41 protein-coding genes and 1 pseudogene are annotated in these 42,216 nt (G+C 63.1%); 31 read left to right on the forward strand and 11 right to left on the reverse strand.

Annotated features, from left to right (window positions below; genetic code table 11):
* Positions 1 to 729 (reverse strand): efflux RND transporter periplasmic adaptor subunit (locus E5W70_RS03175; RefSeq protein ID WP_292653977.1); only part of this gene is annotated, 729 nt, incomplete at its 3' end.
* Positions 726 to 1,772, reverse strand: coding sequence for an efflux RND transporter periplasmic adaptor subunit (locus E5W70_RS03180; RefSeq protein ID WP_292653978.1), 1,047 nt, complete (start codon positions 1,770 to 1,772; stop codon positions 726 to 728). The genes E5W70_RS03180 and E5W70_RS03175, both read right to left, overlap by 4 nt.
* A 345-nt stretch (positions 1,773 to 2,117) precedes the next feature.
* On the opposite strand from E5W70_RS03180, the gene E5W70_RS03185 reads away from it, so the two are divergent.
* Complete coding sequence (locus tag E5W70_RS03185) at positions 2,118 to 3,395, forward strand: 4-aminobutyrate--2-oxoglutarate transaminase (protein WP_292653979.1); 1,278 nt, start codon at positions 2,118 to 2,120, stop codon at positions 3,393 to 3,395.
* A 2-nt stretch (positions 3,396 to 3,397) separates the two neighbouring features.
* On the opposite strand, the gene E5W70_RS03190 is transcribed toward E5W70_RS03185, so the two are convergent.
* Positions 3,398 to 4,651 (reverse strand): FAD-dependent oxidoreductase, encoded by a 1,254-nt coding sequence (locus E5W70_RS03190; RefSeq protein WP_292653980.1) that lies wholly within the window; start codon positions 4,649 to 4,651, stop codon positions 3,398 to 3,400.
* Positions 4,652 to 5,126: 475 nt separating this feature from the next.
* Here E5W70_RS03190 and E5W70_RS03195 point away from each other — a divergent pair, with 475 nt between their 5' ends.
* The 17 genes from E5W70_RS03195 (at position 5,127) to E5W70_RS03275 (ending at position 21,853) form a co-directional block, all read left to right on the forward strand.
* Positions 5,127 to 6,368, forward strand: coding sequence for an imelysin family protein (locus E5W70_RS03195; protein WP_292654036.1), 1,242 nt, complete (start codon positions 5,127 to 5,129; stop codon positions 6,366 to 6,368).
* Positions 6,369 to 6,424: 56 nt separating this feature from the next.
* Entirely contained in the window at positions 6,425 to 6,736 is a 312-nt protein-coding gene (locus E5W70_RS03200; RefSeq protein WP_292653981.1) for a (2Fe-2S)-binding protein, read from the forward strand.
* The gene (bfr, locus tag E5W70_RS03205) at positions 6,702 to 7,187 is read left to right on the forward strand and encodes a bacterioferritin (RefSeq protein ID WP_023676883.1); all 486 of its coding nucleotides are present in this window, start codon (positions 6,702 to 6,704) and stop codon (positions 7,185 to 7,187) included. The genes E5W70_RS03200 and bfr overlap by 35 nt, the downstream gene beginning before the upstream one ends.
* A gap of 12 nt (positions 7,188 to 7,199) precedes the next feature.
* Complete coding sequence (locus E5W70_RS03210) at positions 7,200 to 8,807, forward strand: di-heme oxidoredictase family protein (protein ID WP_292653982.1); 1,608 nt, start codon at positions 7,200 to 7,202, stop codon at positions 8,805 to 8,807.
* Positions 8,807 to 9,880 carry an imelysin family protein gene (locus E5W70_RS03215; protein WP_292653983.1) on the forward strand — a complete coding sequence of 358 codons (1,074 nt, stop codon included), beginning with the start codon at positions 8,807 to 8,809 and terminating at the stop codon, positions 9,878 to 9,880. The genes E5W70_RS03210 and E5W70_RS03215 overlap by 1 nt, the downstream gene beginning before the upstream one ends.
* A 2-nt stretch (positions 9,881 to 9,882) precedes the next feature.
* Positions 9,883 to 10,989, forward strand: coding sequence for a DUF1513 domain-containing protein (locus E5W70_RS03220; protein WP_292653984.1), 1,107 nt, complete (start codon positions 9,883 to 9,885; stop codon positions 10,987 to 10,989).
* Between the two features lie 159 nt (positions 10,990 to 11,148).
* Positions 11,149 to 11,826 (forward strand): tRNA (adenosine(37)-N6)-threonylcarbamoyltransferase complex dimerization subunit type 1 TsaB, encoded by a 678-nt coding sequence (gene tsaB / locus E5W70_RS03225; protein ID WP_292653985.1) that lies wholly within the window; start codon positions 11,149 to 11,151, stop codon positions 11,824 to 11,826.
* Positions 11,826 to 12,320 (forward strand): ribosomal protein S18-alanine N-acetyltransferase, encoded by a 495-nt coding sequence (rimI, locus tag E5W70_RS03230; RefSeq protein WP_023719576.1) that lies wholly within the window; start codon positions 11,826 to 11,828, stop codon positions 12,318 to 12,320. The genes tsaB and rimI overlap by 1 nt, the downstream gene beginning before the upstream one ends.
* A gap of 21 nt (positions 12,321 to 12,341) precedes the next feature.
* The gene (locus E5W70_RS03235) at positions 12,342 to 13,142 is read left to right on the forward strand and encodes a lysophospholipid acyltransferase family protein (protein ID WP_292653986.1); all 801 of its coding nucleotides are present in this window, start codon (positions 12,342 to 12,344) and stop codon (positions 13,140 to 13,142) included.
* 63 nt (positions 13,143 to 13,205) lie between these two features.
* Positions 13,206 to 14,615, forward strand: a complete 1,410-nt coding sequence (gene miaB, locus E5W70_RS03240; protein WP_292653987.1) for a tRNA (N6-isopentenyl adenosine(37)-C2)-methylthiotransferase MiaB — start codon at positions 13,206 to 13,208, stop codon at positions 14,613 to 14,615.
* Positions 14,616 to 14,641: 26 nt separating this feature from the next.
* Complete coding sequence (locus E5W70_RS03245; RefSeq protein WP_292653988.1) at positions 14,642 to 15,691, forward strand: PhoH family protein; 1,050 nt, start codon at positions 14,642 to 14,644, stop codon at positions 15,689 to 15,691.
* A gap of 17 nt (positions 15,692 to 15,708) precedes the next feature.
* A complete protein-coding gene (ybeY, locus tag E5W70_RS03250) occupies positions 15,709 to 16,206 on the forward strand; it encodes an rRNA maturation RNase YbeY (RefSeq protein ID WP_292653989.1) in 498 nt (165 codons plus the stop codon).
* A gap of 28 nt (positions 16,207 to 16,234) precedes the next feature.
* Complete coding sequence (locus E5W70_RS03255) at positions 16,235 to 17,308, forward strand: hemolysin family protein (RefSeq protein ID WP_254816261.1); 1,074 nt, start codon at positions 16,235 to 16,237, stop codon at positions 17,306 to 17,308.
* Between the two features lie 69 nt (positions 17,309 to 17,377).
* On the forward strand, positions 17,378 to 18,964 hold the full coding sequence (gene lnt, locus E5W70_RS03260) for an apolipoprotein N-acyltransferase (RefSeq protein WP_292653990.1): 1,587 nt from the start codon (positions 17,378 to 17,380) through the stop codon (positions 18,962 to 18,964).
* 138 nt (positions 18,965 to 19,102) lie between these two features.
* Positions 19,103 to 19,522 (forward strand): helix-turn-helix domain-containing protein, encoded by a 420-nt coding sequence (locus tag E5W70_RS03265; protein ID WP_292653991.1) that lies wholly within the window; start codon positions 19,103 to 19,105, stop codon positions 19,520 to 19,522.
* 328 nt (positions 19,523 to 19,850) lie between these two features.
* Positions 19,851 to 21,140 carry a methionine adenosyltransferase gene (metK, locus tag E5W70_RS03270; protein WP_292653992.1) on the forward strand — a complete coding sequence of 430 codons (1,290 nt, stop codon included), beginning with the start codon at positions 19,851 to 19,853 and terminating at the stop codon, positions 21,138 to 21,140.
* Positions 21,141 to 21,151: 11 nt separating this feature from the next.
* Positions 21,152 to 21,853 (forward strand): tRNA (guanosine(46)-N(7))-methyltransferase TrmB, encoded by a 702-nt coding sequence (locus E5W70_RS03275; RefSeq protein ID WP_292653993.1) that lies wholly within the window; start codon positions 21,152 to 21,154, stop codon positions 21,851 to 21,853.
* A 59-nt stretch (positions 21,854 to 21,912) separates the two neighbouring features.
* On the opposite strand, the gene E5W70_RS03280 is transcribed toward E5W70_RS03275, so the two are convergent.
* On the reverse strand, positions 21,913 to 22,077 hold the full coding sequence (locus E5W70_RS03280; RefSeq protein WP_292653994.1) for a hypothetical protein: 165 nt from the start codon (positions 22,075 to 22,077) through the stop codon (positions 21,913 to 21,915).
* A 282-nt stretch (positions 22,078 to 22,359) separates the two neighbouring features.
* On the opposite strand from E5W70_RS03280, the gene rimP reads away from it, so the two are divergent.
* The 10 genes from rimP (at position 22,360) to E5W70_RS03330 (ending at position 34,745) form a co-directional block, all read left to right on the forward strand.
* A complete protein-coding gene (rimP, locus tag E5W70_RS03285; protein WP_292653995.1) occupies positions 22,360 to 22,992 on the forward strand; it encodes a ribosome maturation factor RimP in 633 nt (210 codons plus the stop codon).
* A 47-nt stretch (positions 22,993 to 23,039) separates the two neighbouring features.
* The gene (gene nusA / locus E5W70_RS03290; protein WP_023676901.1) at positions 23,040 to 24,635 is read left to right on the forward strand and encodes a transcription termination factor NusA; all 1,596 of its coding nucleotides are present in this window, start codon (positions 23,040 to 23,042) and stop codon (positions 24,633 to 24,635) included.
* Between the two features lie 38 nt (positions 24,636 to 24,673).
* Positions 24,674 to 25,324, forward strand: coding sequence for an RNA-binding protein (locus E5W70_RS03295; protein ID WP_292653996.1), 651 nt, complete (start codon positions 24,674 to 24,676; stop codon positions 25,322 to 25,324).
* Positions 25,321 to 27,888 (forward strand): translation initiation factor IF-2, encoded by a 2,568-nt coding sequence (infB, locus tag E5W70_RS03300; RefSeq protein WP_292653997.1) that lies wholly within the window; start codon positions 25,321 to 25,323, stop codon positions 27,886 to 27,888. The genes E5W70_RS03295 and infB overlap by 4 nt, the downstream gene beginning before the upstream one ends.
* Before the next feature lie 123 nt (positions 27,889 to 28,011).
* On the forward strand, positions 28,012 to 28,437 hold the full coding sequence (gene rbfA / locus E5W70_RS03305) for a 30S ribosome-binding factor RbfA (protein WP_292653998.1): 426 nt from the start codon (positions 28,012 to 28,014) through the stop codon (positions 28,435 to 28,437).
* Positions 28,437 to 29,396 carry a tRNA pseudouridine(55) synthase TruB gene (gene truB, locus E5W70_RS03310; RefSeq protein WP_292653999.1) on the forward strand — a complete coding sequence of 320 codons (960 nt, stop codon included), beginning with the start codon at positions 28,437 to 28,439 and terminating at the stop codon, positions 29,394 to 29,396. The genes rbfA and truB overlap by 1 nt, the downstream gene beginning before the upstream one ends.
* A gap of 146 nt (positions 29,397 to 29,542) precedes the next feature.
* Positions 29,543 to 30,637, forward strand: coding sequence for a magnesium/cobalt transporter CorA (corA, locus tag E5W70_RS03315; protein ID WP_292654000.1), 1,095 nt, complete (start codon positions 29,543 to 29,545; stop codon positions 30,635 to 30,637).
* Positions 30,638 to 30,777: 140 nt separating this feature from the next.
* On the forward strand, positions 30,778 to 31,089 hold the full coding sequence (gene rpsO / locus E5W70_RS03320; RefSeq protein WP_280940423.1) for a 30S ribosomal protein S15: 312 nt from the start codon (positions 30,778 to 30,780) through the stop codon (positions 31,087 to 31,089).
* Positions 31,090 to 31,496: 407 nt separating this feature from the next.
* Complete coding sequence (pnp, locus tag E5W70_RS03325) at positions 31,497 to 33,644, forward strand: polyribonucleotide nucleotidyltransferase (RefSeq protein ID WP_292654001.1); 2,148 nt, start codon at positions 31,497 to 31,499, stop codon at positions 33,642 to 33,644.
* A gap of 87 nt (positions 33,645 to 33,731) precedes the next feature.
* Positions 33,732 to 34,745, forward strand: a complete 1,014-nt coding sequence (locus E5W70_RS03330) for a class I SAM-dependent methyltransferase (RefSeq protein ID WP_292654002.1) — start codon at positions 33,732 to 33,734, stop codon at positions 34,743 to 34,745.
* Positions 34,746 to 34,779: 34 nt separating this feature from the next.
* Here the strand turns inward: E5W70_RS03330 and fabI are convergent, their stop codons facing one another.
* The 3 genes from fabI to fabA all read right to left on the reverse strand — a co-directional run bounded on the left by fabI (position 34,780) and on the right by fabA (position 37,467).
* Complete coding sequence (fabI, locus tag E5W70_RS03335; RefSeq protein WP_292654003.1) at positions 34,780 to 35,592, reverse strand: enoyl-ACP reductase FabI; 813 nt, start codon at positions 35,590 to 35,592, stop codon at positions 34,780 to 34,782.
* 13 nt (positions 35,593 to 35,605) lie between these two features.
* Entirely contained in the window at positions 35,606 to 36,826 is a 1,221-nt protein-coding gene (fabB, locus tag E5W70_RS03340) for a beta-ketoacyl-ACP synthase I (protein WP_292654004.1), read from the reverse strand.
* 122 nt (positions 36,827 to 36,948) lie between these two features.
* Positions 36,949 to 37,467, reverse strand: a complete 519-nt coding sequence (gene fabA, locus E5W70_RS03345) for a 3-hydroxyacyl-[acyl-carrier-protein] dehydratase FabA (RefSeq protein ID WP_292654005.1) — start codon at positions 37,465 to 37,467, stop codon at positions 36,949 to 36,951.
* A gap of 240 nt (positions 37,468 to 37,707) precedes the next feature.
* Between fabA and irrA the strand changes: the two genes are divergently transcribed.
* Both irrA and E5W70_RS03355 read left to right on the forward strand, forming a co-directional pair.
* A complete protein-coding gene (gene irrA, locus E5W70_RS03350; protein ID WP_023676913.1) occupies positions 37,708 to 38,139 on the forward strand; it encodes an iron response transcriptional regulator IrrA in 432 nt (143 codons plus the stop codon).
* A gap of 10 nt (positions 38,140 to 38,149) precedes the next feature.
* On the forward strand, positions 38,150 to 38,509 hold the full coding sequence (locus E5W70_RS03355; protein WP_292654006.1) for a DUF4260 domain-containing protein: 360 nt from the start codon (positions 38,150 to 38,152) through the stop codon (positions 38,507 to 38,509).
* A gap of 82 nt (positions 38,510 to 38,591) precedes the next feature.
* Here the strand turns inward: E5W70_RS03355 and E5W70_RS03360 are convergent, their stop codons facing one another.
* Positions 38,592 to 39,149 carry an SH3 domain-containing protein gene (locus E5W70_RS03360; RefSeq protein WP_023676915.1) on the reverse strand — a complete coding sequence of 186 codons (558 nt, stop codon included), beginning with the start codon at positions 39,147 to 39,149 and terminating at the stop codon, positions 38,592 to 38,594.
* 155 nt (positions 39,150 to 39,304) lie between these two features.
* On the opposite strand from E5W70_RS03360, the gene E5W70_RS03365 reads away from it, so the two are divergent.
* Entirely contained in the window at positions 39,305 to 40,306 is a 1,002-nt protein-coding gene (locus E5W70_RS03365; RefSeq protein ID WP_292654007.1) for a D-glycerate dehydrogenase, read from the forward strand.
* Between the two features lie 64 nt (positions 40,307 to 40,370).
* On the opposite strand, the gene E5W70_RS03370 is transcribed toward E5W70_RS03365, so the two are convergent.
* The 3 genes and pseudogenes from E5W70_RS03370 to E5W70_RS03380 form a co-directional block, all read right to left on the reverse strand.
* The gene (locus E5W70_RS03370; RefSeq protein ID WP_292654008.1) at positions 40,371 to 40,859 is read right to left on the reverse strand and encodes a GNAT family N-acetyltransferase; all 489 of its coding nucleotides are present in this window, start codon (positions 40,857 to 40,859) and stop codon (positions 40,371 to 40,373) included.
* The gene (locus E5W70_RS03375; protein ID WP_292654009.1) at positions 40,856 to 41,617 is read right to left on the reverse strand and encodes a molybdopterin-synthase adenylyltransferase MoeB; all 762 of its coding nucleotides are present in this window, start codon (positions 41,615 to 41,617) and stop codon (positions 40,856 to 40,858) included. Before E5W70_RS03375 ends, E5W70_RS03370 begins: the two co-directional genes overlap by 4 nt.
* 76 nt (positions 41,618 to 41,693) lie before the next feature.
* Positions 41,694 to 42,216 (reverse strand): annotated as a pseudogene (locus tag E5W70_RS03380) (DNA replication and repair protein RecF); the annotation flags it as partial.

A 42,216-nucleotide genomic window follows, 5' to 3' on the forward strand; every position in this document is an offset into this window, starting at 1 on the left:
GCGCAGCTTGGCGTCGCTGCGTATCGTCGGCAGCGATTGCAGGATGATCTGGAAGGGGGTGCCGAAGGCGAGATCGCCGGTCAACTGGTCGGGAATGTCGACGACTGCTTCACGCGGGTCAGAGCGCGCCACCGTGACGACGGTCTGGCCGGGCGAGACCGTCTGGCCGACCTCGGCGCCGACGGCGGTGACCACGCCATCGAAGTCCGAGAACAACCTGGTATAGCCAAGCTGTTCCTGCGATTTGGCCAGCGCCGCATTGGCCCGCTCGACACCGGCCGCGGCGGCCTGCCTGGCTTGCCGCGCGGCGTCGAAGACGGCTTGCGAGGTATTGGCGGCAACAAGCAACTGGCGCTGGCGCTCCTCGCTGGCGGCGGCATTGGCAAATTGCGCCTGCGCGTTGGAGAGTTCTGCCTTCGCTGCCTGCACGGCAAGCTCCAGCGCCGTCGGATCGAGCGCCGAGATCGTCGTGCCCTTGGTGACGATATCGCCGACCTTGAGATCGCGGACGACGACCCGGCCAAGCAGGCGGAAGGCAAGGTCGGCGCTGAACTGCGGTTCGACAGATCCGGCGAAGCCGAAGGTCTCTACGGTGCGGGGCTCGACCACCACCGACAGCACCGGCCGGATGATCTCGGGCGGCTTCTCTTCCGATTGCGAGCAGGCGCCGAGCACGAGCCCAAACAGGGCAGGAACAAGCGGGGCAGGGCTGCGCAGGAGCCGGTTCATTGCTCCGCTCCCGCTATCTCGACGGTCTGGCCGGGGCTGAGCAACTGGCCGCCGGCGGTGACGACCGTTTGGCCTGCCTCGAGCCCCTTGTCGATGATGACCGAGCCGGATCCGAAGGCCAGCACCTCCACCTGTCTCGCTGCCACCGCCTTGGTCGCTTGATCGACGACCCAGACGGCCGGCTTGCCCGCGCTCGAGGTCAATGCCTGCCACGGCACGATGACGGCCTTCGACGGCTGGGCGCTGACCGAGCCGATGACGGCCGCGCCGAGCGGCATGCCCGCGGGCGTGTCGGGAATGGCGACCTTGACCCGGATCGAGCCTGAAGCCGGATCGACCGCCGGCGAGATTTCACGCACCTTGCCCATCGCCTTGATCTGCGGATCCGACAACAGCGTGATTGTCACCGCGGGTGCTGCCGGCGTCTTTGCTACCATCGTTTCCTCTACGTTGAAGACCGCATCGCGGTCGCCGTCCTCGGCAAGGGTGAAGACGGTCTGCGCCGCCTGCACCACCTGCCCGGCTTCGACCTGGCGCACTGTGATCACGCCTGCCGCACCCGCCTTGAGTTCGGTGAAGGAAAGGTCCTCTTTTGCATTGGCGAGCGCGCTTTGAGCGGCATCGACGCTGCCTCGCGCCACCTTCGACGCCTGTTCGGCCGCATCATAGTCGCGCCTCGTCGTGTAGCCCTGGGCAAGCAGTGTCTTTTGCCGTTCGAAGGCGGCGGCGGCCTGGGTCAATTGCGCCTGCGCGGCGTCGAGATCGGCCTGCGCCGAGCGCAGGTCGAATTCCTGTTCCTGCGGATCGATGCGGGCGAGCACGGTACCTTGATCGACATGCTGCCCGACGTCGACAAGCCGTTCGGCGACGCGGCCGCCGACCCGGAACGAAAGATTGTTTAGCGTGCGCGCCGCGATCACACCGGTGAGCGAAGTCCTTGGCGCATAGTTGGCGATCGCCACGGTCTCGGTGAGGACCATGACTGGCAGTTTCTTCGCGGCGGCCTCCTGCTTCTGGCAACCGGCCAGAAGCAAAGGCAGCATTGCCATTGCGCAGGCTAGAATTGTGGAGGCAGGAAAAGACAAATGGGCTTTAACCAATTGCGGCGAGACGGACGATGTCGCGTTCCTGCTCATAGCTCCCTCAACCGCGCGGGGCCGTTCCCTGTAGCAAGACAGGGCGGACAATGGCGAGGATAATTGATCCCCGCAAAAAGGAAACCTCTTCTCGTACGCGTATAGGCGGTTGGGTTAGGCTCGCCAGTTAACGCATCGGCGGCAGGCCCAATCGCCCGCCGCCAGTGCCAACTTGAGGAAAGCGTGAAATAAGGTCAGAAGAGTCTCAACAGCCATCAAACGAGAGCGGGCGCCGGCCCGGTGAGGGGTACGATGACAAATTCAGCCATTTCCGAACGCAAGAGCCAGTCGATTTCGCGCGGCGTCGGCATGACCACGCAGATCTATGCCGATCGCGCCGAAAACTCGGAAATCTGGGATGTGGAAGGCCGCCGCTACATCGATTTCTCGTCCGGCATCGCCGTCGTCAACACCGGCCACCGTCACCCCAGGGTGATCGAAGCGGTCAAGGCGCAGCTCGACCGTTTCACCCACACCTGCTACCAGGTCGTGCCCTATGAGAGCTATATCAGGCTGGCCGAACGGCTAAACGGCATGCTGCCCGGCAAATTCGACAAGAAGACGATCTTCGTCACCACCGGCGCCGAGGCGGTGGAGAATGCCATCAAGATTGCCCGCAACGCCACCGGCCGGCCGGCGGTCATCGCTTTTTCCGGCGGCTTTCACGGCCGCACCTTCATGGGCATGGCGCTGACCGGCAAGGTCGTGCCCTACAAGGTCGGCTTCGGCGCCATGCCGGCTGACGTCTTCCATGCGCCGTTCCCGGTGGCGCTGCACGGCGTCGCGGTCGCCGATTCGCTGGCCGCGCTCGACCGGCTGTTCAAGGCCGATGTCGATCCGGCCCGCGTCGCCGCCATCATCGTCGAGCCGGTGCAGGGCGAGGGCGGCTTCTACGAGGCGCCGCGCGACTTCATGACCGCATTGCGCAAGATCTGCGACCAGCACGGCATGCTGTTGATCGCCGACGAAGTGCAGACCGGCTTTGCCCGCACCGGCAAGATGTTCGCCATGGACCACCATGAGGTGGCAGCCGATATCACCACCATGGCCAAGAGCCTGGCCGGCGGTTTCCCGTTGGCGGCGGTCACCGGGCGTGCCGAGATCCTGGATGCACCGAACCCCGGCGGGCTCGGCGGCACCTATGGCGGCAGCCCGATCGGCGTCGCCGCGGCGCATGCCGTGCTCGACGTCATCGATGAGGAGAAGCTCTGCGACCGCGCCAACACGCTGGGCAACCGGCTGAAGCAGCGCCTGCAATCGATTCGCGACGAAGCGCCGGAGATCGTCGATATCAGAGGGCCCGGCTTCATGAACGCGGTCGAATTCAACGATGTGACGAAGGGCCTGCCGTCGCCGGAACTCGCCAATGCGGTCCGGCTGAAGGCGCTCGACAAGGGCCTGATCCTGCTCACCTGCGGCGTCTACGGCAACGTCATCCGTTTTCTCGCGCCGATCACCATCCAGGACGCCGTTATGAACGAGGCGCTCGACATCCTGGAAAGTTCGATCCGCGAGGTCCGCGCCGCCTAGAGCTATCCCGCCGCTCTTGCAGGCTCTGCCTGCTGGAAGGCGGCGAGCGCCGCCTTCAGCCCGTCGGGCCCGGTCGCGACAATCTGCGGCGACGGCGAAAAACCGGCACCGAGCATCTTGCGGCCAAGCATATGGTCGCCCGGCCGGTTGACCGATTCGATGCCGAGCAGCCGGCTTCCGGCATAGTGGTAGATGGAGAATTTGTTCTCGGCCACGTCGCCCAGCACGACATGGCTGTCGCCGCCCGCAATCAGACCGACCATCTGCAGCTTCATGTCGCCGATATCGGACCAGAACCACGGCACCGCCGAGTAATTGTCGGCGTGGCCGACGATGGTGCGCGCGGCGAGCCGCGCCTGGTCTGTGGCGTTCTGCACCGATTCCAGCCGCACATCGCCGCCGGTGAACCAGTGCCGGTAGGAGGCGGCGTCGCCGATGGCGAGGATTTCCGGCACGGACGTGCGCATCTGCTGGTCGACGCGGATGCCGTTGGCGATGGCAATACCGGTGGCTTCGGCCAGTTCGACATTCGGCACGACGCCAATGCCGATGACGACCATCTGCGCCGGCAATCTTTCGCCGGATGAGGTGATTGCAGCCGAAACACGGCCGTTCTCGCCCTCCAGCCGTTCGATGGTGGTGCCGGTGAGGACGCGCACACCGGTGGCTTCCAGCCGCTGGCGCACATGGCCGGCGATGACCGGCGCCACGGCGCGGCCGAGCAGCCGGTCGACCGCCTCGACCACCGCAACCTTGCGGCTGGCCGCGGTGAGCGTCGCGGCAATCTCCAGGCCGATGAAGCCGCCGCCGAGGATGACGACCTCCTCGCTTTGCGCGCTCAATTCGCGGATCAGGCGGGCATCGCCGAGCGAGCGCAGCGACACAACGCCAGAAAGCTCCGAACCCGGCAGCGGCAGCAGGCGCGGCCGCGCGCCGGTGGCGAGGACAAGCCGGTCGAACGGCAACACGCCGCCGCCCGATATCTCCAGCCTGCGGCCGCCTACATCGATGCGCTCGATCCGGAGGCCTGGCCGGTAGTCTATGGCGCTGCCGGTATAAAAAGCCTCGCCGCGCAACGGCTGCGGCTTTGCTTGCTGATCCTTGATGAAGGTCTTCGACAGCGGCGGCTTGTGGTAGGGCAATTCGTTTTCGTCGCCGACCAGGATCACCGGGGCGTCACAGCCCTCTTCGCGCAGGCTGGCGGCCGCTTGCACGCCCGCATGACCCGCACCGACAATGACGACCCCGTTCTTCATAACAGCCCGATTCCTCATTCAAATCTAGGACGTCTCGCCAGGTGGCGATTGTCCGGCGCCGCCGCAAGAGCGCCGATCCGGGTCGCACCCGGAACGGCCGCCTGTCAACCGCGTCATGCGCCGGCATTCCCTATACATCGATGTTAAAGTTGACAGTTCTAGTTTAGAATAATTCTAAACTGTTGTTTCAATTGAATTTTTTCTACGCCACCAGTTGACATCCGGTGTCTTCGCCGTTTTATGGAAGCTCGCGCGTCAGCGCATCCCTTTGATGTCTGGGCCTTGAACCCTTTCGATTGGAGGCATTTCGGTGTCTTTTCTTCCGCGAACCGCGCGATCGCGCGACCCTTCTTTGCCCGCTGGCAGTTGCCCGCCGCGGCGCCGGCATTTCATTGATTCCCGAGGAGAGACAGTCATGAGAACGATGATCACGGCACGGTATGGCGGCAGGCTTGCGGCGATCGGCGCCACCGCGATGCTGACGGCGGCGGTGTTCGTGCTGCCGGCCAAGGCGCAAACCGATGCCAAGGCGGTCATCAAGACTTATTCCGACATCGCGCTCGCCAAATACGAGGATTCGCTGATCACGGCCGAGGCGCTCGACAAGGCTGTCGATGCGCTGCTCGCCAAGCCATCGGCCGAGACGCTGAACGCCGCCCGCGATGCCTGGAAGTCATCGCGCGTTCCCTATCAGCAGACCGAGGTCTATCGCTTCGGCAATGCCATCGTCGACGACTGGGAAGGCAAGGTGAACTCCTGGCCGCTCGACGAAGGCTTGATCGACTATGTTGCCAAGAGCTACGGCACTGAGTCGGACGCCAACGCGCTCTACACCGCCAATGTGATCGCCAACAAGTCGATCGAGATCAACGGCAAGAAGGTCGACGCCACCAATCTGACGCCGGAGTTCCTCTCCGGCACCCTGCAGGAGGCCGGCGGTATCGAGTCCAATGTGGCGACCGGCTATCACGCCATCGAATTCCTGCTTTGGGGGCAAGACCTGCACGGCACCGGTCCGGGCGCCGGCGAGCGGCCCTACACCGATTACGACCTCACCAATTGCACCGGCGGCAATTGCGACCGTCGCGGGCAGTATCTGAAATCGGCGAGCGACCTTCTGGTTTCCGATCTCAAGGACATGGTCAACGACTGGAAGGAAGGCGGCGCCGCCCGCAAGAACCTTGTCGATGGCGAGCCGAACGCCGCCATCTCGACCATCTTCACCGGCATGGGCTCGCTGTCCTATGGCGAGCTCGCCGGCGAGCGGATGAAGCTCGGCCTCTTGTTGCACGATCCGGAAGAGGAACACGATTGCTTCTCCGACAATACCTACAACTCCCATCTTTATGATGCGATCGGCATCCGTACCGCCTATCACGGCAGCTACACGCGGCTCGACGGCACTGTCGTCGAGGGGCCGTCGGTGGCCGACATGGTCAAGGCGGCCGACCCGGCGGTTGACAAGGAATTGTCGGACAAACTGGACGTCACCGTCGCCAAGATGGAGGCCATCAAGGCGCGGGCGCTTGCCGGCGAGGCCTATGACCAGCAGATCGGAGAAGGCAACACGGAAGGCAACGCCACCGTGCAGGCGGCGATCGACGCGCTGGTCGATCAGACCAAGTCGATCGAACGCGCCGTCGGGACACTGAAGCTCAATGCGATAGCCTTCGAGGGCTCGGACAGCCTCGATTCACCGGACAAGGTGTTCCAGTAAACTATCGAAACCACCAGCCACGCGACGCAACGAAGCGCCGTTAGCCAGAGCGACAAATGCTGATCTGCCATTGCAACATCATCACCGAAAAGGAGATAGAGCAGACGATCGTCGGATTGCTGGATGACGACCCCTGGCAGCTTATCGTGCCGGCGAAAGTCTATCATGCCATGCACAAGCGTGGTCGCTGTTGCGGCTGCTTCCCAAATGTGGTCGAAACGATCATTCGGGTCACCGAAAATTACCACGCCCGCTCGGCGGCGAGCGGCGTGGACATCGTTTCACACCTTGATCGCGTCAGAGGCCTGCGCGTCCAATACGGGAGCAGAACCCATGAAAGGCGAACAGCAGATCATAGAGCGGCTTAACGAGGCTCTGTTTCTGGAACTTGGAGCGGTCAATCAGTACTGGGTGCATTTCCGGCTGCTGGAAGATTGGGGATACGCCAAGCTGGCGAAGAAGGAACGCGCCGAATCGATCGAGGAAATGCACCATGCCGACCGGCTCGTAGCGCGCATCATCTTCCTCGAGGGCCATCCGAATCTGCAGTCCGTGGCGCCGCTGCGCATCGGGCAGAATGTCAAGGAAGTGCTCGAATCCGATCTTGCCGGCGAATATGACGCGCGCACCGCCTACAAGCGTTCGCGCGAGGTTTGCAACGAAGCAGGCGACTACGTGACGATGAAGCTGTTCGAGGAATTGCTGGCCGACGAGGAAGGTCACATCGACTTCCTCGAGACGCAACTCGACCTGCTCGCCTCAATCGGCGAGGAAAAGTACGGCCAGCTCAACGCGGCATCGGCCGACGAGGCGGAATAAGGATATGCCGGAATGCGGCGCCCCCTAGATTTCATGCGCCGCTTGCGGCCGGCCGAGCATTGCGGCCTGCCGCCTCAGAAGAAGCCGCGATACGGTATCCTTCGCGGCGCCTTACTTGCCGTGGTGGCGACGCTTACAGCCTCGGCGCTGGCCGGGGCGCCGCAACCGGCGGGGCTTGCCACCAGCCGCACCGATCTGACGCCGAAGGATCTGGCGCGCGTCACCGCCATTACCAGGCCGACCAGCGATTTTTCCAGGCCCGAGCAATTTGAGCTGATGCAGGGCGGCGCCGGCACCTCGAAGAAGGACGTCAACAAGGATGCCTTCTCGCAATCCTCTGCCAACATCAGCTTCGAGGAAGAGGGCACCTTCAAGCTCGGCAACGCCATTTTCCGCAAGAACTGGGTGTCGTCGCCATCCTCGACACAGGCCTCGGATGGTCTCGGTCCACTGTTCAACGAGCGCGCCTGCCAGAACTGTCATCTGAAAGACGGTCGCGGCCATCCGCCCGAAGGCGACAGCGGCACCACCTCGATGTTCCTGCGCCTGGCAAGGGAAGCCAGTACCGAGGAGGAGAAAGCCGCGCTCGCCGATCACAAGGTGCTCAACTTCCCCGACCCGGTCTACGGCACGCAATTGCAGGAGCTAGCCGTTCCCGGCTTGCAGGGCGAAGGCAGGATGCATGTCGACTATCAGGAAGAGAAGGTGAAATTGGCGGACGGCAGCGCAGTGTCGCTGCGCAAGCCGAGCTATTCGGTCGAGGGTCTCGCCTACGGGCCGCTCGATCCACACACCACGCTGTCGCCGCGCATGACGCCGCCGATGATCGGCCTTGGCCTGGTCGAGCAGATCGCTCCTGCCGACATCCTTGCCCGCGCCGATCCGGCCGACCGCGATGGTGACGGCATTTCCGGCAGGCCCAACATGATACGCGACGGCAGCAGCGGTGAACTGACGCTCGGCCGTTTCGGCTGGAAGGCGCAGGCGGCCTCGATCCGCCAGCAATCGGCGGACGCTTTTGCCGGCGATATCGGCATTTCGACGCCCGAGGTGCCGAAGCACTGGGGCGATTGCGGCGCCGCGGAAAAGACCTGCCTTGCCCTGCCCAACGGTGTGCAGGAGCGCCTCGGTCCGGTCGAAGCGCCGCCGCCGGTCATGGACCTCGTGACCTTCTATTCGCAAAACCTTGCCGTGCCGGCCCGGCGCGACCTCGACAGACCGGACGTGCTCGCCGGCAAAAAACTGTTCTACGATATGGGCTGCATCTCCTGCCATACGCCGAAATTCGTCACCCGTCGCGGCACCCCGAACAAGGCGCAGGCCTTCCAGCTGATCTGGCCGTATTCCGATTTCCTGCTGCATGACATGGGACCCGCCCTTGCCGACGGACAGGCGGTGGGCGAGGCCACCGGAAGCGAATGGCGCACGCCGCCGCTGTGGGGCATCGGGCTCACCCAGACCGTCAGCGGCAACACCTTCTTCCTGCATGACGGGCGCGCGCGCAGCCTGGCCGAGGCGATCCTGTGGCATGGCGGCGAGGGGCAGAAAGCGCGCGACCGCTTTGCCGCGGCCGATGCTGCCGATCGCGCAGCGCTGATCAAGTTTCTGGAGTCGCTCTGATGCCGAGGCGTCTTGCATTCGCTCTGATGCTGGTCCTCGCCGGTGCGCTGCCGGCATCCGCGGCGGTGAAGGCTTCGGATGTGATCCAGCGGGCGATCGACGGCTTCGTTCGCCCGGCCTATGCCAGGCTGCATGACCATGCGGACAGCTTGGCCAAGACCATGCACGCGCTTTGCCAAGCGCCCTCGCAAGACAATCTCGATGCGGCACGCGCCGAATTCTCTGGTGTCGTGGATGCGTGGTCAGTGGTGGAAATCATCCGTTTCGGCCCGATCTCCGAAAACAACCGGCTTGAGCGCATGCTGTTTTGGCCGGACCGCAAGAGCATCGGCCTGAAGCAGGTGCAAGCAGCACTTGCCGGCAAGGATCCGACAGCAGCCGATCCGGCCCAGCTGGCGACAAAGAGCGTCGCCATGCAAGGGCTCGGCGCACTGGAATTCGTGCTCTACGGCGACGGCGCCGGTCAATTGGCCGGTAGGGACGACGCTTATCGCTGCGCCTATGGCGCGGCCATTGCCGGCAATATCGAGGCAATCGCCGGCGAGGTCGCCAATGCCTGGACCAAGCCCGACGGCTTTGCCGCTCTCTGGGCCAATGCGGGTCCGCAGAACGCGCTCTACCACAATGGCACCGAAGCGGTGACCGAACTGGTCGGCGTCTTCATCAACGAGTTGGAAATGGTCCGCGACGTACGTCTGAAGGGCTTCCTGGGCGCCAAGCCGGAGGCCGACAAACCGAAACAGGCGATCTATTGGCGCTCGCAAAACACCGCCCGCTCACTGACCGGGAATCTTGCGGGCATGGACGCGCTGTTCCAGGCCTCGCAGCTTGGCGACGCGCTGGCGCCCGATGCGCGCTGGATGGCGGAATCGGTCCACATCCAGCTCACCAACGGGATCGAGGCGGCCAAGGCGATCAGGGGACCGATCGACAAGGCACTTGCCGATCCGGCGCTGCGCCGCAAGCTCGACTATTTCTCCCTGGTGACATCCAGCCTGACGACCCTGATCGGCACCAGGCTGACCGCCGAATTCGGCCTGACCGCCGGGTTCTCGTCACTGGACGGCGACTGATCATGAGGACGCCGCTGATCGATCGGCGCGATTTCCTGAGGGCCGCAGGCGCTGGTTTGGTAGCGGCGATGGCGCCGTCGGCCTGGGCAAAGACGCTCGATGCCGAGGCGGTCTTCGCCACCGCTTTCGTCAAGCGCGACGGCAGCTATGGCGCGGCCGTCCTGTCCGAGGCCGGCAAGTTGTTGCACACGATCGATCTGCCCGATCGGGGCCATGACGTTACCTTCGACCCGGTGTCTAAGCGTTCGGTGGTGTTTGCCAGGCAGCCGGGCACCTTTGCTGTCGTCTTCGACCATACCGGCCGCGATGAACCGTACACCATTGCCAGCGTTGCCGGCCGGCATTTCTTCGGCCATGGCGTGTTCTCGGCCGACGGCGCGCTGCTCTACGCAACCGAGAACGATTTCGATAATGCCGCCGGCGTCGTCGGCGTCTATGACGCGCATGCGAAATTCAAGCGCATTGGCGAGTTCCCGACCTACGGCATGGGCCCACACGAGCTTTTGCTGCTTTCCGACGGCAGGACGATTGCTGTGGCCAATGGCGGCATCGAGACGCATCCGGATTATGGCCGCGCCGAGCTCAATATCGCAACGATGAGGCCGTCCTATGTGCTGGTCGACCGGCTCACCGGCGATCTCACCGAAAAGCACGAATTGCCGCCGGCCCTGCACCAGCTATCGATTCGCCATATGGATGCCGACCGGTCCGGCACCGTCTGGTTCGGCTGTCAGTATAGGGGGCCGGGTACCGATCGTCCCCCGCTGGTCGGCCGCGCGGCGCGCGGCAACGAACTGGAACTGCTCGACATGTCGCAGGACGTGCTCTCCGGCTTCAGGAACTATATCGGCTCGGTCGCCGCCAACCCTGCCGCCGGCACCATCGCCGTGTCTTCGCCTGAGGGGAATTCGCTTGCCGTGATCGACGCGGCCAGCGGCCGCATCGTCGCCACCAAGGCGCTGGTCGAGGTCTGTGGCGTGGCGCCCGATGGGGAGAGCTTTATGGCGACGACCGGCGCCGGCGAAATCGTCGAGGCCGGTGGCTCGATCCGTTCCGAGCCGGACTATGTCTGGGACAATCACGTGCTGCGTATCGAGCAGGTCGGCTAGTCCCGATACTCATTGTGGCGATTTCGTGCGTTGAAACTTACATTCGTGGACCCGCGCCGAAGCAAAGTCGCCTGACGATTTATCCATTATTCCCTTGCGGGGATCAGCCCTGGCGGGCAGAGGGAAGCTGTTTTCGAAACTGTCTCAACCGGCCGCTTCATGAAATTGCTTGCCATCGACTGTGCCGCCAATCTCTGCGCCGCCTGCGTCTACGACGCGGCGGCCGGGAAAGAGCTCGGCCGTTCGGTGCTCGATCTCGGCAAGGGTCATGCCGAGCATCTGATGGGTGTCATCGAAGGGGCGTTGAAGGCGGCCGGAACGGACTTTAGCGGCCTCGGCGCCATTGCCGTTTCCACCGGTCCGGGCTCCTTCACCGGTCTGCGCGTCGGCGTCTCGGCGGCGCGCGGCCTTGCGCTGGCGCTGAAAATCCCGGCGATCGGCGTGACGACTCTGGAAGCACTGGCGGCGCAAGCGAGAGTAACGTTTCCCGGCCGCGCCGTTCTCGCCGCGCTCGATGCAGGCCGCGAGGAGATCCATGCGGCGCTTTACGATGAGAGGTCGGTTCTGATCTATGGTCCCGCTGTGACCACGCTCTCGCAAGCCGCAGCCATCGCGGTTGACTGCTCCGCGGTTCTTGCCGGCACCGCGACGTCGCAAATTGCCGCCTCGGTCGGGCGCGCTTTTGACACCGGCCCGATCGGGGCCACCGCCGACATCGCCGTCTATGCCCAGCTGGCGACTGCTAAAGACGATGGTGAAAAGCCGAAGCCGTTGTATTTGCGCGGCGCGGACGCCAAGCCGCAGGCCGGCTTTATTTTATCGAGGCAAAAAAACTGATGCGCATTCCCTTCCTCCAGCCGCGTCGCAGGGACTATGCGCTCGAGCCGTTGACGATTGCCGATAGCGCGGCCATGTCGGTGCTGCATCGCGAGGATTTCGCGCGGCCGTGGACTGACGACGAATTCGCCGCACTGCTCGAGCAGGACACCGTGTTCGGCTATGCCGCGCGCGAGACCGGACAGGGCGCCAAGCCGCCGGTTGGCTTCGTGCTGGCGCGGCTGGCGGCCGGCGAGGGGGAGGTCCTGACGGTCGCGGTGGCACGCTCGCATCGGCGCCGGGGGCTCGGCTGGCAATTGATGGATGCGGTGCTGCGTGAACTGCACGCACAGCGCGCCGAGGCACTTTTCCTCGAGGTCGACGAGACCAATGTCGCCGCGATCGCGCTCTACCGGCGGCTCGGCTTCCGCGAGGTCGGCAAGCGCGCCAACTATTACAAGTCGCCGGAACACGGCCCGACCGGCGCGCTTGTCATGCGCCGCGATCTTCGCTAGCCAAACGCCGGGGTGGTGCGGATGATCGGAAAAATCAGGATTTTCCTGGCGCTGGGGCTGGTTGTCGTCGGCTCCTTGGTGCTTGTGCCGCTGCAGATACTGTCGATGAAGACCGGGCTCTGGCGCGAGACCTTCATCCTGAAGATCTGGCACAGGATGATCGTCAGGGCGCTGGGGCTGCGCATCCATGTCAAGGGAGCGCTGTCCGGCCAGCGCCCATTGCTGATTGCTGCCAACCACATCTCCTGGACCGACATCATGGTGCTGGGGTCGATGGTCGACGTGACGTTCATCGCCAGGGCCGACATGGCCGGCTGGCCGTTGATCGGCATGCTGTCGAAGCTGCAGCGCACCGTCTTCATCGAACGTGAACGCAAACGTTCGTCGGGCGACCAGGCGAGCGAGATCGCCGGCCGCATGGCCAAGGGCGACGCCATGGTGCTGTTCGCCGAAGGCTCGACCGGCGACGGCAACATGATCCTGCCGTTCAAGAGTACGCTGTTCGGCGCCGCTACAATGGCGATTGCGGAAGGGGCGGCCGAACAGGTATTCATCCAGCCGGTGGCCATCGTCTATACGCGCCTGCATGGCGTGCCGCTCGGCCGCCGGCATCGGCCGGTTGCCGCCTGGATCGGCGATGAGGAGCTGATGCCGCACCTCAAGGTGCTGATGGCCGAGGGCGCTCTCGACGTCGAGGTGCATTTTGGCGAGGCGATCGCTTTCTCCAAGGGCTCGAGCCGCAAGGAGACGGCAAAGCAGATGGAACGCCAGGTGCGCGAGATGGTGCAGGCGGCGCTCGCCGAACCGCGCCCAAGCCGGTAGTCTGCGCAGGTTCCGGCCAGATTCGTCTGTTTTTTGTCGGGGAAAGGCGCTAGAAGCCGCGAAATGGAATTGAACACGATAGAACGCGACGACATCGGCGCTGCCGCCGAAGACCTGGTCGTTCCGGCTGCCGCGACCAGAAAGGTCTTCGTCAAGACCTATGGCTGCCAGATGAACGTCTACGATTCGCAGCGCATGACCGATGCTCTGGCGGCCGACGGCTATGCCGCGACCGATGCCATCGGCGAGGCCGATCTGGTGCTGCTCAACACCTGCCACATCCGCGAAAAAGCGGCGGAAAAGGTCTATTCCGAACTTGGGCGCATCCGTGAGTTGAAGGCGGAACGTGCCAAGGCCGGGCGCGAAATGCTGGTCGGCGTCGCCGGCTGCGTGGCGCAGGCCGAGGGTGCCGAGATCATCCGCCGCTCGCCGGCCGTCGATCTGGTCATCGGTCCGCAGACCTATCACCGGCTGCCCGGTGTGCTGGCGAGAGCGCGGAGCGGCGAAAAGATCGTCGAGACCGACTATTCCGTCGAGGACAAGTTCGAGCATCTGCCGCAGCCAAAGCGCGCCGAACTGATCAGGCGCGGCGTGACGGCGTTCTTGACCGTTCAGGAAGGCTGCGACAAGTTCTGCACCTTCTGTGTCGTGCCCTATACGCGCGGCTCGGAAGTCTCGCGGCCGGTGGCACAGATCGTCGCCGAGGCCGAGCGCCTGGCGGATGCCGGCGTGCGCGAGGTGACGCTGCTCGGCCAGAACGTCAATGCCTGGCACGGAAGGGGCGAAAACGGCGAGGAATGGGGCCTTGGCCGGCTGCTGTTCAGGCTGGCGGAGATTCCAGGTCTGGCGCGGCTGCGCTACACGACCAGCCATCCGCGCGACATGGACGATGAATTGATCGCCGCCCATCGTGATTTGCCTACGCTGATGCCCTATCTACATTTACCGGTGCAATCCGGCTCCGACCGCATACTCAAGGCGATGAACCGCAGGCATATGGCCAAGGACTATCTGACGTTGATCGACCGCATCCGTGCCGCACGGAGCGACATCGCGCTGTCGGGTGATTTTATCGTCGGCTTTCCCGGTGAGACGGAAGCCGATTTCGAGGCGACCATGCAGTTGGTGGAAGACGTCAACTATGCCTCGGCCTTCTCGTTCAAATACTCTCCGCGCCCCGGCACGCCGGGCGCGGAGATGAGCGATCACGTGCCGGAGGCCGTCAAGGACGAGCGCCTGCAGCGGCTGCAGGCGCTGCTTCTGAAACAGCAGCAGCATTTCGGCGCAAGCCTTGTCGGCAGGACTATCGATACGCTGATCGAAAAGCCGGGCCGCCAGGCCGGCCAGAAGGTTGGCCGCTCGCCGTGGCTGCAGCCGGTTATTGTTGATGAAAAGACCGGCGAAATCGGTGACATTATCCAGGTACGAATCACGAAGACGGGCTACAACAGCCTGTTCGCCGAATTGGCCTGAAGGCCTCGGCAGATGAGGAGAGACGGTTGAGCGCTGCTGAAGTCAAGAACCTGCCCCAGAATCTACCCTCCGGGGCCTCGGATATGGCGCACATCGTACTGACTTTCGACAATAACAAGCTTGCCAGCGCCCTTTACGGCCAGTTCGACGAGAATCTGGCCAGGCTCGAGCAGAAGCTCGGCGTCGACATCCGCTCGCGTGGCAATCAATTGACCATCAAGGGCTCTTCCTCGGCCGCCGAGCAGGCACGCCGCGCGTTGGACAATCTTTATGGCATTCTGCAGAAAGGCACCGATATCGGCCAGTCCGATGTCGACGGCGCCGTACGCATGGCGATCGCCACCGACGACCAGCTGACGCTGCCGACGCTGGAGCGCAAGGGCAAGATGTCCGCCGCCCAGATATCGACGCGCAAGAAGACCATCTATGCCCGCTCGCTCAACCAGGACGCCTACATGCGCGCGCTGGAGCGATCGGAACTCGTCTTCGGCATCGGCCCGGCCGGCACCGGAAAGACCTATCTGGCGGTGGCGCATGCGGCAATGCTGCTCGAACGCGGCATGGTCGAACGCATCGTGCTGTCGCGCCCAGCGGTCGAGGCCGGTGAACGGCTTGGCTTTCTGCCGGGCGACATGAAGGAGAAGGTCGATCCCTATCTGCGGCCGCTCTATGATGCGCTCTACGACATGATGCCGGCCGACAAGGTCGAGCGGGCGATTGCCGCCGAGGTCATCGAGATCGCGCCGCTGGCATTCATGCGCGGCCGTACGCTGGCGCACGCTGCCGTCATCCTCGACGAGGCGCAGAACACCACGCCAATGCAGATGAAGATGTTCCTGACCCGGCTCGGCGAGAACTCGCGCATGATCGTCACCGGCGATCCGACCCAGATCGATCTGCCGCCAAACACCAAGTCCGGCCTGGTCGAGGCACTGAGAATTCTCGACGGCGTCACCGGCATGGTGACCGTACGCTTCAATGAAGGCGACGTCGTCAGGCATCCGCTGGTCGCCGAGATCGTCAAGGCCTACGACCGTGACGGCAAGCTGGCCAGGGGCTTGGGTGTCGAAAGCTGATATGATTATGCGGCCGCATGGCTGAGGAGCAAAAGGCGGGGGGGCCGCTTCCCGTCGAGATCGATATCGCGATCGAGGCGGGCGACTGGCCCGGCGAGGCGGTGCTGATGCGGCTTGTCGACCGCGCCGTCTCGGCCGCCTTTGCCGAAACCGGTGCGGACGGCCGTTCCGAGCTCAGCATCGTCTTTTCCGACGATGCCCATATCCGTACGCTCAATGCCGGCTGGCGCGGCAAGGACAAGCCGACCAACGTCCTGTCTTTTCCGGCTTTTCCGTTTGCCAGGGGCGGGCCTCTGCCGCCGATGCTCGGCGACATCGTGCTGGCCGCCGAGACTGTCGCGCGCGAAGCGGCACTGGAAGACAAGCCAGTCGAGGACCATATCTCCCATCTCGTCATCCATGGCCTGCTGCATTTGCTGGGCTACGACCATGAGACCGATGCCGAAGCGGAACTGATGGAAGCGACAGAGCGCGCAGCACTTGCGAGGCTTGCCATTCCCGATCCCTACACGTAATTACAAAAGACCAATTGACCGGACGATGATGAACGACAAACCAGAGACTGCCGCCCGCTCCGACGCCGGCAGTGCGATCAAGCCTTCCGAAACGACGGAAGAGGGCTCGAGTCCGAGTACCACGACCGGCAGCTTCGCCAGCGAGGCATCGCCTGCCGGTCCTTCCCTGTTCGATCGCGTGCTCGGGCTTTTCAGGCACCGCAACGGCACCAGCCTGCGCGAGGAGATTGCCGGTGCGCTTGCCGAAACGGCGAGCGATGCAGAATCCTTCTCGCCCGGCGAACGCGCCATGCTCAACAACATCCTGCGCCTGCGCGAAGTGCGCGTCGAGGACGTCATGGTGCCGCGCGCCGACATCGAGGCGGTCGAGATCACCACGAAGCTCGGCGATCTTCTGGGGCTGTTCGAGCAGTCTGGCCACTCCCGCATGCCGGTTTATTCGGAGACGCTCGACGACCCGCGCGGCATGGTTCATATCCGCGACGTGCTGGCGCACATCACCAAGGTCGCCCGCGTCAGAAAGGGCAGGACGACCAGGAAAACCCCGGTCGCGACGGTTCTCGATCTCGCCCAGGTCGATCTGGCGCGCACCATCGGCGATCTCAACCTGATCCGACCGGTGCTGTTCGTGCCGCCGTCGATGCTCGCCTCCGACCTGATGGGGCGAATGCAGACGACGCGCACCCAGATGGCGCTGGTCATCGACGAATATGGCGGCACTGACGGTCTCGTCTCGCTCGAGGATATCGTCGAGATGGTGGTCGGCGACATCGAGGACGAGCATGACGAGGACGAGCCGATGATTACCCAGGCCGGCGAAGGCGTCTTCATCGTCGACGGCAAGGCCGAGATCGATGACGTCGCCAAGATGATCGGCGAGGATTTCGCCGCCGGCGAGCACGGCGAATATGTCGACACGATCGGCGGCATGATCTTCAACACGCTTGGCCGGGTGCCGGCGCGCGGCGAAGTGGTGCAGGCCATACCCGGCTTCGAGTTCCATGTACTCGACGCCGATCCGCGCCGTGTCAAGCGCGTGCGCATCGTCGAGACCCTGAAGGGCGAACGCCGCCGCCGCGCCGTCCGCACCGAGCAGGCTTAGGGTTCATTTGGAACCGGGGCTCCGGCCTGATAAATCTTGCTTCCTGATTCGCACGACTCGGAAGCATAGATGGAGCGCCAGGCCGGCCGGATAATTCTGCTTTGGGGCTGGCGGCGCGCGCTGGTGGCGTTTCTTGCCGGGGCGCTGGCGGTTCTTGCCCAGGCGCCTTACGATTTCTTCGCCGTCTGTTTCGTTTCGTTCCCGCTGCTGGTGTGGCTCCTCGACGGCGCGACCAGCGAAGCCTCGGACGGTTTTCTGCGGCGCTTGCGGCCGGCTTTCGCCACCGGCTGGTGGTTCGGTTTCGGTTACTTTCTTGCCGGTCTGTGGTGGGTCGGCTCGGCGCTGCTGGTCGAGGCCGACAGCTTTGCCTGGGCCTTGCCGTTCGCGGTGGTCGGCATCCCCCTCGCGCTGGCCTTCTTTTACGGTTTCGCTGCCGTGGTTGCCCGGCTGTTGTGGAGCAACGACATTGGCCGCATCGCCGCGCTCGCCTTCGGTTTTGCGCTGGCGGAATGGCTGCGCGGCTTCCTGTTCACCGGCTTTCCGTGGAATGCCGTCGGCTATGCGGCGATGCCGGTGCCTTTGCTGATGCAGAGCGTATCGGTGACCGGCATGGTCGGCATGAACGCCCTTGCGGTCTTCGTCTTCGCGCTGCCGGCCCTGCTTGCGGCGCGCCAGCATCTTCGCCTCGGCGCGGCATTGCTTGTCGTTCTCGTCGCAGCCGATGCCGGCTTCGGTTATATCAGGCTCGCCGCCCCCGAAAAGCCGGCGGCCCGCAGCCTCGACGTCCGTATCGTGCAGCCTGCCGTCGACCTCACGGAAAAATGGGATGCCTCGGTGCGTGACCGCATCTTCGCCACCATGATGGGGCTTTCGGCCAAGGCGCCGGAACCCGGCCATGACAGGCCGCAATTGATCCTGTGGCCGGAGACCTCCGTGCCGTTTCTGTTCACCGAACGTCCGGATGCCCTGCCTGCCATCGGAGAGATGCTGGGCGATGGCCAGATGCTGGTTGCCGGCGTCGTTCGCGAGGAAGGCGGCTCGGCGACCGGCAGCCGTTACTACAACTCTGTGGTGGCGATCGACGAAAGGGGCGAAATCGTCGATGCCGTGGACAAGGTCCACCTGGTACCCTTCGGCGAATACCTGCCTTTCGCCGATCTGCTCGGCCGCTTCGGGCTTGAGCAGCTTGTTGCCGGCCCGATGACCTTCGCGGCCGGCAATGAGCGGCACCCGATCGCGCTGCCCGGCGGTATCCGGGCGCTGCCGTTTATTTGCTATGAGGTCATCTTTCCCGATCTCGTCGCGGTTGACGCAACGGCAGCCGAGCTTATTGTGAACGTCACCAATGACGCCTGGTTCGGCGACACGCCGGGGCCGTACCAGCACTTCAGGCAGGCGCAGATCCGGGCGGTGGAGAATGGGGTGCCCCTGTTGCGCGCGGCTAATAACGGCATTTCGGCCGTTGTCGACCCGCGCGGTCGCATCGTCGACGCGCTGGCAATCGATGTACGCGGTGCCATCGATGTGCGCGTGCCGATCTCCAACCAAGCCATCGTTTCCTCCGGCCAACGACGCATTAACGGAATGCTGATCATGTTTTTGCTTGCCGTTGCGGCATGCATTTTGAACGTAAGGCAAAGGCTACGGGCGAATTGACAGCCGACACATTAGAAACTCATACTGTAAGCGCCTGAAAAATTATCGAAGTCGATAGGTCGTTCTGTTGGGGCACGGGCCGCCGTCTTCGTTTGGGCAGCAAAATAGAAAAAGCCGGAAAAATTCGGCGAGGAAAAAATGACAGAAGAAAACAAGAAAAAGCCGAATCCGATCGACATCCACGTCGGAAGCCGCATTCGGCTTCGCCGCAATATGCTGGGAATGAGCCAGGAAAAACTGGGCGAAAACCTCGGCATAACGTTCCAGCAGATCCAAAAGTACGAAAAGGGCACCAATCGCGTTGGCGCCAGCCGTCTGCAGGCAATCGCCTCCATACTAGGCGTCCCCGTCGCCTTCTTCTTCGAGGATGCGCCCGGTCAGGAGCCCGTGGGCACCCGCGGATTTGCCGAGGATGCGTCGATGACCTCCGCCGTCGAATTCTGCGGCAGCCCGGAAGGCCTCCAGCTGAACCGCGCCTTCGTCAAGATCGCCGACGTGAAAGTGCGCCGCAAGATCATTGAGCTAGTGAAGTCGCTCTCCGCCGACGAGGTCGATTGACTGGCCCGTGAAGAGTTCAAAGAGGAAGAGGTCGTCGTAGCTGGGATGTAATTTCTCGCGGCTGTGCGCATCGAGGGATGTGCATTCCGCAGATGCGCTAAAGCGCGGATCGATTTTGCTCGACACGCTTCCTCGAAGCCGTTTTCCTCAGTCTGTTGGTGCAAGGGCTGATGGCAGTGCGCCCTGCCGCCGTCTCGGGATGCAAAGATAATGACGTCAAAATCCATGCCAGAACGGCTGCACGGCTTGACGAGCGGCGCCCGGCACCGTTAACAACTGGCGCGCCAAAATCGGCGGCCTGCCGATATTTTTTCAAGAGGGGACACCCGTGACGCGGCACAATTACTTCTTCACCTCGGAATCCGTTGCCGAGGGCCATCCCGACAAGGTCTGCGACCGTATCTCCGACGAGATTGTCGATCTCGTCTATCGCGAAGCCAGAAAGACCGGCATGGACCCGTGGAAGGTCCGCGTTGCCTGCGAGACGCTTGCGACGACCAATCGCGTTGTCATCGCCGGCGAGGTGCGCGTCCCCGAGACGCTGCTCAAGAAGGACAAGGAGGGCAACGTCCTGAAGGACGCAGCCGGCCATCCGATTGTCAACCCGGCCAAGTTCAAGTCGGTCGCCCGCAAGGCAATCCGCGAAATCGGCTACGAGCAGGCCGGCTTCCACTGGAAGACGGCCAAGATCGAGGTTCTGCTGCACGGCCAGTCGCCGGATATCGGCCAAGGCGTCGACAACGCCTCCGACCGGCAAGGCGAGGAAGGAGCCGGCGACCAGGGCATTATGTTCGGCTATGCCTGCCGCGAGACACCGGACCTGATGCCGGCGCCGATCTACTATAGCCATAAGATCCTCGAACTGCTGGCAGCTGCGCGCCATGAAGGCAGCGGTGATGCAGGCAGGCTCGGGCCGGATGCCAAGAGCCAGGTTACAGTCCGCTATGTCGACGGCAAAGCGGCGGAAGTGACGCAGATCGTGCTGTCGACCCAGCATCTCGATGAGACGTGGGATTCGAAGAAGGTGCGCAACGTCGTCGAACCCTATATTCGCGAAGCACTGGGCGACCTGAAGATCGCCGATAATTGCAACTGGTACATCAACCCAACCGGCAAGTTCGTCATCGGCGGGCCCGATGGCGACGCCGGCCTGACCGGCCGCAAGATCATCGTCGACACTTATGGTGGGGCTGCGCCCCATGGCGGCGGCGCTTTTTCTGGCAAGGACACCACCAAGGTCGACCGCTCGGCGGCCTATGCGGCGCGCTATCTCGCCAAGAACGTGGTTGCCGCGAAGCTTGCCGATCGTTGCACTATCCAGCTTTCCTATGCGATCGGTGTCGCCCAGCCGCTGTCGATCTACGTCGACCTGCACGGCACCGGCAAGGTCGACGAGGCAAAGCTCGAGCGTGCACTGCGCACCGTGATGGACCTGTCGCCGTCCGGTATCCGCCGCCACCTCGATCTCAACAAGCCGATCTATGCCAAGACGTCGTCCTATGGCCATTTTGGCCGCAGGGCCGGCCGCGACGGATCCTTCTCCTGGGAGAAGACCGATCTCGCCAAGGCGCTCAAGGACGCTCTCGCCGAACCAGTCGCCGAAGCAGTCGCCGCCTAACCGCGGCGCCTATGCACACGAAGGACCGGCCAAGCAGTGCGACCGAGGCATTTTTCGGTCGCCGGCGCGGCAAGACCATTCGACCACAGCAGGCGGCGGCGCTGGAGAGCGGTTTCTCCGCCTACAGGCTCGATCTGACGGTCGAACCGCCGGCCGATCTGCGCAGCCTTTTCGAAGCAGAAGTTTCCGCTGTCCAGCTCGAAATCGGTTTTGGCGGCGGCGAACATCTTCTGCACCGTGCCACGGCCAGCCAGGCGACCGGCTTTATCGGCGTCGAGCCCTTCGTCAACGGCATGGCCAAGATGATGATGGCGGTCCGGGAGCGGCCACTTGCCAACCTGCGCGTCTATGACGACGACGCCACACGCCTGCTGGACTGGCTGCCGCAGGCTTCGCTTGACGGCATTGACCTTCTCTATCCGGATCCGTGGCCGAAGAAGAAGCACTGGAAGCGGCGCTTCGTCAGCCCGGTCAATCTCGACCGCTTCGCGCGCGTCCTGAAGCACGGCGGAAAGTTCCACTTTGCGTCCGACATCGACAGCTATGTGAACTGGACGCTGCTGCATTGCCGGGCGCACGGCGCCTTCACATGGCAGGCAAGCGAAGCAGCCGACTGGCACCGGCCGTATGATGGCTGGCCGGGGACGCGCTATGAGGCCAAGGCTATTCGTGAAGGCCGACGGCCCGCCTATCTCACCTTCGTGCGGAAATAGCGGGAAATTAGAGCTGAGCAAAAGGCGAGCGGGCCGAAGGCTCTCGGCGCTCACCTGGCTCAGAAGCGACGGATCTTGTCGAAGGCTGCCGGTTCCATGCCGAGATTGCGCAAATCATGCGCACGCGGCTTGCGACCGTTTTCCACAGCCCGCGACGCTGCTACGGCGCTGCCGAAAACGCTGAAGACACCGCCTATGGCTGAAAAAAATCCACGGTTGTTCATGATCGTACCCTTTCGAGCGCAGTAAGTCGCCAATTGTGCAATGCAACATAGATAGTCGTGCGTCGCCGGTGCTCAAAGGGGGATCACTGCATGGGCGCCATGCATTTGGCGCAGCGCTGCGGACTCGGCGCCTTGCCGTCATGCAGGACGGGCTTGAAACGAGGACCATGATCGTCTATATCAGCTTCAAATTCTTGGTCGGTATGACGAAGAGTGGGTCCACCCGGTCCCGCTCTTTTTTATTACCTGCCGACCAAACAGGAATCGAGCGACAGGGACCGAATGACAGTGACGGCAAGCGAAGGCGACGACCGCATCATCCGCGAAAGCGGCATCGATGCGCGCATCGCGCTGATCGTTCAGCCGGTCCTGCGCGCCATCGGCTTCCGCTTAGTGCGTGTGCACCTGTCGGGCCAGAACGGGCTGACGCTGCAGATCATGGCCGAGCGCGAGGACGGCACCATGACGGTCGAGGATTGTGAAGAGGTCAGCCGGGCGGTGTCGCCGGCGCTCGATGTCGATGATCCGATCGAGAAGGCTTATCATCTCGAAGTGTCGTCGCCGGGCATCGACCGGCCGCTGGTCCGCAAATCGGACTTTGCAGCCTGGACCGGCCATCTGGTGAAGATGGATACGTCGGTTCTCGTCGCCGACCGCAAGCGCTTCAAGGGCAAGATCGCCGAAAGCGACGCGGACGGTGTGCTGATCGAGCGCGACAAGGCCGCTTACGGCGAGGAGCCTACGGTGCGTGTGCCCTACGATGCGATTGCCGAAGCGCGGCTGATTCTGACCGACGACCTTATCCGCGATGCGCTGTCGAAGGACAATCGGGCGCGCAAGGAAGCCAGGAAACGCCGCGGCGAACCCGAAGACGCACCAGAGGGTGCGGAAGACGAAACCGAACAGGAAATGTGATTGGGCTGCCGGCCGTAAAGGTCGGCAACAAGCTCGGGAGAAAGAAGATGGTTGTAAGCGCCAACAGGCTTGAACTGCTGCAGATCGCCGATGCGGTCGCGCGTGAAAAGTCGATCGACAAGTCGATCGTCATCGCCGCCATGGCCGATGCGATCCAGAAGGCCGCGCGCTCGCGCTACGGCCAGGAAACCAACATCCGCGCCGACATCAACGCCAACACCGGCGAGATGAAGCTGCAACGGCTGATGGAAGTGGTCGAGAAGGTCGACGATTACGCGACGCAGATTGCCATTTCCTCGGCGCGCGAGCGCAATCCGGACGCCCAGCTCGGCGATTTCATCGCCGAACAGCTGCCGCCGATGGATTTCGGTCGCATCGCCGCCCAGTCGGCCAAGCAGGTTATCGTGCAGAAGGTGCGCGAGGCCGAGCGCGACCGGCAATATGACGAATACAAGGACCGTATCGGCGAGATCGTCAACGGCACCGTCAAGCGAGTCGAATACGGCAACGTCATCGTCGATCTCGGCCGCGGCGAGGCGATCATCCGCCGCGACGAGCTGATCCCGCGCGAAAACTACAAGTATGGCGATCGCGTCCGCGCCTATGTCTATGACGTGCGCCGCGAACAGCGCGGCCCGCAGATCTTCCTGTCGCGCACCCATCCGCAGTTCATGGCGAAGCTGTTCACCATGGAAGTGCCGGAAATCTACGACGGCATCATCGAGATCAAGTCGGTCGCCCGCGATCCGGGTTCGCGGGCCAAGATCGCTGTCATCTCCCGTGACAGCTCCATCGATCCGGTCGGTGCCTGCGTCGGTATGCGCGGCAGCCGCGTCCAGGCGGTCGTCGGGGAATTGCAGGGCGAGAAGATCGACATCATTCCGTGGTCGCCTTCGGCCGCGTCCTTCATCGTCAATGCGTTGCAGCCGGCAGAAGTCGCCAAGGTCGTGCTCGACGAGGATGCCGAGCGCATCGAGGTCGTCGTTCCCGACGATCAACTGTCGCTGGCCATCGGCCGCCGTGGCCAAAACGTCCGTCTTGCCTCGCAGCTCACCGGCTGGGACATCGACATCCTGACCGAGCAGGAAGAGAGCGAACGGCGCCAGAAGGAATTCGTCGAACGGTCGTCGCTGTTCATGGAAGCCCTCGACGTCGACGAGATGGTCGGCCAGGTGCTCGCTTCCGAAGGCTTCACCAGCGTCGAGGAGGTCGCGTATGTCGACTCCGGCGAAATCGCGTCGATCGACGGCTTCGACGAGGACACGGCTTCGGAAATCCAGACCCGCGCCCGCGAATATCTGGAAAAGATCGAAGCCGAGCATGACGAGAAGCGCAAGGCGCTCGGCGTCAAGGACGAATTGCGCGAGATTCCAGGCATCACCACCGCCATGATGGTGACGCTCGGCGAGGACGGCGTGAAGACGATCGAGGATTTCGCTGGCTATGCAGCCGACGACCTGACCGGTTGGAAGGAACGCAAGGACGGCGAGACGAAGGTATTCCCGGGTGTGCTCGCCAACCACGGCGTATCGCGCGCCGATGCCGAGCAGATGGTCCTGGCCGCTCGCCTGAAGGCAGGCTGGATCACCGAAGACGAGCTTGCCGCCGAGGGCGTGCCGGCTGACGAAACCGTCGGTGCGTGAGGTGAAACCGCATCGCACCGAACCCGCCCTTGGACGAGATGAACGATCGCACCTGCATCGTCACCCGCAGGCAAGCCGAACCGGATGAGCTGATCCGTTTCGTCGTCGGCCCGGATTCGGCCGTCGTTCCGGACATCAAGAGAAACCTGCCCGGCCGCGGTTGCTGGGTGACGGCCGACCGCCTACATATAGAAAAGGCAGCGGCGAAGAACCTGTTTGCCCGTGCTTTTAAGGCGCAGGTGACCGTGCCAGCCGATCTTGGCGGCATGGTCGACGCGCTGCTTTCCAGGTCCGCTCTGGGCATGCTTGGCCTGGCCCGCAAGGCGGGCGCCATAGCGCTCGGAGCGACCAAGGTCGAGAGCGCCGTGCGCGGCGGACTTGCACTTTTCGTGCTCCACGCGACCGAGGCTTCCGACGATGGCGTCCGCAAGATAAGCCAGGCGCGACGGGCAACCGTCCACCTCGGCGGGCGTGCGATCCGCGCTTACAAACTTTTCTCCGAGGCCGAGTTGAGCTTGGCATTGGGGGGTACAAATGTGATACATGCTGCCGTTCTCGCGGGAGACGCGGGCAGGGCGGTCCAGAAGCGCATGGTTGCGCTCGACCGATATCGGGGCGGTTCCCCGGACGATCTGGCAATGCTTGCGGCCGTTGCTGACGAAGATGATGCCGCAGAGGATATGGAATGAGCGATACGAAATCGGGCGACGACAAGACGCTGAGTGTTACGCCGAAGAAGACCTTGACGCTGAAGCGCCCCGGTATGGAACAGGGCACTGTGCGCCAGAACTTCTCGCACGGCCGCACCAAGTCGGTGGTCGTCGAGACCAAGAAGCGCAAGTTCTCGCTGCCCGGCGACAAGCCGGAGCCGGCGGCAGCGCCTGTGTCCGTCTTCACGCCGAAGCCGGTCGCGGCAGCGCCTGCCGTGCAGGAAGCTCCCAAGGCGCCGCCGCCTCCGCCGCCGGTCGAACGCGGCGGCATGGTGCTGAACGAGTTGTCGCGCCAGGAAATGGAAGCACGCCGCCGGGCTCTCGAAGGCTCGAAGGTGCGCGACGTCGAGGATCGCCAGCGCGCCATCGAGGAGGCCAAGCGCCGCAGCGAGGACGAAGAGCGCCGCCGCCGCGAGCGCGAGGAATCGGCTCGCCGTCAGGCCGAAGAAGAGGCGCGGCTGCAAGCCGAGGCTGAATCCCGCCGCCGTGCCGAGGAAGAGGCGCGCCGCCGTGCGCCGCTCGCCGCCGAACTGGCGACAGTCGATGACGAGGAAGAGGTCAAGCCGAAGCGGACCGGTGCCGGTGCACCAGTGCGCCGTCTGGTCACGCCCGAAGTGGCGCGTCCGGCCAAGCCGACCAAGGGCGAGGAAGACCGCCGCCGCGGCAAGCTGACGCTGAATTCGGCGCTTTCCGATGAGGATGCGCGCGCCCGCTCGCTGTCGTCGATGCGCCGCCGTCAGGAGAAATTCAAGCGCGCGTTGCATAACGAGCCACGCGAGAAAGTCATGCGTGAAGTGATCCTGCCCGAAACCATCACCATCCAGGAGCTGGCGCAGCGCATGTCCGAGCGCGCTGTCGACGTGGTCAAATTCTTCATGAAGCAGGGCCAAATCCTGAAGCCTGGCGACGTCATCGACGCCGACACGGCCGAACTGGTCGCGACCGAATTTGGCCACACGGTCCGCCGCGTCGCCGAGTCCGACATCGAAGAGGGCTTGTTCAACATCGCCGATCGTCCCGAGGATCTGCAGCCGCGTCCGCCGGTGGTTACGATCATGGGCCATGTCGATCACGGCAAGACCTCGTTGCTCGACGCCATCCGCAATGCCAACGTGGTATCCGGCGAAGCCGGCGGCATTACCCAGCATATCGGCGCCTATCAGGTCGAGAAGAACGATAACAAGATTACCTTCATCGACACGCCCGGCCACGCCGCCTTCACGGCGATGCGTGCCCGCGGTGCCCAGGCGACCGATATCGCCATCCTGGTGGTCGCGGCCGACGACAGCGTGATGCCGCAGACGATCGAATCAATCAACCACGCCAAGGCGGCCGGCGTTCCGATCATCGTGGCGATCAACAAGATCGACAAGCATGACGCCGACCCGCAGAAGGTGCGTTCGGAACTGCTGCGCCACGAGGTGTTCGTCGAATCGATGGGCGGCGAGGTGCTGGATGTCGAGGTGTCGGCGACCAAGGGCATCAATCTCGACAAGTTGCTCGAAGCGATCCTGCTGCAGGCCGAAATCCTCGACCTGAAGGCCAATCCGGACCGCACCGCCGAAGGCGTGGTCATCGAAGCCCAGCTCGACAAGGGCCGCGGCCCAGTCGCTACCGTGCTGGTGCAGACCGGCACGTTGATGCCGGGCGACATTCTCGTCGCCGGCAACGAATGGGGCCGGGTACGTGCGCTGGTCAACGATCGCGGCGAGCAGGTCAAGGAAGCGCCGCCGGCAATGCCGGTGGAAGTCCTCGGTCTGCAAGGCACGCCGCTGGCCGGCGACCGCTTCGCCGTTGTCAACAACGAAGCCCGCGCCCGCGAGATCACTGAATATCGCCAGCGTCTGGCGCGTGAGAAGGCGGTGGCCAGGCATGCCGGCCAGCGCGGCTCGCTTGAACAGATGATGTCGCAATTGCAGACCAGCGGATTGAAGGAATTCCCGCTGGTCATCAAGGGCGACGTGCAGGGCTCGATCGAGGCGATCAATGCGGCGCTCGACAATCTCGGCACCGACGAGGTACGCGCCCGCATCGTCCACGCGGGGGCCGGCGGCATCACCGAAAGCGACGTGTCGCTGGCGGAAACCTCGGGGGCTGCGATCATCGGCTTCAACGTTCGGGCCAATGCGCAGGCCCGCGCGGCCGCGGCTGCGGCAGGCATCGAGATCCGCTACTATTCGATCATCTACAATCTGGTCGATGATGTGAAAGCGGCCCTTTCCGGCCTGCTCTCGCCGGAGCGTCGCGAGACCTTTATCGGCAATGCCGAGATCCTCGAGATCTTCGACATCACCAAGGTCGGCAAGATCGCCGGCTGCCGTGTCACCGAAGGCAAGGTCGAACGTGGTGCGGGCGTCCGCCTGATCCGCGACAACGTCGTCATCCACGAAGGCACGCTGAAGACCCTGAAGCGCTTCAAGGACGAGGTTTCGGAAGTTCCGGGCGGCCAGGAATGCGGCATGGCCTTCCAGAACTACGAGGACATGCGCGTCGGTGACGTCATCGAGTGCTTCCGCGTCGAGATGGTGACCAGGACGCTCTGATCTCGAGCGTTCGAGTTCGGGCATCCATCGAGACCGGGCGGTGGTCGAAAGACCGCCGCCCAAACCATATGAGACATGTGGTGCGGTCCGATCCCGCGCTTCACGATTTCAGGATAGAGAAAAATGCCCCGTTCAACCCCGTCAGGCCCATCCCAGCGCATGCTGCGCGTCGGCGAGCAGGTGCGCCATGCGCTATCTGAAACCTTGCAGCGCGGCGAGATCCTCGATCCGCTGATCGAGAACACAGTGGTCTCGGTCTCCGAAGTGCGCATGTCGCCCGATCTGAAGATCGCCACCGCCTTCGTCTCGCCGCTCGGCGCCAAGGATGCCGGTGCGGTGGTCGAAGCGCTCAACAAGCATGCGAAGTTTGTTCGCGGCCGCGTTTCCGGCGCGCTGCGGCAGATGAAGTACATGCCGGAATTCCGCTTCCGGCTCGACACCAGCTACGACAATTTCCAGAAGATCAACGAATTGCTGCACTCGCCCGAAGTGGCGCGCGATCTCAGCGCCGACGACAAAGACAAAGACGACCGGAAGGACAGCGAATAGTGGCGCGTCGCGGCAAGAAGAAGGGCCGGCCGATCTCGGGCTGGCTGGTACTGGATAAGCCGGTCGGCATGGGCTCGACCGAAGCCGTCTCCAAGATCAAATGGCTGTTCCAGGCGGAAAAGGCCGGCCATGCCGGCACGCTCGACCCGCTCGCGTCCGGCATGCTGCCGATCGCGCTTGGCGAGGCAACCAAGACCGTGCCTTACGTCCAGGACGGCGCCAAGGTCTACCGCTTCACGGTTGCCTGGGGCGAGGAGCGTTCGACCGACGACCTCGAAGGCCCGGCGACCAAAAACTCGGATCGCCGTCCGGCGGAAGCCGACGTACGGGCGCTGCTTTCGAAATATACCGGCGTCATCATGCAGACGCCGCCGCAATTTTCGGCGATCAAGATCGCCGGCGAGCGCGCCTATGACCTTGCCCGCGATGGCGAGACGGTCGACATTCCGGCACGCGAGGTTGAGATCGGCCGGCTCGACCTGGTCGAGCACATGGCAGATCGCACCATTTTCGAGGTCGAATGCGGCAAGGGCACCTATGTCCGCTCGCTGGCCCGCGACATGGGCCGCGACCTTGGCTGTTTTGGTCACATCGCCGAGCTGCGGCGGGTCGAGGTCGAGCCGTTTACGCAGGAAGATTTCGTCACCCTGGCCGAGTTGGAAGCCGCCCGCTTCGGCGAACGGAGCGAGGAAGGTTCGCAAGCAGCGGACGCGCCGATCGACTTCGGTGCCATCGATGCACTTCTGGTCGACACCGCGGCGGCGCTCGAATGCTTGCCGCAGGTTGCGATCAGCGACGATGCGGCAACCAAAATCCGCCTCGGCAATCCGGTCATCATTCGCGGCCGCGACGCGCCGGTGGAAGCTGAAGAGGCCTGCGCCACCGCGCGTGGCAAGCTGGTCGCCATCGGCGCCATCGAGCAAGGCATGTTCAAGCCAAAGCGGGTCTTTATCGGGTAACAGCTGTCTCTCGGCGCATGATCTCCAAACCGGATTCTATTTTGGGAAAGGATCATGCGCTAAGTCAACAGGGCTACGGCGTCGTTTGCCGTCCGAAGGGATGCGCGGCGGCGTAGTGCCATCCGACGCTGCATTCGAGGGGGCACATGGCAAAGGCTGAGACGGGCAAGAAGCGGGCGGTGCTTAACACACGGCGGCCGCCGGTCGGGGCTTCGCCCGGCACGCTGATCGCCGACCCGGCGGCACGCCGCTCCGAGCTCAGGCTGACGTTGATCTCGCCCGAGAAGTTCAAGACGATCGACAATGCCAGCATCGACGACGTCAACACCCATTGCCACAATTGGCCGGTCATCTGGCTCGACTGCACAGGCCTCGCCAACATCCAGCTGATCGAGGAGATCGGCCGGATATTCAACCTGCATCCGCTGGCGCTGGAAGATGTCGTCAACACCGGTCAGCGGCCCAAGGTGGATTTCTTCGAGGACCATGCCTTTGTCGTCGTCAGGATGATCGACGATGTCACCGCGCATCGTTACGAACAGATCACCGTCTTCTTCGGCAAGAACTTCGTCGTCACCTTCCAGGAGCGCGAAGGCGACCCGTTCGATCCCGTGCGCAAGCGGATCGCAAGCTCGGTGCCCAACCGCTTGCGCTCGCGCGGCGCCGACTATCTCGCCTATGCTTTGATCGACGCCATCGTCGACAGCTATTTCCCGCCGATCGAGGCTGCCGGGGAATTGGTCGACAGCATCGAGGACCAGATGCTGAACCAGGCGCACAAGCACCAGATGCGGCAGCTTCACGAATTGCGGCGCGACGCCAATGTGCTGAAGGGCGTGCTTTGGCCGATGCGCGACGCGCTGGCGACCATGATCCGCAACGACGTCTCTTATGTGAAGGCCGAAACCAAATTATTCCTGAACGACACGCTGGATCATTCGCTGCGATTGATCGAACTGGTCGAAACGCAGCGCGATATGCTGACCGGCCTGATCGAGATGCACTTGTCGCTCAGCCAGGCGCGCACGAACGACGTCATCAGTTATCTGACGATCGTCTCGGTGATCTTCCTGCCGCTCACATTTCTCGTCGGCGTGTGGGGTATGAATTTCGACCCCGACACCTCGCCCTGGAATATGCCGGAGCTGAAGGCCTATTACGGCTATCCCCTGTCGCTCGTCTTCATGCTGCTCGTTGCGGTCGGGCTCTACGCGTACTTCAAATGGAAGAAATGGCTCTGACCGACCGGAAGTGCCCGTTTATGCAGCAAAAAGCCGGCTTGTGAATTGGGCTGGCCTTTTTGTCGGAATTGCACTATATGCGCCGCAGCTTCGCGCTTTGACGCGTTGCTTGCACCGGCCCCTGCTGGACGACATCCCGGCTGAGGGCGTCCCGTTTCCTCAAACAGACAAGGAAAAACACGATGTCGATTACTGCCGAACGCAAGAAGGAATTGATGGGTGAATTCGCAACCGCCAAGGGCGATACCGGGTCTCCGGAAGTCCAGGTGGCCATCCTTTCCGAGCGCATCAAGAACCTGACCGACCATTTCAAGGACCACAAGAAGGATAACCATTCCCGCCGTGGTCTGCTCGCTCTCGTTTCCCAGCGCCGCAGCCTGCTTGATTATCTCAAGCGCAAGGACGACGCGCGCTATCAGACGCTGATCGAGAAGCTCGGTCTGCGCCGTTGACGAATTGACCGGCGGGTTCTTTCGAGAGCCCGCCGGTCGCGCATTGGAGCATCGGGTCATCCAAGGCTCCAATGAAGGAAGTAGAGCGCCGCGCATCGGTTTGGATGCGCAAAGGACGCTCTGAAGTTTAGTTTTGCGCAGGGTACTTTCCGAAAACCTGGTTTTCGGGTTCACGCGCAAGGCCAGTCGGATCGATTGGCCAACCCGGTTTCGAAACAGCAGAGGGCCACTCGAAACCGCCCATGGACGGTCATGGGGCAGGATTGCAGGACGCTCGTGCGGCACCGCGCCGAATAGCCGAGCTTCCCGTTGTCTTGCCCGTGGCTGCCCGAGAAAGGAAGCCAAGGGAAAGGGGCATCCGCGCACGCTGAAACGGCGCGGCCCTTTCCGCATACGAAGGACAAGACATGTTCAATTACCACAAAGTGGAAATCGAATGGGGCGGCCGTCCGCTCATTCTCGAAACCGGCAAGATCGCACGTCAGGCTGACGGCGCGGTGCTGGCCACCTATGGCGAAACCAAGGTTCTCGCCACCGTCGTCTCGATGAAAGAGCCGAAGCCCGGCCTCGATTTCTTTCCGCTGACGGTCAACTACCAGGAAAAGACTTACGCCGCCGGCAAAATCCCGGGTGGCTATTTCAAGCGTGAAGGCCGTCCGAGCGAGAAGGAAACGCTCGTTTCCCGCCTGATCGACCGCCCGATCCGCCCGCTCTTCGCCGAAGGCTACAAGAACGACACCCAGATCGTCGTCACCGTCGTCCAGCACGATCTCGAAAATGACCCGGACATCCTGTCGATCGTCGCCACCTCCGCCGCCCTTACCTTGTCCGGCGTGCCGTTCATGGGCCCGGTTGGCGGCGCCCGCGTCGGCTACATCAACGGCGAATACGTGCTCAACCCGCATGTCGACGAGATGCAGGAATCGAAGCTCGACCTGGTCGTTGCCGGCACCGCCGACGCCGTGCTGATGGTCGAGTCCGAAGCCAAGGAACTCGGCGAGGATCTGATGCTCGGCGCCGTCATGTTCGGCCACAGGGGCTTCCAGCCGGTGATCGACGCGATCATCAAGCTGGCTGAAGTCGCGGCCAAGGACCCGCGCGACTTCACCGCGCCGGACTATTCCGCACTTGAAGCCGAGATGCTGAAGATCGTCGAAGGCGAGCTTCGCGACGCCTACAAGATCACCGACAAGCAGAAGCGCTATGCCGCCGTCGACGCAGTCAAGGCGAAGGTCAAGGCCGCGTTCGCGCCGGCAGAAGGCGAAGAGGCCAAATACACGTCCGAACAGATCGGCACCGTGTTCAAGGAACTCCAGGCCAAGGTCGTGCGCTGGAACATCCTCGATACCGGCTCGCGCATCGACGGCCGCGACCTGAAGACGGTCCGCAAGATCGTCTCGGAAGTCGGCGTCCTGCCGCGCACGCACGGCTCGGCGCTATTCACCCGTGGCGAGACCCAGGCGCTGGTCGTCGCCACGCTCGGCACCGGCGAGGACGAGCAGTATGTCGATTCGCTGACCGGCATGTACAAGGAGAAGTTCCTCCTGCACTACAACTTCCCTCCCTATTCGGTCGGTGAAACCGGCCGCATGGGTTCGCCGGGCCGCCGCGAAATCGGCCACGGCAAGCTCGCCTGGCGCGCCATCCGGCCGATGCTGCCGACCGCCGACCAGTTCCCCTATACGTTGCGCGTCGTTTCGGAGATCACCGAGTCCAACGGCTCGTCGTCGATGGCTACCGTCTGCGGCACCTCGCTGGCTCTGATGGACGCGGGCGTGCCGCTGGCCAAGCCGGTCGCCGGCATTGCGATGGGCCTGATCAAGGAAGGCGAGCGCTTCGCCGTGCTCTCCGACATCCTTGGCGACGAGGACCACCTCGGTGACATGGACTTCAAGGTTGCCGGCACCGCCTATGGCATCACCTCGCTGCAGATGGACATCAAGATCGAGGGCATCACTGAGGAGATCATGAAGATCGCCCTCGACCAGGCCAAGGATGGCCGTCAGCACATTCTCGGCGAAATGGCCCACGCGCTGTCCGGCGCGCGTGCCGAGCTCGGCGAGTTCGCGCCGCGCATCGAGGTCATGCACATCCCGACCGACAAGATCCGCGACGTGATCGGCTCGGGCGGCAAGGTCATCCGCGAGATCGTCGAAAAGACCGGCGCCAAGATCAACATCGAGGACGACGGCACGGTCAAGATCGCTTCGGCCAATGCCAAGGAGATCGAGGCGGCGAAGAAGTGGATACACACCATCGTCGCCGAGCCGGAAGTCGGCGAAATCTACGAAGGCACGGTCGTCAAGACCGCCGACTTCGGCGCTTTCGTCAATTTCTTCGGTCCGCGTGACGGCCTCGTCCACATCTCGCAGCTCGCCAATGACCGCGTCGCCAAGACTTCCGATGTGGTCAAGGAAGGCGACAAGGTCTGGGTCAAGCTGATGGGCTTCGACGAGCGCGGCAAGGTCCGCCTGTCGATGAAGGTTGTCGACCAGGCCACCGGCAAGGAAATCGTCCGCGACAAGAAGAGCGAAGGCGAAGAGAACGCCGCCTAAGCTGATCTAACTGCAATCGAAGCGGGCGCGCCGGAAGGTCGCGCCCGTTTGCGTTTCAACAACAGCCTTGCAGTTCAAGAGTGGTGAATGTCCGCCGAGCCGCTGAAGACGCTTTTCCATCCATTCTCGGCCGGGGCTGTTTCCCTGCCACGAAAGGATGAACGCATACTCTTTCTCGGCGCCGAGCCCGGCTTTCGCTTGCCCGAAGGGTTTGATGCCAAGCTTCATCTCATCCAAGGCTTCAGGCCGCATTTTCGCGCCTTGCAGGCATCCGGCTTCACGGTCACGCCGCAGGTCGAAGGCGAGGCTTTCGACGCGGCATTTGTGCTCGCCGGCCGCCATCGCGGCCAAAACGAGTTGCGCGTTGCCGAAGCGGTCAAACGCGTAGCACCAGGCGGGTTGATCGCCGTTGCCGGCGGCAAGGACGATGGTATCGCCAGCCTGCGCAAGCATGTCGGCGCCCTTGTGCCGCTCGAAGGCCACCTGCCGAAGCATCACGGCATTGCCTTCTGGTTTCGCCGGCCGGCCGATACCGTTGCCGCGGCAACGCTTCGCGCCGCCAATCCGGACTTGGTGGTCGAGGACCGCTTCCGCACGGCCCCAGGCATGTTTTCGTTCGACAAGATCGATGCGGGATCGAAGCTGCTGGTCGAAAATCTGCCCAACGATCTGCGTGGCAGCGTTGCGGATTTCTGTGCCGGTTGGGGCTATGTCGCCGCCGAAGTCGCCGCCCGCTCACCCGGCATATCGGCGCTTGACCTTTACGAAGCGGATTTCGAAGCGCTGGAGGCGGCGAAGGCCAATGTCGGCAACACAGGCGTGGAGCCACGTTTCTTCTGGATAGATCTTTTGAGCGAGCCGGTCGAGCGCCGCTACGATGTGGTCGTCATGAACCCGCCCTTTCACCGCAGCCGGGCGACTGAGCCGGAGATCGGTGCCGGCATGATCCGCGCGGCAGGCAAAGCGCTGAAGCCGGGCGGCCGGCTGTTCATGGTGGCGAACCGTCAGCTTCCCTACGAACCGGTGCTGGCGGCCGCCTTCTCCAGCCATGCGGAGCTCGCCCGCGACGGCATGTTCAAGGTCTTCTCGGCGCGACGCTGAAACGCTGCGGGGCAAGCCGGCGACGTCGCTTGCGCTATTCCCGCCCGCCGTCGGTCTGCTTCAACTCGTCAAGCGTCGGCATGGACACGATGTGATAGCCGGAATCGACATAGTGGATTTCGCCGGTGACGCCGGAGGACAGATCGGACAGCAAATAGAGCGCGGAGCCGCCAACTTCGTCGATCGTCACTGTACGGCGTAGCGGCGAGTTACGCTGCTGGTAGGAGAACATGTGGCGTGCGTCGGAAATCCCGGCGCCCGCAAGCGTCCGTACCGGTCCCGCCGATATGCCGTTCACCCTGATGCCGCGCGGGCCGTAGTCGTTGGCTAGATAGCGGACGCTGGCCTCCAGCCCGGCCTTGGCGACGCCCATAACGTTGTAATTCGGCATGACGCGGACCGAACCGGCATAGGTCAGCGTGATCATCGAACCGCTATCCTTCATCAACGTGGCGGCGTGACGGGCGACCTCGGTGAAGGAGTAGCAGGAGATCACCATGGTGCGGATGAAGTTGTCGCGGCTGGTGTCGGCGTAGAGGCCTTTCAGCTCGTTCTTGTCAGAAAAGCCGATGGCATGGACGACGAAGTCCAGCCCGCCCCACGCCTTGCCAAGGGTCTCGAAGGTGGCAGCAACCGATGCGCTGTCCTCTACGTCGCAAGGCACGACCAGCGATGCGCCCAGTCTCTCGGCGAGAGGCCTGACCCGGCGCCCGAAGGCCTCACCCTGATAGGTGAAGGCGAGTTCCGCGCCATGTTCGGACAGTTTGCGGGCGATACCCCAGGCGATCGAATGATCGTTGGCGACACCCATGACAAGCCCGCGCTTGCCCTTCATCAATCCGTCCATGGTCGGCAAATCCTTATGCGGAATAGCGCTGGAAAATCAGCGTAGCGTTGGTGCCACCGAAACCGAACGAATTGGACAAAACGGTGTCGATCCTGGCTTCGTCGATGCGCTTGCGCACGATCGGCATGCCTTCGAATTCCGGATCGAGGTTGTCAATGTGGGCGCTCTCGCCGATGAAGCCGCCTTGCATCATCAGGATCGAGTAGATCGATTCCTGCACGCCGGCCGCACCCAGCGAATGGCCGGTCAGCGATTTGGTCGACGTGATGAAAGGCATCTTCTCGCCGAACACCTCGCGGATGGCGCCCATTTCCTTGGAGTCGCCGACCGGCGTCGAAGTGCCGTGCGTATTGATGTAGTCGACCGGCGAGGACACCGTTGCGAGCGCCTGCTTCATGCAGCGCGCTGCGCCTTCGCCCGACGGCGCCACCATGTCGTAGCCGTCCGAGGTCGCGCCATAGCCGACGATCTCAGCATAGATCTTGGCGCCGCGTGCCTTGGCATGCTCGAGTTCTTCAAGAATCAGCACGCCGGCGCCGCCGGCAATGACGAAACCGTCGCGATCGACGTCGTAGGCGCGGGAGGCGACCGATGCCCTGTCATTGAACTTGGACGACATGGCGCCCATGGCGTCGAACAGGTCCGACATCGTCCAGTCGAGGTCCTCATGGCCGCCGGCGAAGACGATGTCCTGCTTGCCCCACTGGATCAACTCGTAGCCATTGCCGATGCAATGCGCAGACGTTGAGCAGGCCGATGAGATGGAGTAGTTGACGCCGTGGATCTTGAACCAGGTGGCAAGCGTCGCCGAAGCGGTCGACGACATCGCTTTTGGCACCGCGAATGGCCCGATCCGCTTGGGGCTGCCGTTTTTGATCGTGGTCTCGGCCGCCTCGACGATTGCACGGGTCGACGGTCCGCCGGAGCCCATCACGATGCCGGTGCGCTCGTTGGTGATGTCGGTCTCGTCGAGGCCGGCGTCTGCGATCGCCTGGTCCATTGCGACATGGTTCCAGGCAGCACCCTGCGACAGGAAGCGCATGGCGCGACGGTCGATCATGCCCGATGGATCCAGCGTCGGCGCGCCCCACACCCGGCAACGGAAGCCATGCTCGGCGAAAGAGTCGGAGAAACTGATGCCGGACCTGGCATCGTGCAGCGAGGTCTGCACCTCGTTGGCATTGTTACCGATCGACGACACGATGCCGAGACCTGTGACTACGACCCGTCTCATTCGCAACTCCTTCCAGCGCGGACCCCGAACCTGAAATCAATTTCCGGAACGGAACCATGCGCAAAATTAAAGTGCTACAGCGTCCATCAGACGTCCAAGACGTCGTACTGTAGGGTCTTCGTTCAGACGGCGGCCGATTGCTTGGACAGACCGACCTTCAGATCCGTTGCCGCATATATGGGCTCGCCATCTGCCTTCAGCCAACCATCGGCGATACCAAGCACAAGCCGACCGCGCATCACTCGCTTGAAGTCGACGCCGTACTCCACCTTCTTGACCGAAGGCGTGACCATGCCTTTGAATCTCACCTCACCGGTCGACAGCGCCATCCCCTTGCCGGGTTCGCCGAGCCATCCAAGATAGAACCCCGTCAACTGCCACATGGCGTCCAGGCCCAGGCATCCCGGCATGATCGGATTGCCGATAAAATGGCAGGCGAAGAACCACAAATCCGGCCTGATATCGAATTCCGCGCGGATGAAACCCTTGTCGAACGCACCGCCAGTTTCGCTGATTTCGGTGATGCGGTCGAACATCAGCATCGGCGGATAGGGCAGCTGCGCATTTCCCGGTCCGAACAGCTCGCCGCGGGCGCAGGCAAGCAATTCCTCGTAACCGTAACTGGACTTCGAACCCGCCATCAATCTCGTCCCCGTGATCGTCCCGGGCGATAGGCGCCCTTGTCGGTGGTTTCCTAACACAATCTGTTTCAGGCCGGAAACCGGCGTTTGCGCTTAACCTGCCCGTCTGCCCGGGTCAATGCGCGCTATTGATCGCATTCGGCCGACAGAATATATGTCAGGACACGTCCAGTTTCGGCAGATGCTCAATTTCTGCCATTTTGGACGTGTCTGAGGTGGAACTGTGAGCGCGACGGATAGATGGATCTGGGTTGCCGGAAGGATAATGTCGCTGTGGACAAGCGGGTTCGCGAGGCCGGTCTGAGGCCGACACGCCAGCGCATCGCGCTGGCCGATCTGCTTTTCGCCAAGGGCGACCGCCATCTTTCGGCCGAGGAACTGCACGAGGAGGCGCTTGCCGCCGGCGTGCCGGTGTCTCTGGCCACCGTCTACAATGCTCTGCACCAGTTCACCCAGGCTGGCCTTTTGCGCATCCTCGCCGTCGAGGGATCGAAGACCTATTTCGACACCAACACCTCCGATCACCATCATTTCTACATCGAGGGCGAAAACAGGATCTTCGATATCGACAGCGGCCCGGTGACGGTTTCCAACCTGCCGGAACCGCCGGAAGGCATGGAGATCGCCAATGTCGATATCGTGGTGAGACTGCGTCCGAAACGCTGCGACTGACTGGCGCCTTATGAAATTCCTGGATTTGACGCTCCGGCTCGAATGGGTCGCCGTCGCGGTGGCGGGTCTTGTCTTCTATGCAATCGCCGGTGTTTCCTGGTGGCTATTTGCCGTGCTCATTCTGGCGCCCGACCTGTCGATGCTGGGTTACATGGCAGGGCCGCGCGTCGGGGCCGTCGCCTACAACGCCTTGCACATACTGATCTTGCCCGTTCTGCTGGCGCTTGTCGGCAGCGTCTTTGACAATGCAATGGCGATAGCTGTTGCGCTGATCTGGATCGCCCACATCGCTATCGACCGCGCTCTGGGCTATGGCTTGAAGCTGTCGAGCAGTTTCCAGGATACCCATCTCGGCCGGATCGGCCGCTAAACCATCCCCGAACCGAAGATCAGCGAAACAAAATGCCGGATCCGGTGCTTACAGCGCTGGCCCGACCTCCGGTTCGGAAACGTCAGTTCTTGACCTTTTCGCCGGGATAGGCACCCCAGACGAGCGACTGGGCGAGCCAGCCGGTATGGCCGTCGAAGGTCATTTCGCACCATTGGCCATCGCAGGACTTGATTGTGCCCATCACCCCCGGTTCGAGGATCGCGATGACGCCTGCATCTTTTGCCGGGTCGTCGAGGAGGTTGACGCGGGCGTCCTTGCCGCGCTGCCAGGGCGCGACGATCGCCGTGCGGCGGCCCGACAGCAGCGACTGATTGATCCAGCCTTCCGAGCCGTCCGCATCGCGCACGCGACGCCACGTATCGAACTCCTGGATGATCTCCATCGGCAGGCCTGGCTTCATATACATCCAGTCGACGGAATAATTGACGCCCGGCCCGACGCGCGAGTTGACGCGGCCGGATTTCAGACTGACGAAGCGCGGCAGCGGCAAGCCGCTTGGTCCGAGCGTGACGCTCTGGGCGGGTGCCGCGGCACTTTGTGCCATCACCAGTGGGCTATGGATGAGAGCGCCGAGGAATGCTGCACTGAGGGTCAGGCGGAGCGACGCGAAACCAGACACTTTCGTTCCTTTCGGCGCCGGCCCATCGGCCTTCGCCCCTTTTTCTTTGTCTTCGGCGGAACCGCTTGTTACATGGATGACCGGTACCGCGATCGGTTCTCAGTTTCGCCGTTCTTGGTTAAAGAGGTCTCAACGAGATCGGGTTCGAGGAAACAATGGTAGGCAAAAAGAAGCCCCTCGTCGTCATCACGCGCAAGTTGCCCGACCCAGTCGAGACCCGCATGCGCGAGTTGTTCGACGCCCGCTTGAATGTCGAGGACAGGCCGATGACGCAGCCGGAACTGGTGGCGGCGGTCAAGGAGGCCGACGTGCTGGTGCCGACCGTGACCGACAATATCGACGCGGCGCTGATTGCCCAGGCCGGCGACAACCTCAAGCTGATCGCCAATTTCGGCAATGGCGTCGACAAGATCGACGTTGCGGCAGCGGCCAAGAAAGGCATCACCGTCACCAACACGCCGAACGTGTTGACCGAAGATACGGCCGACATGACCATGGCGCTGATGCTGGCCGTGCCGCGGCGGCTGGCCGAAGGCGCCAACGTGCTGACCGGCGACAAGAAATGGGCGGGCTGGTCGCCGACCTGGATGCTCGGCCGGCGCATCTGGGGCAAACGGCTCGGCATTGTCGGCATGGGTCGCATCGGCACCGCCGTCGCCAGGCGCGCCAAGGCCTTTGGCCTCTCGATCCACTACCACAACCGCCACCGCGTGCTGCCGGCAATCGAAGACGAGTTGGAAGCGACGTATTGGGAAAGCCTCGACCAGATGCTCGCCCGCATGGACATTATCTCGGTCAATTGCCCATCGACACCGGCAACTTTTCATCTGCTGTCGGCACGGCGGCTGGCGCTTCTGCAACCGTCAGCTTACATAGTCAACACCGCGCGCGGTGATATCATCGATGAGGAATCGCTAGTCAAGCTCATCCATGACGGCAAGATCGCCGGCGCCGGCCTAGACGTCTACGAGCACGAGCCGGCGCTGAACAGCAAGCTGCTGAAGCTCGCCCACAAAGGCAAGGTCGTGCTGTTGCCGCATATGGGTTCGGCGACGCTCGAAGGCCGTATCGACATGGGCGAGAAGGTGATCATCAACATCCGCGCCTTCTTTGACGGTCATCGCCCGCCCGACCGCGTGCTGCCGCTGCGGGCGTGACCTGCCATTATGCCGGCATGGTCTTGCCGCGACAACCACGCGTTCGTCTTTGGATAATGTTGGCTTACGAAAGCACCTTGCGCATGGTGATTGAGGTCGGCCGGTCGTAGCCCTTGTGCGCTGTCTGTACGGTTTCACGAAAACCGAGGCGGGCAAAGGCTGCGTGATTTCCGATCAGCTCGATCCGGGTCTGGAGCTCGATGGCGGTCCTGTTGTGGCTACGGGCAAGATCTTCGACGGCCTGCATCAGCCGTTTTCCAATGCCTTGTCCCTGAAGAGCCGGCTCGACCGCGAGCTTTCCAATATAGAGGTCGTCTGCGCGCTTCAGGAACAAGACGCAACCGACGATCTCACTTTGCTTCAGCGCCAGGAATGCTGTCTCCTCCATCGCTTTAGCCCTGAGATTTTCGACGGTGAGCCGATGGGCCGAGGACGGCGGGTCAATAATCCCGTCCATGAAAGCGAAGGCGCGCAGGACAAGTGCCAAGACCTCGTCCCAACGGTCGAAATCGGCCGCAAGCTGCACGATGGAAACGTCGGCAGGCAGGCTCACCGGTTGGTTCGCTTGTAGCGGATCGTGTCGAAGCGTGCCGCCAGCGCATCGTAGAGCAGCAGTCGTCCGACCAGCGGCTCGCCAATCCCGGTGATCAGCTTGATCGCTTCCATGGCTTGCAACGTGCCGATGACCCCGGTCAGCGCGCCGACAATGCCGGCCACCGCGCAGGACGGCACCAGTCCCGGCGGCGGCGCCTCGGGAAAGAGATCGCGGTAGCTTGGGTTCAACGTGCCGTCCGGGCCGGTTTCGAACGGCTTCAGCACGGTGACCGAGCCGTCGAAGCGGCCAACGGCGGCATGCACGAGCGGCCGGCCCTCGGCGGCGCAGGCGTCGGCCACCGCGTAGCGCGTCTCGAAATTGTCGGAGCCGTCAACGACGATGTGATAACGGGCAATGAGGGTAGGGGCGTTGTCCACGGTCAGCCTGAAATTGTGCTCTTCCACGACGACGTTTGGATTGATGCGGATGATCGCCGCTCTGGCGCTGTCGGTTTTCGCCATGCCGACATCGCCCGTGGCGTGGATCACTTGTCGTTGCAGGTTGGAAAGCGAAACGATGTCGTCGTCGACGATACCGAGGGTGCCAATCCCTGCGGCGGCGAGATATTCGAGCACCGGCGCTCCCAATCCGCCGGCGCCGATGACCAGCACCCGTGCCCGCTTCAGCCGCTGCTGGCCGGCGCCGCCGATCTCGGGCAGCACGATGTGGCGGGCGTAGCGTTCGAGCTCTTCATCGGTGAGGGCGGCTGTAATCATCGCCGGACCATATAGCGGAGGAAAAAGCTTGTCAGGTATCAATGCATGCCGCGCAGAAATGCGCCATGAACCAAGTTCAAGTGGTCGGCCTGACCGTGCCGTGATCGACGGTCAGGAATTGCGCGCGTCCCTTGAGGCTGTCAAACAACGCGGCATCGGTCCCGGTCATGAAAGCCTGGCAGTTCAGTTCCTCCAGGATCGAGAACAAGGCCGCCCGTCGACCGCCGTCGAGATGGGCAGCAATCTCGTCGAGCAGCAGGATCGGCGTCATGCCCGACATCTCGCCGGTTAGCCGCGCATGCGACAAGACAATGCCGACCAGCAGCGCCTTCTGCTCGCCGGTCGAACAGAGCTCGGCCGGCATCGCCTTGGGCCGGTGGCGCACCACGAGGTCGGAACGGTGCGGGCCGTCGAGCGTGCGTCCGGCGGTGCGGTCGCGGTCGCGCCCCTGGGCAAGCGCCCGACGGAACCGTTCCTCGACGTCGACGGCCGGCAACATACCGATTTCGCCTTCCAGTTCGCCCGAGATGCCGATATCGGCTTGCGGAAACGGTCCGTCGCCGGGCAGACGGTCGATCATGGCGGCGAGCAGGCGCACC

Origin of the sequence: Mesorhizobium sp., from assembly GCF_005063415.1 — a bacterium.
In the GTDB taxonomy this organism is placed as follows: Bacteria; Pseudomonadota; Alphaproteobacteria; order Rhizobiales; family Rhizobiaceae; genus Mesorhizobium.

Coding starts and splice junctions, on each gene's coding strand:
- fabB (WP_292654004.1), bottom strand. CDS start 36,826: ATGAGACGGGTCGTAGTCACAGGTCTCGGCATCGTGTCGTCGATCGGT.
- corA (WP_292654000.1), top strand. CDS start 29,543: ATGGCAAAGGCTGAGACGGGCAAGAAGCGGGCGGTGCTTAACACACGG.
- E5W70_RS03280 (WP_292653994.1), bottom strand. CDS start 22,077: ATGAACAACCGTGGATTTTTTTCAGCCATAGGCGGTGTCTTCAGCGTT.
- E5W70_RS03210 (WP_292653982.1), top strand. CDS start 7,200: ATGCGGCGCCCCCTAGATTTCATGCGCCGCTTGCGGCCGGCCGAGCAT.
- pnp (WP_292654001.1), top strand. CDS start 31,497: ATGTTCAATTACCACAAAGTGGAAATCGAATGGGGCGGCCGTCCGCTC.
- rimI (WP_023719576.1), top strand. CDS start 11,826: ATGCGCATTCCCTTCCTCCAGCCGCGTCGCAGGGACTATGCGCTCGAG.
- nusA (WP_023676901.1), top strand. CDS start 23,040: ATGGTTGTAAGCGCCAACAGGCTTGAACTGCTGCAGATCGCCGATGCG.
- fabA (WP_292654005.1), bottom strand. CDS start 37,467: ATGGCGGGTTCGAAGTCCAGTTACGGTTACGAGGAATTGCTTGCCTGC.
- E5W70_RS03330 (WP_292654002.1), top strand. CDS start 33,732: ATGTCCGCCGAGCCGCTGAAGACGCTTTTCCATCCATTCTCGGCCGGG.
- miaB (WP_292653987.1), top strand. CDS start 13,206: ATGGAATTGAACACGATAGAACGCGACGACATCGGCGCTGCCGCCGAA.
- irrA (WP_023676913.1), top strand. CDS start 37,708: ATGGATCTGGGTTGCCGGAAGGATAATGTCGCTGTGGACAAGCGGGTT.
- E5W70_RS03180 (WP_292653978.1), bottom strand. CDS start 1,772: ATGCTGCCTTTGCTTCTGGCCGGTTGCCAGAAGCAGGAGGCCGCCGCG.
- rbfA (WP_292653998.1), top strand. CDS start 28,012: ATGCCCCGTTCAACCCCGTCAGGCCCATCCCAGCGCATGCTGCGCGTC.
- infB (WP_292653997.1), top strand. CDS start 25,321: ATGAGCGATACGAAATCGGGCGACGACAAGACGCTGAGTGTTACGCCG.
- E5W70_RS03190 (WP_292653980.1), bottom strand. CDS start 4,651: ATGAAGAACGGGGTCGTCATTGTCGGTGCGGGTCATGCGGGCGTGCAA.
- E5W70_RS03215 (WP_292653983.1), top strand. CDS start 8,807: ATGCCGAGGCGTCTTGCATTCGCTCTGATGCTGGTCCTCGCCGGTGCG.
- E5W70_RS03265 (WP_292653991.1), top strand. CDS start 19,103: ATGACAGAAGAAAACAAGAAAAAGCCGAATCCGATCGACATCCACGTC.
- tsaB (WP_292653985.1), top strand. CDS start 11,149: ATGAAATTGCTTGCCATCGACTGTGCCGCCAATCTCTGCGCCGCCTGC.
- E5W70_RS03220 (WP_292653984.1), top strand. CDS start 9,883: ATGAGGACGCCGCTGATCGATCGGCGCGATTTCCTGAGGGCCGCAGGC.
- E5W70_RS03355 (WP_292654006.1), top strand. CDS start 38,150: ATGAAATTCCTGGATTTGACGCTCCGGCTCGAATGGGTCGCCGTCGCG.
- E5W70_RS03185 (WP_292653979.1), top strand. CDS start 2,118: ATGACAAATTCAGCCATTTCCGAACGCAAGAGCCAGTCGATTTCGCGC.
- ybeY (WP_292653989.1), top strand. CDS start 15,709: ATGGCTGAGGAGCAAAAGGCGGGGGGGCCGCTTCCCGTCGAGATCGAT.
- E5W70_RS03195 (WP_292654036.1), top strand. CDS start 5,127: ATGCTGACGGCGGCGGTGTTCGTGCTGCCGGCCAAGGCGCAAACCGAT.
- E5W70_RS03365 (WP_292654007.1), top strand. CDS start 39,305: ATGGTAGGCAAAAAGAAGCCCCTCGTCGTCATCACGCGCAAGTTGCCC.
- E5W70_RS03235 (WP_292653986.1), top strand. CDS start 12,342: ATGATCGGAAAAATCAGGATTTTCCTGGCGCTGGGGCTGGTTGTCGTC.
- E5W70_RS03295 (WP_292653996.1), top strand. CDS start 24,674: ATGAACGATCGCACCTGCATCGTCACCCGCAGGCAAGCCGAACCGGAT.
- lnt (WP_292653990.1), top strand. CDS start 17,378: ATGGAGCGCCAGGCCGGCCGGATAATTCTGCTTTGGGGCTGGCGGCGC.
- rimP (WP_292653995.1), top strand. CDS start 22,360: ATGACAGTGACGGCAAGCGAAGGCGACGACCGCATCATCCGCGAAAGC.
- E5W70_RS03375 (WP_292654009.1), bottom strand. CDS start 41,617: ATGATTACAGCCGCCCTCACCGATGAAGAGCTCGAACGCTACGCCCGC.
- E5W70_RS03200 (WP_292653981.1), top strand. CDS start 6,425: ATGCTGATCTGCCATTGCAACATCATCACCGAAAAGGAGATAGAGCAG.
- E5W70_RS03255 (WP_254816261.1), top strand. CDS start 16,235: ATGAACGACAAACCAGAGACTGCCGCCCGCTCCGACGCCGGCAGTGCG.
- E5W70_RS03275 (WP_292653993.1), top strand. CDS start 21,152: ATGCACACGAAGGACCGGCCAAGCAGTGCGACCGAGGCATTTTTCGGT.
- fabI (WP_292654003.1), bottom strand. CDS start 35,592: ATGGACGGATTGATGAAGGGCAAGCGCGGGCTTGTCATGGGTGTCGCC.
- bfr (WP_023676883.1), top strand. CDS start 6,702: ATGAAAGGCGAACAGCAGATCATAGAGCGGCTTAACGAGGCTCTGTTT.